Origin of the sequence: Flavivirga amylovorans (assembly GCF_030540875.1) — a bacterium.
Lineage (GTDB): Bacteria > Bacteroidota > Bacteroidia > Flavobacteriales > Flavobacteriaceae > Flavivirga > Flavivirga amylovorans.
Genome location: NZ_JAUOEM010000002.1, coordinates 735,966 through 785,422 on the forward strand (window position 1 = coordinate 735,966; position 49,457 = coordinate 785,422).

General features: G+C 31.7%; 48 protein-coding genes (1 of these 48 only partly in view). 36 read left to right on the top strand and 12 right to left on the bottom strand.

What is annotated here, in order from left to right; translation table 11 throughout:
• Window positions 1-180 carry the 3' end of a head GIN domain-containing protein gene (locus Q4Q39_RS08465; RefSeq protein ID WP_303281976.1) on the top strand. Its footprint begins 567 nt before the window's first position, so 180 of the gene's 747 nt are visible here — the last part of the coding sequence; the start codon falls outside the window, past its left edge; its stop codon occupies window positions 178-180.
• Here the strand turns inward: Q4Q39_RS08465 and Q4Q39_RS08470 are convergent.
• The 3 genes from Q4Q39_RS08470 to gldA all read right to left on the bottom strand — a co-directional run bounded on the left by Q4Q39_RS08470 (window position 166) and on the right by gldA (window position 4,511).
• Window positions 166-1,353, bottom strand: a complete 1,188-nt coding sequence (locus Q4Q39_RS08470) for an acetate/propionate family kinase (protein ID WP_303281977.1) — start codon at window positions 1,351-1,353, stop codon at window positions 166-168. The genes Q4Q39_RS08465 and Q4Q39_RS08470 overlap by 15 nt on opposite strands.
• 6 nt (window positions 1,354-1,359) lie before the next feature.
• On the bottom strand, window positions 1,360-3,450 hold the full coding sequence (pta, locus tag Q4Q39_RS08475; protein WP_303281978.1) for a phosphate acetyltransferase: 2,091 nt from the start codon (window positions 3,448-3,450) through the stop codon (window positions 1,360-1,362).
• Between the two features lie 164 nt (window positions 3,451-3,614).
• Window positions 3,615-4,511: a gliding motility-associated ABC transporter ATP-binding subunit GldA gene (gldA, locus tag Q4Q39_RS08480; protein ID WP_303281979.1), complete on the bottom strand. Its 897-nt coding sequence runs from the start codon at window positions 4,509-4,511 to the stop codon at window positions 3,615-3,617.
• Between the two features lie 343 nt (window positions 4,512-4,854).
• On the opposite strand from gldA, the gene Q4Q39_RS08485 reads away from it, so the two are divergent.
• From Q4Q39_RS08485 to Q4Q39_RS08500, 4 genes are all read left to right on the top strand, one after another.
• Window positions 4,855-5,682, top strand: coding sequence for a prephenate dehydratase (locus tag Q4Q39_RS08485; protein ID WP_303281980.1), 828 nt, complete (start codon window positions 4,855-4,857; stop codon window positions 5,680-5,682).
• On the top strand, window positions 5,679-6,824 hold the full coding sequence (locus Q4Q39_RS08490) for a pyridoxal phosphate-dependent aminotransferase (RefSeq protein ID WP_303281981.1): 1,146 nt from the start codon (window positions 5,679-5,681) through the stop codon (window positions 6,822-6,824). The genes Q4Q39_RS08485 and Q4Q39_RS08490 overlap by 4 nt, the downstream gene beginning before the upstream one ends.
• A gap of 97 nt (window positions 6,825-6,921) precedes the next feature.
• Complete coding sequence (locus Q4Q39_RS08495; protein ID WP_303281982.1) at window positions 6,922-7,773, top strand: prephenate dehydrogenase; 852 nt, start codon at window positions 6,922-6,924, stop codon at window positions 7,771-7,773.
• A gap of 21 nt (window positions 7,774-7,794) precedes the next feature.
• On the top strand, window positions 7,795-8,877 hold the full coding sequence (locus Q4Q39_RS08500; protein WP_303281983.1) for a bifunctional 3-deoxy-7-phosphoheptulonate synthase/chorismate mutase type II: 1,083 nt from the start codon (window positions 7,795-7,797) through the stop codon (window positions 8,875-8,877).
• 65 nt (window positions 8,878-8,942) lie between these two features.
• Here the strand turns inward: Q4Q39_RS08500 and Q4Q39_RS08505 are convergent, their stop codons facing one another.
• The gene (locus Q4Q39_RS08505; RefSeq protein ID WP_303281984.1) at window positions 8,943-9,395 is read right to left on the bottom strand and encodes a hypothetical protein; all 453 of its coding nucleotides are present in this window, start codon (window positions 9,393-9,395) and stop codon (window positions 8,943-8,945) included.
• Window positions 9,396-9,482: 87 nt separating this feature from the next.
• Between Q4Q39_RS08505 and rsgA the strand changes: the two genes are divergently transcribed.
• The 13 genes from rsgA (at window position 9,483) to Q4Q39_RS08570 (ending at window position 23,500) form a co-directional block, all read left to right on the top strand.
• Window positions 9,483-10,427, top strand: a complete 945-nt coding sequence (gene rsgA / locus Q4Q39_RS08510; RefSeq protein ID WP_303281986.1) for a ribosome small subunit-dependent GTPase A — start codon at window positions 9,483-9,485, stop codon at window positions 10,425-10,427.
• A gap of 91 nt (window positions 10,428-10,518) precedes the next feature.
• A complete protein-coding gene (dtd, locus tag Q4Q39_RS08515; protein ID WP_303281987.1) occupies window positions 10,519-10,971 on the top strand; it encodes a D-aminoacyl-tRNA deacylase in 453 nt (150 codons plus the stop codon).
• Window positions 10,971-11,507, top strand: coding sequence for a metal-dependent hydrolase (locus Q4Q39_RS08520; RefSeq protein WP_303281988.1), 537 nt, complete (start codon window positions 10,971-10,973; stop codon window positions 11,505-11,507). The genes dtd and Q4Q39_RS08520 overlap by 1 nt, the downstream gene beginning before the upstream one ends.
• A gap of 61 nt (window positions 11,508-11,568) precedes the next feature.
• The gene (locus Q4Q39_RS08525; protein ID WP_303281989.1) at window positions 11,569-13,479 is read left to right on the top strand and encodes a DUF3858 domain-containing protein; all 1,911 of its coding nucleotides are present in this window, start codon (window positions 11,569-11,571) and stop codon (window positions 13,477-13,479) included.
• Window positions 13,480-13,483: 4 nt separating this feature from the next.
• The gene (locus Q4Q39_RS08530; protein WP_303281990.1) at window positions 13,484-15,496 is read left to right on the top strand and encodes a DUF3858 domain-containing protein; all 2,013 of its coding nucleotides are present in this window, start codon (window positions 13,484-13,486) and stop codon (window positions 15,494-15,496) included.
• Window positions 15,496-15,822, top strand: a complete 327-nt coding sequence (locus tag Q4Q39_RS08535) for a nucleotide pyrophosphohydrolase (RefSeq protein ID WP_303281991.1) — start codon at window positions 15,496-15,498, stop codon at window positions 15,820-15,822. The genes Q4Q39_RS08530 and Q4Q39_RS08535 overlap by 1 nt, the downstream gene beginning before the upstream one ends.
• 32 nt (window positions 15,823-15,854) lie before the next feature.
• On the top strand, window positions 15,855-17,081 hold the full coding sequence (locus tag Q4Q39_RS08540; RefSeq protein ID WP_303281992.1) for a 3-phosphoshikimate 1-carboxyvinyltransferase: 1,227 nt from the start codon (window positions 15,855-15,857) through the stop codon (window positions 17,079-17,081).
• A gap of 171 nt (window positions 17,082-17,252) precedes the next feature.
• Window positions 17,253-18,302 (top strand): tRNA preQ1(34) S-adenosylmethionine ribosyltransferase-isomerase QueA, encoded by a 1,050-nt coding sequence (gene queA, locus Q4Q39_RS08545; protein ID WP_303281993.1) that lies wholly within the window; start codon window positions 17,253-17,255, stop codon window positions 18,300-18,302.
• Window positions 18,303-18,438: 136 nt separating this feature from the next.
• Window positions 18,439-19,479, top strand: coding sequence for a dual-specificity RNA methyltransferase RlmN (rlmN, locus tag Q4Q39_RS08550; RefSeq protein ID WP_303281994.1), 1,041 nt, complete (start codon window positions 18,439-18,441; stop codon window positions 19,477-19,479).
• Window positions 19,480-19,775: 296 nt separating this feature from the next.
• A complete protein-coding gene (locus tag Q4Q39_RS08555) occupies window positions 19,776-20,753 on the top strand; it encodes a polyprenyl synthetase family protein (protein ID WP_303281995.1) in 978 nt (325 codons plus the stop codon).
• Window positions 20,754-20,983: 230 nt separating this feature from the next.
• Window positions 20,984-21,562 carry an RNA polymerase sigma factor gene (locus Q4Q39_RS08560; protein ID WP_303281996.1) on the top strand — a complete coding sequence of 193 codons (579 nt, stop codon included), beginning with the start codon at window positions 20,984-20,986 and terminating at the stop codon, window positions 21,560-21,562.
• Window positions 21,549-22,310 carry a hypothetical protein gene (locus tag Q4Q39_RS08565; protein WP_303281997.1) on the top strand — a complete coding sequence of 254 codons (762 nt, stop codon included), beginning with the start codon at window positions 21,549-21,551 and terminating at the stop codon, window positions 22,308-22,310. Before Q4Q39_RS08560 ends, Q4Q39_RS08565 begins: the two co-directional genes overlap by 14 nt.
• 107 nt (window positions 22,311-22,417) lie before the next feature.
• A complete protein-coding gene (locus Q4Q39_RS08570) occupies window positions 22,418-23,500 on the top strand; it encodes a porin family protein (RefSeq protein ID WP_303281998.1) in 1,083 nt (360 codons plus the stop codon).
• A gap of 342 nt (window positions 23,501-23,842) precedes the next feature.
• Here Q4Q39_RS08570 and Q4Q39_RS08575 read toward each other — a convergent pair whose 3' ends face one another.
• On the bottom strand, window positions 23,843-26,074 hold the full coding sequence (locus Q4Q39_RS08575) for a M1 family metallopeptidase (RefSeq protein ID WP_303281999.1): 2,232 nt from the start codon (window positions 26,072-26,074) through the stop codon (window positions 23,843-23,845).
• A gap of 127 nt (window positions 26,075-26,201) precedes the next feature.
• Between Q4Q39_RS08575 and Q4Q39_RS08580 the strand changes: the two genes are divergently transcribed.
• Both Q4Q39_RS08580 and Q4Q39_RS08585 read left to right on the top strand, forming a co-directional pair.
• Window positions 26,202-26,729 carry an inorganic diphosphatase gene (locus Q4Q39_RS08580; protein WP_303282000.1) on the top strand — a complete coding sequence of 176 codons (528 nt, stop codon included), beginning with the start codon at window positions 26,202-26,204 and terminating at the stop codon, window positions 26,727-26,729.
• A gap of 334 nt (window positions 26,730-27,063) precedes the next feature.
• The gene (locus tag Q4Q39_RS08585; protein ID WP_303282001.1) at window positions 27,064-29,466 is read left to right on the top strand and encodes a sodium-translocating pyrophosphatase; all 2,403 of its coding nucleotides are present in this window, start codon (window positions 27,064-27,066) and stop codon (window positions 29,464-29,466) included.
• 259 nt (window positions 29,467-29,725) lie between these two features.
• On the opposite strand, the gene Q4Q39_RS08590 is transcribed toward Q4Q39_RS08585, so the two are convergent.
• Window positions 29,726-32,239 (bottom strand): S9 family peptidase, encoded by a 2,514-nt coding sequence (locus Q4Q39_RS08590; RefSeq protein ID WP_303282002.1) that lies wholly within the window; start codon window positions 32,237-32,239, stop codon window positions 29,726-29,728.
• A gap of 325 nt (window positions 32,240-32,564) precedes the next feature.
• Between Q4Q39_RS08590 and Q4Q39_RS08595 the strand changes: the two genes are divergently transcribed.
• The 6 genes from Q4Q39_RS08595 (at window position 32,565) to Q4Q39_RS08620 (ending at window position 37,301) form a co-directional block, all read left to right on the top strand.
• On the top strand, window positions 32,565-32,708 hold the full coding sequence (locus tag Q4Q39_RS08595; RefSeq protein ID WP_303282003.1) for a DUF5679 domain-containing protein: 144 nt from the start codon (window positions 32,565-32,567) through the stop codon (window positions 32,706-32,708).
• Between the two features lie 171 nt (window positions 32,709-32,879).
• Window positions 32,880-33,023, top strand: coding sequence for a hypothetical protein (locus Q4Q39_RS08600; RefSeq protein ID WP_303282004.1), 144 nt, complete (start codon window positions 32,880-32,882; stop codon window positions 33,021-33,023).
• A gap of 109 nt (window positions 33,024-33,132) precedes the next feature.
• Complete coding sequence (locus tag Q4Q39_RS08605; protein WP_303282005.1) at window positions 33,133-34,140, top strand: LacI family DNA-binding transcriptional regulator; 1,008 nt, start codon at window positions 33,133-33,135, stop codon at window positions 34,138-34,140.
• Window positions 34,141-34,484: 344 nt separating this feature from the next.
• Entirely contained in the window at window positions 34,485-34,655 is a 171-nt protein-coding gene (locus tag Q4Q39_RS08610; RefSeq protein WP_303282006.1) for a hypothetical protein, read from the top strand.
• Window positions 34,656-34,776: 121 nt separating this feature from the next.
• The gene (locus Q4Q39_RS08615; protein WP_303282007.1) at window positions 34,777-36,612 is read left to right on the top strand and encodes a tetratricopeptide repeat protein; all 1,836 of its coding nucleotides are present in this window, start codon (window positions 34,777-34,779) and stop codon (window positions 36,610-36,612) included.
• A gap of 14 nt (window positions 36,613-36,626) precedes the next feature.
• A complete protein-coding gene (locus Q4Q39_RS08620; RefSeq protein ID WP_303282008.1) occupies window positions 36,627-37,301 on the top strand; it encodes a response regulator in 675 nt (224 codons plus the stop codon).
• Between the two features lie 483 nt (window positions 37,302-37,784).
• Here Q4Q39_RS08620 and Q4Q39_RS08625 read toward each other — a convergent pair whose 3' ends face one another.
• Window positions 37,785-38,267 (bottom strand): DUF456 domain-containing protein, encoded by a 483-nt coding sequence (locus Q4Q39_RS08625; RefSeq protein WP_303282009.1) that lies wholly within the window; start codon window positions 38,265-38,267, stop codon window positions 37,785-37,787.
• 367 nt (window positions 38,268-38,634) lie between these two features.
• On the opposite strand from Q4Q39_RS08625, the gene Q4Q39_RS08630 reads away from it, so the two are divergent.
• Window positions 38,635-39,111 carry a hypothetical protein gene (locus Q4Q39_RS08630; RefSeq protein ID WP_303282010.1) on the top strand — a complete coding sequence of 159 codons (477 nt, stop codon included), beginning with the start codon at window positions 38,635-38,637 and terminating at the stop codon, window positions 39,109-39,111.
• Window positions 39,112-39,115: 4 nt separating this feature from the next.
• Here Q4Q39_RS08630 and Q4Q39_RS08635 read toward each other — a convergent pair whose 3' ends face one another.
• A complete protein-coding gene (locus Q4Q39_RS08635; RefSeq protein WP_496559733.1) occupies window positions 39,116-40,240 on the bottom strand; it encodes a glycosyltransferase family 2 protein in 1,125 nt (374 codons plus the stop codon).
• Window positions 40,237-41,202 (bottom strand): lysylphosphatidylglycerol synthase domain-containing protein, encoded by a 966-nt coding sequence (locus Q4Q39_RS08640; RefSeq protein WP_303282012.1) that lies wholly within the window; start codon window positions 41,200-41,202, stop codon window positions 40,237-40,239. Before Q4Q39_RS08640 ends, Q4Q39_RS08635 begins: the two co-directional genes overlap by 4 nt.
• An 86-nt stretch (window positions 41,203-41,288) precedes the next feature.
• On the opposite strand from Q4Q39_RS08640, the gene Q4Q39_RS08645 reads away from it, so the two are divergent.
• From Q4Q39_RS08645 to Q4Q39_RS08680, 8 genes are all read left to right on the top strand, one after another.
• Window positions 41,289-41,894, top strand: a complete 606-nt coding sequence (locus Q4Q39_RS08645) for an outer membrane beta-barrel protein (RefSeq protein WP_303282013.1) — start codon at window positions 41,289-41,291, stop codon at window positions 41,892-41,894.
• A complete protein-coding gene (gene ruvC / locus Q4Q39_RS08650) occupies window positions 41,887-42,438 on the top strand; it encodes a crossover junction endodeoxyribonuclease RuvC (protein WP_303282014.1) in 552 nt (183 codons plus the stop codon). The genes Q4Q39_RS08645 and ruvC overlap by 8 nt, the downstream gene beginning before the upstream one ends.
• A gap of 142 nt (window positions 42,439-42,580) precedes the next feature.
• Window positions 42,581-43,780, top strand: coding sequence for a radical SAM family heme chaperone HemW (gene hemW, locus Q4Q39_RS08655; RefSeq protein ID WP_303282015.1), 1,200 nt, complete (start codon window positions 42,581-42,583; stop codon window positions 43,778-43,780).
• A gap of 101 nt (window positions 43,781-43,881) precedes the next feature.
• A complete protein-coding gene (locus Q4Q39_RS08660) occupies window positions 43,882-44,631 on the top strand; it encodes a cyclase family protein (RefSeq protein ID WP_303282016.1) in 750 nt (249 codons plus the stop codon).
• Window positions 44,632-44,659: 28 nt separating this feature from the next.
• Window positions 44,660-45,268, top strand: coding sequence for a DUF4230 domain-containing protein (locus Q4Q39_RS08665; RefSeq protein WP_303282017.1), 609 nt, complete (start codon window positions 44,660-44,662; stop codon window positions 45,266-45,268).
• An 18-nt stretch (window positions 45,269-45,286) separates the two neighbouring features.
• Window positions 45,287-45,655 carry an MmcQ/YjbR family DNA-binding protein gene (locus Q4Q39_RS08670; protein WP_303282018.1) on the top strand — a complete coding sequence of 123 codons (369 nt, stop codon included), beginning with the start codon at window positions 45,287-45,289 and terminating at the stop codon, window positions 45,653-45,655.
• A gap of 176 nt (window positions 45,656-45,831) precedes the next feature.
• Window positions 45,832-46,665, top strand: a complete 834-nt coding sequence (locus Q4Q39_RS08675) for a hypothetical protein (RefSeq protein WP_303282019.1) — start codon at window positions 45,832-45,834, stop codon at window positions 46,663-46,665.
• Window positions 46,666-46,781: 116 nt separating this feature from the next.
• The gene (locus Q4Q39_RS08680) at window positions 46,782-47,360 is read left to right on the top strand and encodes a PhnA domain-containing protein (RefSeq protein WP_303282020.1); all 579 of its coding nucleotides are present in this window, start codon (window positions 46,782-46,784) and stop codon (window positions 47,358-47,360) included.
• 248 nt (window positions 47,361-47,608) lie between these two features.
• On the opposite strand, the gene Q4Q39_RS08685 is transcribed toward Q4Q39_RS08680, so the two are convergent.
• Window positions 47,609-48,079, bottom strand: a complete 471-nt coding sequence (locus tag Q4Q39_RS08685) for a GNAT family N-acetyltransferase (protein WP_303282021.1) — start codon at window positions 48,077-48,079, stop codon at window positions 47,609-47,611.
• Between the two features lie 3 nt (window positions 48,080-48,082).
• Entirely contained in the window at window positions 48,083-48,514 is a 432-nt protein-coding gene (locus tag Q4Q39_RS08690; RefSeq protein WP_303282022.1) for a YybH family protein, read from the bottom strand.
• A 224-nt stretch (window positions 48,515-48,738) separates the two neighbouring features.
• On the opposite strand from Q4Q39_RS08690, the gene Q4Q39_RS08695 reads away from it, so the two are divergent.
• Complete coding sequence (locus Q4Q39_RS08695; protein ID WP_303282023.1) at window positions 48,739-49,017, top strand: STAS domain-containing protein; 279 nt, start codon at window positions 48,739-48,741, stop codon at window positions 49,015-49,017.
• A 2-nt stretch (window positions 49,018-49,019) separates the two neighbouring features.
• Here the strand turns inward: Q4Q39_RS08695 and Q4Q39_RS08700 are convergent, their stop codons facing one another.
• Complete coding sequence (locus Q4Q39_RS08700; RefSeq protein WP_437439776.1) at window positions 49,020-49,379, bottom strand: DUF4407 domain-containing protein; 360 nt, start codon at window positions 49,377-49,379, stop codon at window positions 49,020-49,022.
• Window positions 49,380-49,457 lie beyond the last annotated feature (78 nt).

The window sequence follows — 49,457 nt, forward strand, 5'->3', positions numbered from 1 at the left end:
GGTCGAGATCTTATCGCTCAAAAAGTGGATTTATGGAACAGGGGATCGAACGATATGATCGTAAATCCGCAACAAGAAATAAAAGGAACCATTTCTGGAGTAGGCGATGTTATTTCTGTAAATCGCCCACCTATAGTTGAGGTTGATCAATTATATACAGGGCGTTTAATTTTCGAATAACTTAGTAGACTGTTTCGCAATTTCCAATTCTTCATTCGTTGGAATCACTAAAACTTTTACTTTAGAAGTATCAGTATTAATAGCATGTGTCGTTTTTGATCTGATTTTGTTCTTTTCAGTATCTAAATGAATACCTAAAAATTCTAAATCTTTAGAAACAAGTTCTCTCATTAATTGTGAGTTCTCTCCAATACCCGCAGTAAATACGATGGCATCCAATCCATTTAAAATAGCCGCATAACTACCAATATATTTTTTTATACGATACACATTCATTTCTAAAGCTAGTTGACATGCTTTATTTCCTTGGGCGGCCTGATCTTGGATATCTCTTAAGTCACTAAAACCAGTGAGTCCCAACATACCGCTCTTTTTTTGTAGTAACGTGTTAATATCGTCTAGCTTGAAATTTAATTTGTTTGCTAAATGAAAGATAATAGAAGGATCTATATCTCCAGAACGCGTTCCCATTATTAAGCCACTTATAGGCGAAAACCCCAAAGAATGATCAATACTTTTGCCATCTTTTATAGCTGTCATACTACAACCATTTCCTAAATGAATGATGATGATTTTAGAATCTTTCTTACCTAAATAATCGATGGCTTTTTCTGAAACATACTTGTGACTGGTGCCATGAAAACCATATAAGCGAATATGATGATCATTTAAAAACTCATTAGGAATCGCATATTTATAGGCATGTTCTGGTATAGATTGATGAAAAGCCGTGTCGAAAACAGCAACTTGCTTTGCGTTAGGAAATATATCTTCAGCAACTTCAATACCTTCAAGATTAGCAGGGTTGTGTAAAGGAGCAAGTGATGATAGTTCTTTTATTTTTTCTTTTACAACACTGGTAATTTGAGTTGTTTCATTAAAATGAATACCGCCATGAACGACTCTATGTCCAACTATTGAAATATCTTCTGGAGATTTAATAATCCCCGTGTTATTATCTAAAAGCTGTTTAGATAATAATTTTAATCCATCTTTATGGTCCAAAATAGGTGTTACAAATTCAATAGTATCATTTTGAGTTTTGAATTTAAAAATCGCATCATCAAAACCAATACGTTCAATGAGTCCTGAACATAAAATACGTTCTTCAGGCATTGAAAATAGTTGAAATTTTATAGAGGAACTCCCTGAGTTTAAAACTAATACTTGCATGTTTTTTTATTGGTTTTGAGCTTGAATAGCAGTAATAATAACGGTACTGTAAATATCATCAACAGTACAACCTCTACTAAGATCGTTTACTGGTTTATTTAATCCTTGTAAAACGGGGCCTATGGCTAATGCACCTGTTTCACGTTGTACAGCTTTGTAGGTGTTGTTACCAGTGTTTAAATCTGGAAATATTAAAACACTAGCGTGTCCTGCTACCTCAGAATCTGGTAATTTTGTTTTGCCAATGCGCATATCTACAGCAGCATCATATTGAATAGGGCCTTCTATTTTTAAATCAGAACCTTGTGTTTTTACAATATCGGTAGCCTCTCTAACTTTTTCTACATCAGCACCTTTGCCAGAAGCACCAGAAGAGTAAGAAAGCATGGCAACTTTAGGATCTATGCCAAATTCTTTTGCAGTTTGAGCTGATGAAATAGCGATTTCTGCTAATTGCTGGGCATTTGGATTTGGATTGATAGCACAATCTCCAAATACAGAAATCCTGTCTTCTAAACACATAAAGAAAATAGATGATACCAGGTTTACTCCAGGTTTTGTTTTTATAAATTGTAAAGCAGGACGTAGAGTATGCTGCGTAGTATGTACAGCACCAGAAACCATGCCGTCTGCATGTCCTTTATAAATCATCATCGTACCAAAATAGGAAACATCAGTCATGGTATCTTTTGCCATTTCTAAAGTGACATTTTTATGTTTTCTAAGTTCATAAAAGGTATTAACATAATCTTCAAAATGAGGTGATTTTGTAGGAGATACAATGTTTATTTCATTGGTATTTAGAGGGATGTCTAATTTTTCAATAAGCTCTTTAATTTTATCTTCTTCCCCAAGAAGTGTTAATTCTACAACATGCGCATTAATCAATCTTGCTGCAGCACGTAAAACGCGTTCATCATACCCTTCTGGTAAAACAATGTGTTTTTTATCGTTTAAAGCACGTTGTAATAAATTGTATTGAAACATTCTAGGAGTAAACACTTCAGATTTAAAGGTAATAAGCTTATCTGCTAGCTTATCTGTATCTACATGCTTTTCAAAAGCGGCTATAGATGTTGTTATTTTTTCGGTGTTTTCAGCATATATTCTTGATTTAATATGACCAATACTACTGGTTACATAATATGTGCCTCCTTTTACACTAATAATAGGAACAATACTGGAAAGCCCTTCGATAAGTTTTAAAATAGTTTCTTCGGGCATAAGTCCCCCGGTCAAAATAATTCCAGCAATTTTCGGATAGTTTTTAGAGATATTGGCTTGTAAAGCACCTAAAATAATATCAGCTCTATCACCAGGAGTGATAACCAATGCGTTTTCCTTAAGGCGTATTAAGTAATTACGTAATTGCATGGCACCTACACTAAAACTTTCTGAGAGGTTATTTAGCATGTCATGCCCAAAAAGAACTTCACCATCTAAAGCCTTCGAGATTTCTTTTACAGTAGGACTACTAAGATTAGGTATTTTTGGAATAACCGTAATATCTGTTCCGTTGGTTATGCGTGTTTTTAATTGTGCTTTAAGTATAGAAAGATCATCAGGATTTGCTTTATTTGTTATGATTGAAAGCACATCTACATCTTGCTTAAAGGTATTATGAGCCAATTGAACGCTATCCACAATTTCTTTAAAATCTTTCTTGTCTCCTTGAGACACTATAATAACAGGAAGTCCAAGGTTTTTAGAGATCAAAATATTAATGTCTAGCTCTAAACTTGAGTTTTCATGTGAGAAATCGGTGCCTTCTACCAAAACAAAATCAAAACGCTCTTCAAGACTTTTGTATTTTTTTATAATCTCATCTAAGACTTCACCAGATTTCCCTTGATTGTATAAATCAAGTACTTGGCTTCTTGTATAGGCAAATGTTTTCTTGTAGTTAATATCTAATTCAAAATGGGACATTACCGTATTGATGTGATTATCCATTTCTCCTGTTTCAAGATCTTCAATGATTGGTCTAAAATATCCAACCTTGGCAGTTTTTCCCAAAAGCATACGCATTAAGCCAAGAACAACAACAGATTTACCGCTGTTAGGCTCAATAGTAGCTACATAAATTCCTTTACTCATAGTGTTTTTTAGTATTATAAGATAGCTAATAACTTATTTTTAAGATAAGTTATTATAACTCTATATATCATAAATGTTATACGACAAAATTAACATCTTCATGTTATCATAAGGATGATATTTATCATACTTTTCATTTAAAACTTATCGATATAAAAGAACGACTATTTTGAAGTTAAATCTCTGAAAAGTGATTCCAAACTAGCATTCTTTTGATTAAGCTGCAAAATTTTTAATTGATTATCGTGAGCAAAATCAAAGACATGAGATCGCATGTCTTCTGAGGTTTTAAAAGTAATTTCATAAACAAAGCCATGTGTGTTTGTTACATTTTTTACTTTTGGGAGTTTAAGTAAAAAAGCATCTTCAACACGATAATCGAATTCTACAATAACAGTTTGTTCTTTTTCATCACGCAGTTCACTTAGTTTTTTATCTGCAACAATCTCCCCTTTGTTAATTATGATTACCCGATCGCACATAGCTTCAACTTCTTGCATAACATGTGTAGATAGAAATACGGTTTTAGTTTCTCCAATCGTTTTTATAAGATGTCTAATATCAACTAACTGATTGGGGTCTAAACCAGTGGTTGGTTCATCTAATATTAAAACATCGGGGTCATGTAATAATGCATTGGCCAAACCTACGCGCTGGCGATAGCCTTTAGAGAGCTGCCCTATTTTTTTATGAACCTCAGGTGTTAAACCAGTAAGTTCAATAACATCATGAATACGTTGTTTAGATACTTTGTAAATATTGGCGTTAAAGTTTAAATATTCTTTAACAAACATGTCTAAATATAAAGGGTTGTGCTCTGGCAGATATCCAACACTTTGTTGTACATGCTTAGTGTTTTCTTTTATATCATGTCCATTGACCTTAGCTTCACCTTCACTAGGGTTAATATAAGTGGTTAATATTTTCATCATAGTAGATTTCCCAGCACCATTAGGACCTAGAAATCCAACAATTTCAGGTTTGTTGACTTTAAATGATATATTGTTTAAAGCTTTTTGCTCGCCATAACGTTTTGAAACTCCGATTACTTCAATAGACATAAATTAAAATTATTTATTCAAAAATAATAATTATATAATGCAATAGAAGTTTTGTTATATAATCTTTAAAACTTTTGAAAAATTCAAAAAAAACTAATAGCACAATTTTGATTTCTTAAAATATTATTTACTTTAGCCTCATAATTATGACAACAGTATATTATACATATTTTAACAACTGGTTTTATTTCTTTTTTAGCAAAAGGGACGAGGCGTTGTATGTATAATTTATAACTATAAATTTTAAATATGAGTCTCGATGAAAATCGGGACTTTTTTTTGTTCAACTTTTAGTTGAACAACCTCAATAAAGATTGAGGGCTTAATAAAATAAAACTAGATTTTGATTAAAACGGTAGCTATACAAGGAGTAAAAGGATCTTTTCATCACATTGTGTCTCAGCAATTTTTTGATGAGCCTGTTGATGCGATTGAATGCTTAACATTCGATAGGGTGGTTGACTCTTTAATTACTAAAGAATGCGATGCGGCCATCATGGCTTTAGAAAATTCTATAGTAGGATCTATTATTCCTAATTATGCTTTGATAGATAAATATGAGTTACATATAGTTGGTGAGCATTATTTAGATATACAGCATAATTTAATGGCATTGCCAGATCAGAGTATTGAGGATATAGAAGAAGTGTACTCTCACCCTATGGCATTGCTGCAGTGTAAAGAATTTTTTAAGCAATACCCGCATATTAAGCTAGTCGAAGATAAGGATACAGCAGAAGTTGCTCAACGTATTCAAGAAAAGAAGCTTAAAGGAGTAGGTGCTATTGCAAGTACTTTGGCAGCCGATATATTTGAGTTAGATATTTTGGCAGCAAGTATTCAAACTATAAAGCATAATGAAACACGTTTTGTTATTGTAAAACGAATAAATTCTGAGGTATCTGAAAATGACATTAACAAGGCTTCTGTTAAATTTGAAAGTGATCATAAAAGAGGTAGTTTAGCGGCAATTCTTAATGTGATGAGCGATTGCAAATTAAATTTAACTAAAATTCAATCATTACCAATAGTTGAAACACCTTGGAAGTATGCTTTTTTTGTTGATGTTACTTTTGAAAAATATACAGATTTTAAAAAATCAAAAGCTATAATTGATATTATGGGTGAAGGATTTAAAGTGTTGGGTGAATATAAAAATGCCAAATTATGATTGAAGCAGCAAATAGATTACAAACTGTAGAAGAATATTACTTTTCAAAAAAATTAAGAGAAGTAAACTTTCTTATAACTAGCGGAAAACCTATCATTAATTTGGGTATTGGTAGTCCAGATTTACAGCCGCCACAAAAAGTTGTAGAGGCTATAAAAGAAGGATTGTTGGCATCAAACGCTCATAAATATCAAAGTTACCAAGGGTTGCCTGAGCTAAGAGAGGCTATTGCTGAATTTTATAAAGAACATTTTTCAGTGTCTTTAAGTGCTACGACAGAAGTTTTACCTCTTATGGGCAGTAAAGAAGGGATTATGCATATTTCGATGGCATATTTAAATGAAGGTGATGCCGTGTTGATCCCAAATCCAGGATATCCAACCTATCAATCTGTTACAAAATTAGTAGGAGCGAAACCTGTTTTTTACGAATTAGATGCAGCAAATAATTGGTTGCCAGATTTTGAAGCTTTAGAACAATTGGACTTGAGTAAAGTGAAATTGATGTGGGTAAACTATCCGAATATGCCAACAGGAGCTCAGCCAAATACTTATTTGTTTGAAGAATTAGTGGCATTTGCTAAGCGACATAATATTCTAATCGTTAACGACAATCCGTATAGTTTTATATTAAATGAATCTCCAAAAAGCATATTAAGTATTGAAGGAGCAAAAGACGTTTGTTTAGAACTTAATTCGTTAAGTAAGACCTTTAATATGGCAGGATGGCGTGTAGGAATGGTTCTTGGGGATAGTAAGCATATAAATAATATTTTGAAGGTGAAAAGTAACATGGATTCTGGTATGTTTTATGGCATTCAAAAAGGAGCCATAGAAGCCTTAAAGTGCTCAGAAATGTGGTTTGTTACTTTAAACAGTGTGTATAAACAACGTCGCGATTTAGTTTGGAAATTAGCAGACGCTTTAAATTGTACTTACGATAAAAATGCCACAGGGCTTTTTGTTTGGGCTAAATTACCTGACTCTGTAAAAGCAGAAGCGTATATAGATTCGGTGCTTAAAGACAAACATATTTTTATTACGCCAGGAACCATTTTTGGTAGTAAAGGAGAAGGTTATATTAGATTTTCTTTATGTGCAACAAACGAAGTTTTAGAAGAAGCTATAAAAAGAGTAGAATAAGTATTCAGTTAGCAGCAAACAGTAGTATAGATTGTAAAATATAAATAGTAATTAATAATTCTTCCCTTAGGGAAGATGTCTCAAAGAGGCAGATGTGATGAAAAATATATACATTATAGGAGTTGGGTTAATAGGAGGAAGTCTTGCTATAGATATTAAAAAGAATAATCCAGAAGCGGTTATCCATGGTATTAGTAGAAAACAGACAACACTTGATGAAGCTTTGTCGCTTAACTTAATTGATAAAAAAGCAACTTTAGAAGATATTGATAATGCCGATTTGGTTATTATATCTATACCTGTAGATGCTACGGTAAAGCTATTGCCAAGTATTTTGGATAAGATATCCGATTCAGGGTTGGTTGTAGATGCTGGATCTACTAAAGTAGACATCTGTAAGGTTATTGAAAATCATCCAAAACGTAGAAATTTTTTAGCCATGCATCCTATAGCAGGAACCGAACATTCTGGGCCTACTGCTGCAATCCCTAATTTGTTTAAAGGAAAAACAAATATTGTTTGCGAAGTTGAAAAAACAGCATTCAAACTTCAAGAAAAAGCATTGAAACTTTTTGTAGATATTGGGATGCGTATTCGCTATATGAATCCGGAAGCACATGATAAACATATTGCGTATATGTCTCATTTATCTCATATTAGTTCATTTATGTTAGGTAAAACGGTGATAGAAAAAGAAAAAAATGAGCGTGATATTTTTGATATGGCCGGTAGTGGATTTGAGTCAACAGTTCGTCTGGCAAAGAGTTCTCCGGAAATGTGGACGCCTATATTTAAACAAAATAAAGAGAATGTCATTGAAACTTTAAAAGAATACATCGATAACCTAAATCAGTTCAAAGAACTTATGGAAAAAGATGATTTTGAAGAAGTTTATAATGAAATGAAAAATACAAACCATATAAAACAAATTTTAAACGGAATAGCTTAATCGGCTAAATATTAAGTAAAGATGGAGAACAAAAAAGAAATGAGAAACTGGTTGGATGCATTAAACTTAGATCATCCTTTGGTTATTGCAGGACCTTGTAGTGCTGAAACAGAAGAGCAGGTATTAAAAATAGCCCATGAGCTAAAAGATACAGATGTTAGCTATTTTAGAGCTGGTATTTGGAAGCCAAGAACAAGACCGGGAATGTTTGAAGGTGTTGGTGCATTGGGTTTAAAGTGGCTGCAAAAAGTAAAAGCAGAAACAGGAATGAAAATCTGTACAGAAGTAGCGAATGCTGCTCATGTAAAATTAGCTTTAGAACATGACGTAGATTTATTATGGATTGGAGCACGTTCTACAGTGAGTCCATTTATCATGCAAGAAATTGCAGATGCTTTACAAGGGACAGATAAGCCTGTATTGATAAAAAACCCAGTAAACCCAGATTTGTCTTTATGGTTGGGAGGTATTGAAAGAATATATAAATCAGGCGTTAAAAATATTGGAGCCATTCATAGAGGGTTTTCAACATATGAAAAAACCAAATATAGAAATATTCCGGAATGGCAATTGGCTATCGAGTTTCAAAATAAATATCCAGACATCCCTTTAATTAACGATCCATCACATATTACTGGTAATCGTGATATGATTTTTGATGTATCCCAAACTGCTTTAGATTTAAATTTTGATGGATTAATGATTGAAACACATTACGATCCAGAAAATGCATGGAGTGATGCTGCACAACAAGTAACACCTAGTAGTTTAGTGCAAATTATGAAAGATCTTAAAATTAGAAAAGAAACCAATGCAGAAGCGGAGTATAACAGTACTTTGGAGAATTTAAGAGCGCAAATTGATGTTGTAGATAATCAGATTATTAGTCTATTGGGAAAACGTATGGTAGCAGCTGATGGTATTGGAGCCCTTAAAAAACAGAAGAATGTTGCAGTATTACAATCCAAACGATGGAATGAGATTTTAGGGAAAATGGTTTTAGAAGGTCAAGATCATGGACTTAGTGAAGAGTTTATCTTAAAAATGTTTAAAGCTATTCACCAAGAATCAATTAATCATCAAGAGAAGATTATTAATGGGTAAGAAATTATGTATCCTATAAAAAAGCCTCGCAATTGCGAGGCTTTTTGTTTTTTTAATGCAAAAAACTATGGCTTGTTTCTTTTAAAAATATAGCGTGTTATAAAAATACCTTTGCCATCATTTTTACCAGCGTCACTTTCTACAGCACTGGTAACAAACGCTAATTCCCAACCTTCTTCTATCATTGTGTTGATTTTAGAAGTTATTAAAACATCGTTGGCAGCAATGTTTTGAAAACGAATTCCTCCTATGTTATAAAAATTTAACAATTTTGTTTCGTCAAAATCTTTAACTCTTATCTCTCCACGTTTTGATTTGTTGCGGGTGTTATCTTCAGTTGTTTGCGTACTAGTAAATTCTTTATAATCTTTTTCTTCGTTAGCACTGATAATTCTAGAACGCCCTAGACCACCAGAGACAATAGATTCTACACTAGTAACAACTTTATACTCTACTTGAGCATTGGTGTCTATAAAAGAGAATAACGCAAGAGTAAAAACAAAAAGTAATTTTTTCATAATAGAGGTGTCTTTTTAATTAATAATTACAAGATTAAACAATATCTATACCAAAAAAAAGATTTTTAATTTTACATTTGAAAAAATATGACAGGACTCGTTTATAAATCTACAGGAAGCTGGTACACGGTTAAAACCGATTTAGGCCACATTTACGAATGTCGTATAAAGGGTAAATTTCGCATAAGTGGTATTAAAAGTACAAATCCTATATCGGTTGGAGATATGGTAGATTTTGAGCTTGAAACTGACAATAATCAAGAATCTGGTATCATACATAAAATTCATGATAGAGCAAACTACATTGTTAGGAAGTCGGTTAATTTATCTAAACAAACACATATTATTGCAGCTAATTTAGATCAGGTTTTTTTAATGATCACGATTAATAATCCACCAACATTAACGAGTTTTATCGACCGATTTTTAGTAACGGCCAATGCATATTCTATTAAAACAGTATTACTGTTTAATAAAGTAGATACTTACGATGAAGAAACACTTTTAGAAGTGAAATATCTTGCACATATTTATAGGAAAATTGGATACGAGTGTATAGGTGTTTCAGCTAAGACAGGTAAAAATGTAGATAAGGTAAAAGGGTTAATGGTTGATAAAGTTAGTATGTTTTCAGGACATTCTGGTGTTGGTAAATCTACACTTGTAAACGCGATTGAGCCAACTTTAAATATTAAGACAAAAGAAATTTCAACACAACACATGCAAGGGCAGCATACTACGACGTTTGCAGAAATGTTCGATTTAAGTTTTGGAGCAAAAATTATTGACACACCTGGTATAAAAGGCTTTGGAGTGGTAGATATGGATAAGGAAGAAGTAGGCGATTATTTTCCAGAAATATTTGAATTGAAGCAAGATTGTAAATTTAATAATTGCTTACATGTAAAAGAGCCTAAGTGTGCTGTTAAAAAAGCTCTAGATAATGACGAGATAACGTTTTCTCGATATAGAAGTTATTTGCAAATTATTGAAGGAGAAGACGAGCATTATAGAACAGATAATTGGGAATAATCCCCATGATCCTTCGGACATTTCCCCAAAAAGGAAAAATAAATATGAACCAAATAGTTCCCTTTTTTTGAAAAGGGTTAGGGATAGGAAAATGAAAGCGGTCATTCAAAGAGTTTCAAAAGCAAGCGTAACTATAAACGGAGAACAAGTAGCATCCATTTCAACAGGGCTTTTAGTTCTTTTAGGTATCGTTAATGAAGATACGCTCGAAGATATTAAATGGTTAACGAACAAAATAGTGAACCTTCGTGTTTTTGCTGACGAAAATAATATCATGAATACCTCTTTATTAGATGTTAATGGAGATGCTATCGTGGTTAGCCAATTTACGTTACATGCCTCCACAAAAAAAGGGAATAGACCAAGTTATATTAAAGCAGCAAAACCAAATGTAGCTATTCCTCTTTATAAAAGTTTTGTGAAACAATTAGAAGATAATTTGGGTAAATCTGTTCAAACCGGACAATTTGGAGCCGATATGAAAGTAGAATTGCTTAACGATGGTCCAGTAACAATAATAATCGATTCAAAAAACAAAGAATAATGGCATCTATATTTGGTCATGGTGTGATTGGTTTTACACTAGCTAAAATTATTGATAGGCATAATGCAAAATGGTTAATAGTATGTGCTATATTTTCAACCATTCTTCCGGATTTTGATGTTATTGGCTTTAAGTTAGGTGTGCCTTATGAGCATCCTATGGGGCATAGGGGCTTCACACATTCTATATTGTTTTCAATTATATGGGCCTTAGTTTTGGCAGTTACCATGGGTAGAAAAAATAAAAAAATCTGGTTTTTAGTTATTCTTTTATCAACACTCTCACATGGTATTTTAGATGCTATGACTTCTGGCGGTATGGGAGTTGGTTTTTTAATTCCATTTAATAATAACCGTTTTTTCTTCCCGTTTCGAGGCATACAAGTATCGCCAATTGGAGTGAGAGATTTTTTTTCAGAATGGGGTTTGAAAGTGTTTCTTAGCGAGTTTAAATACGTTTTTGTCCCATCTTTTCTTATATTGTTTGTGAGATTTTTAATTTATCGGACGAAAGGTTTTGTAGATGATAAAAACTGAGCTTTCTCATATAATAATCAGTTTTATATAAATACCTTTAACGCATAAAGCCATAAAATAAATGATTACAAAAAAAATTATGAGTATGATTATTTTACTCATTACTTTATCAGTTACTTCCCAAGAAAATTTATATACAAGTTTCACCATTCCAGCAAATCTTAAAGAAAAAGCAAATGCGGTTATTCGATCTAATGATGTGCATATTTCGTTAAAATCATCGAGCGAAATGCATATTACTAAGAAGCGGATTATTACTGTGTTGAACAAAGAAGGAAATGATGATGTAGATGCACATGCATACTATGATAATAATGTAAAAATTAAGAGATTAGAAGTATTGGTTTTTAATAATTTTGGTAAAGAAATTAAAAAAATTAAAAAAAATGACTTTAAAGATGTTAGTGCAGTTGATGGAGGTACGTTATATTCAGACTCTAGAGTTAAATATTTAGACTATACACCCATTGAGTATCCTTACACTATTGAGTTTACTAGTGAAGTAGCAAATAATAATACGGCATTTATTCAATCTTTTCTACCGGTTAATGACTATTTTTTAAGTGTTGAAAAAAGTACTTATACCATAGAATTTCCTGAGGATATTACTATTAGAATAAAGGAAAAGAATTTTGAAACTTTAGATTTACATAAAGAAGTCCTTTCAGGAAAAATTAAATATGAAGTAAAGAATATCCAAGCTGTAAAACCTGAAGCATATAGCCCGGCATCCATTAATATGTCTCCTAGGGTTTTAGTCGCATCGAAACAATTTACATTAGAAGGTGTGCATACACAAGTAGAAAATTGGAATGATTTTGGGAAATGGATGTATCACGATTTAATAAAAGATACGTATGATTTGTCTGCAAGTACAATTAATATCGTTCAAGACTTGGTGAAAGATGAACCAAATGATGTTGCAAAAGCCAAGAAAATATACCAGTATGTACAAGATAAAACACGCTATATAAGTGTGCAAGTAGGAATTGGTGGCTGGAAACCTTTTAATGCTTCAGAAGTAGATAAATTAGGTTATGGAGACTGTAAAGCCTTAACAAATTATACCATGTCACTTTTAAAAGCAGCAGGAGTTAAATCTAATTATACAGTTGTTTATGCTGGTAATTCACAAAGAAGCTTAGAAAAAGACTTTGCAGCTATGCAAGGTAACCATGTGATTCTTAATATCCCACAAGAAGATAAAGAAGATATCTGGCTGGAATGTACAAGTCAGAAATTACCTTTTGGTTTTATTGGGGATTTTACAGACGATAGAGACGTACTGGTTATAACACCAGAAGGCGGTAAAATTCAACATACAAAAAAATACAAGCCAGAAGAAAGTCTTCAATTAATTAAGGGAAACTATACTGTTTCAAACAATGGAGCTATTGAAGCAAATGTTAATGTTAATTCTAAAGGGATACAATATGATGACAAATATTGGTTAGAAACCGAAACAGAAAGAGACCTCGATAAACATTATAAAAAGCGATGGAAATATATCAATACTATTAAAATCAATAGTATGCATATAGCTAATAATAAAGAAACTATTGAGTTTATTGAAGATGTTAGTTTTCAGGCAACGAATTACTCTAAAAAGTTAGGAGATAGAATGTTGCTTACGGTAAATGCTTTGAATAGAAATACGGAAATTCCAGATCGCTACAGAAACAGAAAACATCCACTTAAAATTAGAAGAGGATTTAAAGATGTTGATGAGGTTGAAATTAAGTTACCACAAGATTATAAAGTAGAATCTAAGCCTGATAATAAAACCATTGAAAATAAATTTGGGAGTTATAAAGCTGAGGTGATCGTAAAAGATGACAATACCCTTATATATAAAAGAGAATTTGTAGTAAAGGATGGTGAGTTTCCTAAAGAAGATTATGATGCGTTTAGGACGTTTTACAAAGAAGTAAATAAACAAGACAACTCAAAAATAGCATTAATTAAAAAATGATTAAATGAAAATCACAGTGATTTTATTTAGCTTATGCTTTACAATAACAGCATTTGCTCAAGATTACAAATTTGGAAAAGTCTCTAAAGAAGAATTAGAAGAAAAGTTTAACCCGTTAGACTCATCTGCAAATGCAACATATTTGTATAAAAACAGAAAGACGTTTTTTCAATATCAACAAGGAGAAGGGTTTAGCTTAATAACCGAGATACACGAGCGAATAAAAATATATAATAAAGATGGTTTCGATTATGCCACTGAAAATGTGGGGTTATATAAAAACGGAAGTGATATAGAAGAATTTACTAATATAAAAGCTTACACTTATAATTTATTAGAAGGGAAAGTGGAAGAAACTAAACTCACCAAAGAAGGGATATTTAAAACCGAAAAGTATAATTATCTTGATGAAGTAAAATTTACCATGCCAAATATTAAAGAAGGTAGTGTGGTTGAATTTAAGTACCGGATTACGTCGCCTTTTTATTCTAATGTGGATGATTTTGATTTTCAGTATAGTATTCCTGTAAAAAAATTAGAAGCTAAATTTGAAGTACCGGAGTACTTTGTTTTTAAGCCTAATATGAAAGGGTTTTTGTCTGTAATTCCTAAGACAGAAACCAAAAGAGATAAAATTACTTTTAGAAGTAAAACCAGGTCTGGTGGAGGCCTTAGTAGTGGTGCGAGTACATCATATAGTTCATCAGACGTAGAATTTACTAAGAGTATATCATCATTTAACCTTAAAGATGTACCTGCTTTAAAAGAAGAGCCCTATGTAAATAGTATAAATAATTATAGATCGTCTATGAAATACGAATTGTCGTATACAAAATTTCCACAATCTACGGTTAAATATTATTCAACAACCTGGGAAGATGTGGTAAAAACAATTTATAAGAGTCCTAATTTTGGAGATGAATTAAATAAAACGAACTACTATGAAGATGAATTGGATGCCATAATAGGTTCAGTATCTGGGGCTATGGAACGTACATCCTTAATTTTTAATTTTGTTAAATCCAGAGTAAAATGGAATGGTCGTTATGGTAAATACACTAACGAAGGTGTTAAAAAAGCATTCAAGGATCATGTAGGAAATGTTGCAGAGATAAACTTAATGCTAACCTCCATGCTAAAATATGCAGGTTTGAATGCCTATCCTGTTTTAGTAAGCACAAGGAGAAATGGTGTGCCATTATTTCCAACTAGAGAAGGTTATAATTATGTTGTTAGTTATGTTAAATTTTCAGATGGCTATATGCTACTAGACGCCACCAGTAAATATAGTGTTCCCAATGTATTGCCATTTAGGACATTAAATTGGCAAGGGCGTGTTATTTCAGATAAAGGAGGATCTACATTGGTGAATTTATATCCAAAGAACAAATCAAAGGATAATGTTTTTATGATGGTTAATCTAAATGAAGATGGTAGTATAAATGGTGGTTGCAGAAGTTTAAAAACTAGCCATGATGCCTTACGTTATAGAGAGCGCTATAATAATAAGGACGAGGAAGATTTTATAGAAAAGCTAGAAAATAAATACAATGGCCTGGAAATTTCAGACTTTAAAGTAACCAATGGTTTAGATTTATCGAAACCAGTGACAGAATCTTATAAATTCATAAAAGAAAGCCAGGCAGATATTATAGGAGATAAAATTTATTTTTCACCCATGTTTTATTTGAGAACGATGGAGAACCCTTTTAAATTGGAAAATAGAGAATTTCCTGTAGATTTTGGGTATCCTTCTACTTCTAGATATCAAATTACAATAAATTTGCCTGAAGAATATAAAGTAGAGTCTATTCCAGAATCGGTGGCATTTAGTTTACCGGATAATTTGGGAGTTTTTAAATTCAACATAGTAAACAGTGGATTGTCAATTCAGTTAGTGGTTAATGTTGATATCAATCAATCCATTGTTACTCCTTTATATTATGATGCTTTAAAAGAGTATTTTAAACAGATGATTGAAAAAGAAAACGAACAAATAGTATTAACCAGAATATAATGGATATTAAAAACGCACAAAAAATAGTAGACGATTGGATAAATGAACACGGTGTTCGCTATTTTAACGAACTTACTAATATGGCTCAACTTACCGAGGAGGTAGGCGAAGTAGCTCGTATTATCGCAAGACGCTATGGAGAACAAAGTGAAAAAGAAAGTGATAAGGATAAAGATCTTGGAGAAGAATTGGCAGATGTCTTATTCGTAGTCTTGTGCTTAGCAAACCAAACGGGGGTCGATTTGCAAAAAGCATTTGATAAAAGAATGGACAAGAAAGCAAAACGAGATCACGATAGGCATCATAATAACGAAAAATTAAAGTAAATTTGCATCTTGTTTAAAAGAGAATTAAAAGCATGCAAATTACACTTCAAAAATCTACAGTAGCTAAGCAATCTTCAATTCAAATAACAGGATCTAAAAGTGAATCCAATAGATTATTACTTTTAAAAGCGCTATATCCAGAAATTAGCCTTGAGAATGTATCTAATTCTGATGATAGTAACTTAATGACTAATGCTTTAACTACCAGCTCAGATTTAGTTGATATCCATCATGCGGGAACAGCGATGCGTTTTTTAACGGCATACTTTTCTGTTCAAGAAGGGAGAGAGGTAACACTCACGGGATCTAAACGAATGAAAGAGCGCCCTATTGAAGTTTTAGTAGAAGCACTTCAAGAGCTTGGAGCAGATATTAGCTATGTTGAAAATGAAGGATTCCCACCAATAAAAATAAAAGGAAAGAAATTAACAAGGCATAAAGTGTCATTAAAAGCAAATGTGAGTAGTCAGTACATTTCTGCTTTGTTACTTATTGCTTCTAAGCTTGAAAATGGCTTAGAGTTAACACTAGAAGGTGAAATAACATCGGTACCATATATAAAAATGACCCTTAGTTTGTTAGATGAAATTGGGGTAGAATCCTCATTTAATGGACATGTTATTACGGTAAAACCAACAACCAACAACCAACAACCAAAAACATTAACAGTAGAGTCAGATTGGTCGTCGGCATCCTATTACTTTAGTATTGCTGCTATTAGTGAGATTGGAACAGAAATCACATTATCTTCTTACAAAGGAAACTCTTTACAAGGCGATTCTGTTTTAACAGATATTTATAAACACTTTGGAGTAAATACTGTTTTTAATGATAACAGTAGTGTTACTTTAAAGAAAGAATTTTCAAATTTAGAGCCATTGACTTTAAATTTAAAAAATGCTCCAGATATAGCACAGACTATAGCTGTAACATGCTTTGCTTTGGGAATGCCCTGTGATTTGACAGGACTTCACACGCTTAAAATTAAAGAGACTGATAGGTTAGTTGCACTAAAAAATGAAATTGAAAAATTCGGAGGACGTGTTGAAATTACAGATAAATCCTTACGTTTATTAGCTTCTGATAAAATTAATGAGATGGTATCAATTGAAACATATCATGATCATAGAATGGCCATGGCGTTTGCGCCTTTAGCGCTTAAAGTACCTATAAAAATTGAAGACGCTATGGTTGTTTCTAAGTCGTATCCAACATTTTGGGATGATTTAGAATCTATCGGATTTAAAATAACTAAATAATAATCACTCATTTACTTGACAACCCCTATTTGCAGATTGTATATTTGCAGCTTTCAAAAAAACTAATACAGCTTATTGAATACATCTTTACAATAATTCAGGTTATAAAATAACCTGAATATTTATATTATTGAAAGTATCATTTTTTATATAAACAATAAAAACTAACAAATGAAATTATCAAACTTTGGTTTCAATCTCCCAGAAGAATTATTAGCAGAATATCCAGCAGAAAATAGAGACGAGTCACGTTTAATGGTTTTAAATAGAAAAGAGCAAACTATTGAGCACAAGATGTTCAAGGACTTAATAGACTATTTTGACGAAGAAGACGTATTAATACTTAATAATACGAAAGTATTTCCTGCAAGATTATATGGTAATAAAGAAAAAACAGGAGCGAGGATAGAAGTGTTCTTATTAAGAGAATTAAATGAAGAACAACGTCTTTGGGATGTTTTGGTAGATCCAGCACGTAAAATAAGAATTGGTAATAAGTTGTACTTTGGTGATGATGATACGTTAGTTGCAGAAGTTATAGATAATACAACATCTAGGGGACGTACATTACGTTTTTTATATGACGGATCTTATACAGAGTTCCGTAGAAAATTAAATGAACTTGGTGAAACACCACTTCCTAAGTATATAAAAAGAGATGTAGAGCCAGACGATGAAGATCGTTACCAAACGATATATGCAAAAAATGAAGGAGCTGTAGCAGCTCCGACAGCTGGTCTCCACTTTTCTAAGCACTTACTAAAAAGATTAGAAATTAAAGGTATTGATTTTGCTGAAGTAACTTTACATGTAGGTTTAGGAACTTTTAATCCAGTTGAGGTAGAAGATTTATCAAAACACAAAATGGATAGTGAAGAGCTGAAAATCGATGAAAAAGCAGTCGATATTGTAAATAGAGGTATCGCTAACAAAAGACGTATTTGTGCTGTAGGTACTACTGCTATGCGTGCTATAGAAAGTTCTGTGTCATCAAATGGTAAACTAAATGAAATTGATGGATGGACTAATAAATTTATCTTCCCGCCATACGATTTTAGTATCGCTAATTGTATGATTACTAATTTTCATACGCCTAAATCAACATTGTTAATGATGGTTTCAGCATTTGCTGGACATGATTTTATCAAAAAAGCATACGAAGAAGCTGTAAAAGAAAAATATAAATTTTACAGTTATGGTGATGCCATGTTAATCATATAATTCTGAGCTTGTTTCAGAGTCTTATTAAATATATTTTAAAGCCTTGTTATTATTTAACAAGGCTTTTTTATTGAGTTGAATTTTAATAAAGCATTCATCGAAATTCGAAAAACCTTTCACTATTTTTGCAAAACTTATGGCAACAGGTAAAAAAGACATTCGTTCATTAACCAAAGACGATTTAAGAGAGTTCTTTGTAAAACAAGGAGATAAAGCTTTTCGAGGTAATCAGGTTTATGAATGGCTTTGGCAAAAAGCAGCGCATACTTTTAAGGATATGACGAATGTTTCAAAAGAAACACGTCAGATGCTGGAAGACCACTTCGTTATCAATCATATCGAAGTTGATACCATGCAACGTAGTAAAGACGGTACAGTAAAAAATGCAGTTCGCTTGCATGATGGTTTAATTGTAGAGTCGGTTTTAATACCAACAGCAACAAGAACAACGGCTTGTGTGTCCAGTCAAGTCGGGTGTAGTTTAGATTGCAAATTTTGTGCAACAGCACGTTTAAAGCGAATGCGTAACTTAAATCCAGACGAGATTTATGATCAAGTAGTTGCTATTGATAAAGAAAGTCGTTTATATCACAATCGCCCGTTAAGTAATATCGTGTTTATGGGTATGGGAGAACCACTCATGAATTATAACAATGTTATAAAAGCTATTGATAAAATTACGTCTTCAGAAGGTTTGGGAATGTCTGCAAAACGGATTACCGTATCCACATCAGGTGTGCCAAAAATGATAAAAAAAATGGCAGATGATGCCGTTAAATTTAATTTAGCAGTGTCTTTACATTCAGCTATTGATGAAGTTCGTACATCAATTATGCCTTTTAATGAAACGTTTCCTTTAGTGGATTTAAAAGAAGCATTGGAATATTGGTACGAAAAAACAAATAGAAAAATTAGTTACGAATATGTGGTTTGGAAAGGTATAAACGATACGCAAAAAGATATTGATGCCTTTGTTAAATTCTGTAAATATGTACCATGTAAAGTGAACATAATTGAATATAATCCTATTGATGATGGTGAATTTCAACAGGCTACAAATGAAGCTTTAGAAAACTATATCAATACTTTAGAAAAAAATAGAATTGTTGTAAACGTGCGTCGCAGTCGAGGAAAAGATATTGATGCTGCTTGCGGACAATTAGCAAATAAAAAATAAAAAAGAACTTCAAATCGAAGCCCTTTTTTATTTTTTCCGTTAGAATAGTATTATTTTTTGTGTTTCCTTTCAATGATTTAAATAATAAAACAGTCCAAAACAAGTATTAAAAGAATAATGTGTTAACTGTTTATAATAATATTTAAGTTATGTGAAATTTCTTGTAAAACAGCATTTTATCGATTAAGCGTTTTTTTTAGAGATTATTAGTAAATCTATAGAATGAGAACTTTAGATAATCTATAGTAGTAATATCTTAACTTTATTAGTAATTTCGCTGAGATTAAGTTTGAATATTGAAAATAGTAGAGCAAATAAAGCAACCGATAGCTTATGAGATGGATCTTTTCGAGCAAAAGTTTCAGCTCTCTATGTCTAGTAAAGTTGCATTACTTAATAGAATTACACACTATATTGTAAACAGAAAAGGAAAACAAATGCGGCCTATGTTCGTGTTTTTAGTTTCTAAAATGGTGTCTAATGGCGAAGTTAATGAACGGACTTACAGAGGTGCTTCAGTTATAGAACTTATTCATACGGCAACTTTAGTACACGATGATGTTGTTGATGATAGTAATCGCCGACGCGGATTCTTCTCTGTAAACGCGCTCTGGAAAAATAAGATAGCAGTTTTAATTGGTGACTTTTTACTATCTAAAGGGTTGCTTTTAAGTATCGATAATAGTGATTTTGATTTACTCAAGATTATTTCTATTGCCGTTCGAGAAATGAGTGAGGGTGAATTACTTCAAATAGAGAAAGCGCGAAAACTTGATATTACAGAAGACATTTATTATGAAATTATCCGTCAGAAAACAGCAACTTTAATAGCTGCTTGCTGTAGTTTAGGGGCGGCATCTGTAAAACCAGAATCAGATCATGTAGAATCCATGCGAAAGTTTGGTGAACTTATTGGTATGGCGTTTCAAATAAAAGATGATTTGTTTGATTATGGAGAAACTCAAATTGGAAAACCTACAGGCATAGATATTAAAGAACAGAAAATGACCTTACCTTTAATTTATGTTCTTAATCAATCTTCTAAAAAAGATAAAAACTGGCTCATTAATTCCATAAAGAATCATAATAAAGACACTAAACGTGTTAAGGAAGTTATTGCTTTTGTGAAAAATAACGGCGGTTTAGATTATGCTGTAAAGAAGATGAAAGCATTTCAGGAAGAAGCCTTACAAATGCTTCAAACATTTCCAGAATCAGATTATAGAAATTCACTGGAGCTTATGGTGAATTATGTGATTGATAGGAAGAAGTAAGTTGTTCTGTTAAAAGGTATTGAGCGTCGTAATTTATATACAGTCGAGATCGTGACCTTATATTCATCCATTATTTTTATATAATTCCACGGAATTTCAAAGACATTTAACTCTTGCTTATTTTCTCAATTTTAAGGCTTTAGATCTTTTTTGAAGTACATTTATAGAAATATTTTAACACTTGGGCAACCATTAGTATAAAATTTGCGTCTTTAAAAATAGAAGGCTAAATGAAATCATTGTTGAAAGTAATACAATTGCATAAAGACGAAGCGTCACTTATAAAAAAAGCGATTAAAAACAATCGTGAGGCACAGCACGTATTATTTGAATTGCATGCTCCAAAAATGCTAAGTGTTTGTAGATATTATATAAAAGATTTGCAGCAAGCAGAAGAAGCCATGCTTAACGGGTTTTTTAAAGTATTTTCTAATTTGAAGAGTTTTAAAAGTGAAGGTAGTTTTGAAGGTTGGATTCGGCGAATTATGGTAAGAGAATCTATTTCTTTTTTAAGACAAAAAAAACAAATAGAATTTTCTGTTGAAGATTTTGAATTCAAGAATGATTATACGAATAATATTAGTACCGATATTGAAGTTGCCGAAATACAGGAACTTATTGATGCACTTCCCGAAGGTTATAAAATGATATTTGTTATGTATGCGATTGAAGGTTACAAGCATTACGAAATAGCAGACATGTTAAATATCGCAGAAGGGACATCAAAATCGCAGTTATTTAAAGCACGAAAGTTGCTTCAAGAAAGAATTAAAGAATTAAATAAAACGACAAGCTATGGAACCAATTAAATTTGAAGAAGACATAAGAAATAAGCTTGATAAAAGAACATTGCAGCCATCTGATAATGCCTGGAGCAAACTTTCAGACCGTATAGATAATCATCAAGGAAAGAAAAGAAATAAAAAGCCAATGTTATGGATAGGTTTGGCAGCGAGTATTGTTGGAATTATGTTAGTGATATCTCAGTTTTTTAATGAAGTTACTAGTGTTGATGATATTCATAAAACAGTAGTGAACCCTAAAGTTATTGAAGAAAATAAAAATAATGTAGCGGTTGAAGCTGATATTACTATAAAAAAGGCTTCTGATAACACTCAAGTAAATGAAGAAAAAAAGATTAAAAAATTAGTTAAAAGGCCAACCCTGATTAAAACAGAACTTGTTAAAGAAGAAATTACTATTGCTCAAGAAAACAATGTGAATAAACTAAAAAAGGAAGCTGTCAGTTCTGTTGAAGTTGTACCAGAGCCTTTAACTTTTGAACAAAAAAAAATACAAGCAGTCGCAAATCAAATACAATCCTTAAGGGATAATAATAGTATTACTGATGATGCCATCGAAGCTTTGTTACTGGAAGCCCAAAAAGAAATCAGATTAAACCAATTATATAATGAAACCACAGGAGTGGTTGATGCTAATTTATTACTTCAAGACGTTGAAGCAGATTTAGATCAATCCTTTAGAAGTAAAGTTTTTGAAGTTATAAAAACAAGTTATGGAACAGTAAAAACTGCTGTTGCTCATCGTAATGATTAACATATATTCCTGCGTAGGCAGGAATCTCATGAATTATAACTATAAATATCATCAAATCAATTATCAACAGATGCTGAAATAAATTCAGCATAAAAAAACGAACAGTTATGCAAACTATTGCTAAATATTTGGCGCTTGTCGTGCTATGTGTAAGCGTGCAATTAATCAATGCACAAGACACAATACAGAATGTAAATAACAAAGATAAAATTGAAACTTTAAAAGAAATTAAAGAACGCATTAAAAATGAAGAACGCAATTTTTTAAAAGCAGAAGTAGAGGCTATTAATATGCGCTTAGAAAAGGGCGAGCTTTCTAATGAAGAAGCTAACACATTAAAAAAAGATGTAGCCAAAAAGAGAGCTTTAAATATTGAAAACCGTATTTCAATTATAAACAATAAAATAGCACTTTTAGAACGTAATGAAGAAGGATATAAAACAAATGGAGATGAAGAGTTGTCAAAAATAGGTTTTACTGTAGGAGGTGATGAGGGCAGTAGTTTTGCTGGCATTAAGATTAAAAACAAAAACAAGCCAAAGAAATATGATTTGCGAACGTCTAGCGACTTTGTGTTGGCTTTTGGTTTTAATAATTCGATTATAGAAGGAGAGAGTCTTGATGATTCTCCATATAAAATGGGAGGCTCTCGATTTTTAGAATTAGGCTGGGCATGGAAAACACGCGTATTTAAAAATACTAATTTTTTACGCTTTAAATATGGGTACTCTTTTCAAATAAATGGATTAAAACCAGACGATAACAAATATTTTATTCAACAAGGGAACCAAACTGTATTGGAAGAGTTTCCCGAAGATCTCAAAAAATCTAAACTGACGATTACTAATTTAGTATTTCCTGTTCATTTTGAGTTTGGACCTTCAAAAAAGATTGATAAAGACACATATTTTAGATACTCTACGGAAAACCAATTCAAAATAGGCTTAGGAGGATATGCGGGTTTTAACATTGGTACTCGTCAAAAACTCAAATATGAGTTGAATGGAGAGAAAATAAAAGACAAGCAAAAACGGGATTTTAATACCAGTAGTTTAGTATACGGATTAAGTGGATACATTGCTTTTGATGATGTGGCATTATATGTTAAATATGATCTGTCTCCTATCTTTAAAGACCAGATTGTCGATCAGAATAATATTTCAATAGGTGTTAGGTTTGATGTGGATTAAAACATAAAAGACTATCTAAAAAGTTGAAAAATGCCATTTTGAGCGCAGTCGAAAAATCTCGAAAATATTGATAAATATTCAATTTAAGGAGATTCTTCACGTTCGTTCAGAATGACATTTTATAGACTTCTTCTTTTTTTAATAACTATTAGAAAGGTTGTAATGAACTCATCTTGACTTTTTCTATTTCCTAAAAAATGGCTAAAATTCGCACATATTTTGTTGCTTTTTTTATGCTTAGCACTGCTATGCCTTGCAAAAAATGCCTCATATGAACAAATTTTATCTCATTTTCGGTTAAAAACAAAAAGTCAAGATGAGTTCAATGAATTAAATCTAATATCAATTATTTTTTTCCTTAAAAGAATCAAACTCAGAAGGTGTTTCAACTTTAGGAAACGAATTGTTTTTCATGTCTGTATCAGCATATTCAAAATTAGGATCTAAATTAACTTCCTTGACATCTTTTTCTTTTATAAACGTTTTTTGAATTTCATATTCATTTCTACGCCATACTTCGGCAGGAATTATATCAATTTCTTTAGAACCATCAGTAAATATCCATTCAACAGTAACAGGCATAACAAGTCCTCCTACATTTTTAATAGTAATTTCGTAAATATTTTTACCAGAAAGTTGTTTACGTAATTCAGGCTCATTAAGTCTAGATAAAAACTGGCCGTATGCAGCATCTGGTGTTGTATTCATAGTAATCGTTTCAGGACCATTAGAGAAATCTTTTGCTTGAGATTGTGTGCTACTTTTACCTGACGTTTCTATTTTTACTTTAGAGGCGTTACTTTGATCCTCAATATTCGAATCCTCTTCATACACTTTAAACCATTTTACATGGCTTAGCTCCATGTCGACATGGTCGGTAGTAAAAAACCAGCCTCTATAAAACCAATCCAAATCGGTAGCAGTAGCATCTTCAAGAGTTCTGAATAAATCAGCTGGGTTTGGGTGTTTATATTTCCATCGGTTGGCATACTCTTTAAAAGCTTCATCAAATAACTCTTTTCCAATAATAGAGTTGCGAAGCATTTGTAGACCAACGGTCGGTTTTAAATAAAAATTAGCACCAAACTGAGACATGAGTTCGCTGTCTGACGTCGTCATAATAGGACGTAAAATGTTTTTGTCACCACTCATAAACGGGACAATACTTTTAGGAGTTACACTGTTAAAACCTGGGTAACGCTCTGCCACAGTTCTTTGGTGTAAAAAGGTGTTTAAACCTTCATCCATCCACATCCATTTACGCTCGTCCGAACTCACAATCATTGGGAACCAGTTATGACCTACTTCATGAATAATAGTGCCTATCATTCCTTGCTTAGCACCATCACTTATTTTTCCATTTTTTGGTCGCCCACCGTTAAAGCTAATCATTGGGAATTCCATACCAATATTAGACGTGTTTACTGAAATGGCAACAGGATAAGGATAATCGAAAGTAGCTTCAGAATATACTTCTAAAGCATGCATCACAGCTTTAGTAGATTCTTCTTGCCATACAGGTAAACCCTCTTTGGGATAAAAAGACATCGCCATTACAGTATTGGTTGGCAACTTTACTGCTTGTGCATCCCACATAAATTTACGGGAAGAAGCAAAGGCAAAATCACGAACGTTTTTAGCACTGAATTTCCACGTTTTTTGCTTCTTTGATTTTTGTTTTTCGTTAGCTTCTGCTTCTTTTTGAGTAATAATCATTATTGGTTTGTCAAAAGATTTTCTAGCGTCATCCAATCTCTTGCGTTGTGTTTTTGTTAACACAGATTCACTGTTTTGAAGTAAACCAGTAGCCGCAACAATGTGGTCTTCCGGAACGGTGATTTCTACATCATAATCACCAAATTCTAAAGCAAACTCGCCCAATTTTTGAAATTGCTGATTTTGCCAACCTTCAGTATCGTTATAAACCGCCATTCTTGGGAACCAATGTGCAATAAGATAAACAGTATTGTCGTCAGATGGAAAATATTCATACCCTTCACGAGATAATAAATACATACTCCTATCAGTAATAGGATAAGACCATGCTATTGAAAAACTTGTAGATTCTCCAGATTTTAGAAGCGTATTTAACTTCATCTTCATCATGGTATTGTTAACCATGGTTTTTATGTTATTTCCGTTAGAATCTTTTACATATTTAATAGAATAACCAGCCGGAAAATTAATAGCTCTAGTAAGAAATTGCATTTGTCTGGTAGTCATACCATCCTTTATACTATTGTTAATGCCTCCAAAATCTTCATTTCCTTTTTTATTGACATTTTGTTCTAGTTGTATCCATAAATAACTTAAATCATCTGGAGAATTATTATAATAAGTAATCGTTTCTTCTCCAGAAATGGTATTATTACTTTCATCAAGGATTACTTTTATTTTGTAATTAGCCTGTTGTTGCCAATAATCTCTTCCTGGAGCACCACTGGCAGTTCTATAGGTGTTTGGAGGTTTAATTAGATTATCAATAGGCTCAAATTTACCTTGCCAGGATTGTGTTTGCGCTTTAACCGACGATAAAGAAAATAGGATTAAAGACGAAATAATAAAAAGTCTCATAGTTTTTTAAAATATTATTTGAATTAGTCAGCGACAAGATAGCAATATTAATATAAAACAAGCTAGTTTTTTATTGCTTAAAGTCTAAGGGTTCAGTACATTTGCCTCCCTAAAATATTTATAAACTATGAGTAAGAAAAAAGATTTAACATTTGATGTGTTAATTGAAATACCAAAAGGAAGTAGAAATAAATATGAATACGATTTTACACTACATAAAATTCGTTTCGACCGTATGTTATTCTCATCAATGATGTACCCTGGAGACTATGGGTTTATTCCAGAAACTTTGGCCTTAGATCAAGATCCGTTAGATGTATTGGTTATGGGAACAGAGCCAACATACCCTATGGTGGTTATGGAAGTTAGACCAATTGGTGTGTTCCATATGACTGATGAAAAAGGCCCTGATGAAAAAATTATTTGTGTCCCAGTTTCAGATCCTATTTGGAGCAATAAAAAAGATATAGTAGACTTGAACCCTCATAGATTAAAAGAAATAGAGCACTTTTTCCAAGTATATAAAGATTTAGAAAAGAAAAAAGTAGATACAGGAGGATGGGGAAATGCAGAAGAAGCAAGAAAGATTTATCACGAATGTGTAGAACGATATGATAATAGTGAACATAAGAAAAAACGAACGTTTACTATTTAGTTGAAAATTTTCACATAAAATTTATAAAAGCCATCCTAGAATTAGGATGGTTTTTTTGTTTATCAGTTTTCACATAAGGAGCGTTTTTGGATATAATTTAAGTGCAATATTTGTATAGAACATATTATTATCAATAGTCTCGTTAGAAATGAAATTTCATCTAAATAGACAAGAAAAAACTAACATATGTCATTGTATTAAAAATAATATATTTAAACAGGTGTTTGAATGTATTATCTTTAATTAATGGAGGCTTTTTTTATCACTTATATTTTCCTATTTTTAGCTCCGTTAAAAAATAATAACTAATAACTAATAAAAAGAACTTATTAATATGGAATTAATAGTGAAATTTTTACCAGTGTTTGGAGTTTTAGCTTTGGCGTATGTCTTTATAAAAAGTGCATGGGTCTCCAAACAAGATCAAGGAGATGATAAAATGATTCGAATTGCTAAAAATATTGCAGATGGCGCAATGTCTTTTCTAAAAGCAGAATACAAAATTTTATCAATATTTGTAATTGCTGTTGCTGTTCTGCTGTATTTTAAAGGAAATGCAGAAGAGGGATCTAATGGTATGGTTGCCGTATCTTTTATAGTTGGAGCTATTTGTTCTGCTTTAGCAGGATTTATAGGAATGAAAGTTGCTACCAAAGCAAACGTAAGAACTACGAGCGCTGCAAGAACGTCCTTAGGAAAAGCTTTAGAAGTTGCCTTTGCTGGTGGTGCCGTTATGGGACTTGGTGTTGTTGGGCTCGGTGTTTTAGGCCTAAGTGGTCTTTTTATGATATATCAAAATGTGTGGAGTGGTCCTGAGAATTTATCATTAGTACTAAATGTGCTTTCAGGTTTTTCTTTAGGAGCATCATCTATAGCTTTATTTGCTCGTGTTGGAGGTGGTATTTATACCAAAGCGGCCGATGTTGGAGCAGACTTAGTTGGCAAAGTAGAAGCGGGAATACCAGAAGATCATCCTTTAAATCCTGCGACTATTGCAGATAATGTGGGTGATAATGTAGGTGATGTAGCTGGAATGGGTGCCGATTTATTCGAATCTTATGTAGGATCAATTATTGGTACCATGGTATTAGGAGCTTTTATTTTAACACCAGACTTTAATGGATTAGGAGCAGTGTATTTACCGTTAGTATTAGCTGCTGTTGGTATTGTAATGTCTATTATAGGAACATTCTTTGTAAGAGTAAAAGATGGTGGAAATCCACAAACCGCTTTAAATATTGGTGAATTTGGTTCGGCAGGTTTAATGGTTATAGCGTCTTATTTTATTATTAATGCTTTAATACCAGAAACTGTTGAAGGTTTACCTTTTGGGGCTATGGGTGTGTTTTGGGCAACTATAGCCGGTTTAGTAGCTGGTTTAGCTGTTGGTAAAGTAACCGAATATTATACTGGAACTGGAAAAGGACCAGTAAATTCTATTGTTAGACAATCTGAAACTGGTGCTGCAACAAATATCATTGCTGGTTTAGGTATTGGAATGATGTCTACTGCGATTCCTATTATATTAATTGCGGCGGCTATTTTGGTATCACACCATTTTGCGGGCTTATATGGTATTGCAATTGCTGCGGTAGGAATGCTTGCTAACACAGGAATACAATTAGCGGTAGATGCTTACGGACCAATTTCTGATAATGCTGGTGGTATTGCTGAAATGGCAGAGTTACCAAGTGAAGTTCGTGAACGTACCGATAAGTTAGATGCTGTAGGTAATACAACAGCTGCTATTGGTAAAGGATTTGCAATTGCTTCTGCTGCATTAACGGCATTAGCATTATTTGCGGCTTTCATGAAAACAGCAAATGTAACTGCTATTGATGTATCTCAACCTCAAATTATGGCAGGATTGTTAGTAGGAGGTATGTTGCCGTTTGTATTTTCAGCATTGTCTATGAATGCCGTTGGTCGTGCTGCCATGGCTATGATTGAAGAAGTACGTCGTCAGTTTAGAGACATCCCTCAATTAAAAGCAGCTTTAGAAGTAATGCGTAAGTATGATTCTGATATGGGTAAGGCTTCAGAAGAAGATAGAAAAATATTTGATGCTGCAGATGGGTATGCTGAGTATGACAAATGTGTAGATATTTCGACAAAAGCGTCTATTAAAGAAATGGTGTTTCCAGGGTTATTAGCGATAGCTGTTCCTGTTGCTGTTGGCTTTATTGGAGGTGCGGAAATGTTAGGTGGTTTACTTGCAGGTGTTACTACTTGTGGGGTGCTTATGGCTATCTTTCAATCGAATGCAGGTGGCGCTTGGGATAATGCTAAGAAAACCATTGAAGAGCAAGGCAAAAAAGGGACAGATGCACATAAAGCAGCTGTTGTTGGTGATACTGTAGGAGATCCTTTTAAAGATACATCGGGACCTTCTTTAAATATCTTATTAAAACTAATGTCTGTTGTAGCGTTGGTTATTGCGCCTAGTATTGCATTATCTTCTGATATTGTTACCGCTTACACTTCTGAAGGAAATGAGATAGAAAACGTTGAAGTTTCTAAAGAAATTGAAGTGAAAATGACTAATAATGATGATGGTACTGTTAAGGCGGTAGTGACTACTGTAACTATTGAAAATGATGAAGAATCTATAAGTTATGAAACTTTTAACGGAAGTGAATCTGAAGTAGAAGCTAATATTGAAGCTTTAAAAGGAAGTTATAAAATAGCTGGTGTAGAGGTAAAAGAAATTATTAGAGAGGTTCAGACTCTTAATTAAAAGAAGATAACCTATTATTTACTATAAAATATAAAACCACGCTTAAAGCGTGGTTTTATATTTTGAACTCATCTTGACTTTTTCTATTTCCTAAAAAATGGCTAAAATTCGCTCATATTTTGTTACTTTTTTTATGCTTAGCACTGCTATGCCTCGCAAAAAATGCCTCATCTGAACAAATTTTATCTCATTTCTGCCCGTCCGGCAGGCGGGTTCGGTTAAAAACAAAAAGTCAAGATGAGTTCTTTATAAAAAATGGTTACTTCTTAGGCTTATCTCTATTCATTTCTGTAATATCAATGCTAGTAGCTTCCTTTCCTAAAAAATGTTTGCTAAAATGATCTGCTTTTAGCCAAAAGGAATATTCCGTCATATTTCCAAAACCATGACGTTGCCCAGGCATAATCATAAAATCAAATCGCTTATTAGCTTTAATTAAGGCATTAGCTATTCTAATAGTTCCTCCAGGATGTACATTATTGTCTATATCCCCAGTAATCAACATAAGGTTACCTTTTAAGTTTGATGCCAAAGATTGATTTTTGTCGATAGTATATTCGTATGATATATTATTATCGGCGTCTTTTTTTTCTTTAACGCCATGATGTGTTTCGCTCCACCAGCTATTGTACATGGAATTATCATGATTACCAGCAGAAGAGACGGCTGCTTTAAAAAAATCTGGATATACTAACATAGCTGCGGTAGACATAAAGCCTCCTCCAGAATGGCCGTAAATACCAACCTTATCAATATTTATATAAGGGTGCTTTTTTGCTAATTGCTCGGCCACATATTTTTTATCTGCTAAACCATAATCTCTAAGGTTTCCGTACCCATAATTATGATACCATTTTGAGCGATTAGGGTGCCCACCTCTGTTGCCCAATGTAATAACAATAAAGCCTATTTGAGACATACGATCTAATCTATCCATTCTAATCGAAAAGGATTTATTTACAGCTTCGGTTTGAGGTCCAGGATACACATACTCTAATAAAGGGTAGCTTTTGGTGTCGTCGAAATTAAAAGGCTTGTACATCACTCCATAAAGATCTGTAATACCATCATCTGCTTTCACTTTAAAAGGTTCAGGGAATTTATACCCAGTTGCAAAAAGTTGAGAAAGATCAGCTTCTTCCAGGGTCATAATAACAGAGCCATTATTATTTCGTAATTCCGACATGGGAGTCGTATTGACTCTGGAATAATTATTTACAAAATATTTATTAGAATCGGACATGCTGGTTGACGTATTGTAGTCTCCAGAGTTGATACTTCTTAAATTTTTACCATCTAGATCAATACGATATAAATGTTCGTAATAAGGATCTTGGTCTTTTGAAACGCCATTTGCTGTAAAATAAAGAACACGTTCCTTTTCGTCTAAATTAGTAAATTGGTTAACATGATAAGACCCCGAAGTTACTTGACGTTTTAATGTTCCTGTAGAACTGTATAAGTAAAAATGAGCCCAACCATCGCGTTCAGACCAATGAAGAATCTCTTGCTCTTCATTGAATAAAACCAAAGGTCTCGATTCAATATAAGTATTAAATCGTTCTTCAATTAAAACAGTCACGTCTCCAGAATTAATGTTAGCCACACATATATCCAGTTTCTTTCTGTCTCTGCTTATGGTATTAAAATAAATGTTTCCTTTTTTTGAAAGTAACAATGATGGTTGAAACTCATCATCTCTATTCGATTGCTTTCTCGGAGCTCTATAAACTGAGATACTTTGTTGTTTTGTTGTATCTAGTTTAATAGTAACTACTTTTTTAGAAGGCATATCGAAAACCAATAATTCTTGTTTGTAGAATTCTTGCTCTCCAGGCATATGATACTTATAGGTTTCCAAGGTTGGTCGTTTTTTAGAAACAGAATTTATAACCCATAGATCTTTAATATGTCGAGAATCAGATTTTCTAAACACAAACTTTTTAGAATCATGAGACCAAATACCGCTAATTCTCTTTCTGTCATCTTTCTTTTCTTCTTTGGTTTCGTTATTTTCTCCTCGAGTAGACCCTCCATAACTATAATATTCTACGCCATCGGTAGTCCATTGGTTCTCAACAATAGTTGAGTCCTTTTCGTCTTTAACAGCTTTCAGAAAATTTTCTTTATCCATCCAAAATAAGTTGTAATTTTTTGAAAATAATACAATGGTACTATCTGGTGATATGGTGGCCCATTTTTTCCACGGCTCTTTCTTTTTCTTTTTATTGTCAATAATTGTTAGTGAATTACTGCCTAACATGTATTCAAGATGATATACCTTTTTTTCCATTTTAGGCGCCTTCTTTTTTTCTTTTGTAGTCGTAATAGAATCGTTTTCAATGGTCTTTTCGTCTTCTATAACTTCAACTTCCTCTGTAGAAGTCACTCTAAAACGTATTGCCGTTTCATTTTTTACAAATTTAAAATTAAAACGTGGTAAATGTTTTGCATCATAAGGGTCTTTTGTGATTTCCGTTAGCCATTTTGCCATTTTCTCATTATCAAATAATTTCGTTTTTGTTTTTGTGTCTGCATTTACTAAATAATAGTTAGAACCCTCAGTAGTTTTATATTGATACCAAAAACGATTCCCATTTTTTAACCAATGTGGCCTAATACTAGTAGAGTGTACCAATTTTGCAAGATTAGTTGGAGAAAACTGCGATGCTAAACGATAATTAGGTTCAGGTGTAGCTGAATTGTTAGTCTCTTGGGCTGTAATTAAATGGATGTTTAAAAAAAGAATAAACAGCAAGGTAATGTTTCTCATGTTTGGTTATTTGTTTGTATTAGCCCACGAAATTACTGTTTTTAACTAAAACGATATGAGAGCGTTATGTTAAAAATTTACTAATGTGTAAAACCGTTTCTGGTAGGATTAATTATATAAAAGGTATGTAAAACTCTTTAGAAAACATCTCTTCTTATTTTTGTAAGGTTTTTCGAATAACTCATGCTAAATGTAAGTGAATCAGAACTATAATTTTTAATTCTTATTTAAAAGTAGTCCTAGTATTACTTTTTTCATTTGCGAACACCAAGAATAAAACTTACATTTATAAAAGTGAAAATTTAACAAAAACAAATCTAAAATTATGGAAGGATATTGTGTAAAGTGTAAAAGTAAAAAAGAAATAAAGGATGCTAATGAAGTGACTATGAAAAATGGAAGAAAAGCAATGAAAGGAAGTTGCCCAACCTGTGGAACAGGCATGTTTAGAATATTAGGTAAGTCTTAATTTTTGCTTTACCTAAAATGAACAAAAATATTAACTAATATTTGACTATTATCAGACTAGTCAAGTGTTGGTATGTTTTTTGTTTGACTATCTTATTTACATACTTACTATTTCTTTCCTAAGAAACGTTTTATATACAATTGCCCTAGTTTTAATAATTCTACTTTACCTATGAACTCATTTAGACTTTTTGGATTTAAGCAAAAATTAGAAGTTTTTGCCTATGTTGAAGACTTTTTCGAGTTGCATAGCAGAGCTACGGAAGGAAAAAAAGACAAAAACAGAGCTGAAAACAGCAATTTTTTAGCAAATTGAAAAAGTCTAAATTAGTTCTATACTAAAAAAGAACCAATCTTCTTAATTAGCCTATTTGCAAAGAGTAATTTTGTAAATTGCGATATTTATAATTTAGACGTAAAATAGTATGGTTACTTTAAAGCAGTTAGCAAAAGAGTTAAATGTTTCTATTTCAACGGTTTCAAAAGCATTAAACAATAGCGAAGAAATTGGAGAAGATACAGTAAAGAGAGTTAAAGAACTTGCCGAGCTATATAACTATACACCTAATAAAGTAGCTTTAAGTTTAAAGCAAAATAAAACTAAAACGATTGGAGTTATAATTCCTAATATACTCAACCATTTTTTAGCTAAAGTATTGTTTGGTATCGAAAGAGAGGCCAATAAACTAGGCTATAATATAATTACATGTATATCTAATGAATCTTTAGAAAAGGAAAAAGAAAGTTTGTTGTTACTTGCAAATGGAAGTGTGGATGGTTTTATACTATCGGTTGCCGAAGAAACTCAAATTAAAAATGAAGTAGACCATTTTAAGAAAACCATTAGTCAAGGATTGCCTATTGTTATGTTTGATAGAGTCGCTCATGATGTGTTGTGCGATAAGGTTATCGTAGACGATTTTGATGCTACTTATAATGCCACTAAGAACTTACTTCTTGAAAAGCGAAAAAACATAGCCTTTATTAGTAATGTAGGGGACTTAAGTATTGGTAAATTAAGAGAAAGAGGTTATAACAAAGCAATATTAGAAGATAATAAGCAAGAGCCTTTGATTTTAAAAATTAAAAAGAAAGATGATCATCAGAAAAAAATAAAATCTTTTCTTAAAAAGAATAAGGCGATTGATGCGATAATTGCTGCAGATAGCTCTTCGGGCATTATTGCTATTAATACGGCTGTTAATTTAGGTTTAAAAGTACCTAAAGATATGTCCGTAATAGGTTTTGCTAGTAAAGCAGATTCAAATCATTCTTTACCAAGGTTAACAACAATAAGGCAACATGCGAAAGTTATCGGAGCAAATGCTGCACAAATGCTTATTGATAGATTACAGAAAATGCATCTAAATGAAGATGTGAAAACTAAAATTGTTAAAACAAGTTTGGTGAAAACGAAGTCAACGCTTAAGTAGTTTTTAACATCTTATCAACAGTGTTGTCTATAAAATTTGCATTTAATCGTTAAAAAAGAGCACTTCGTCGAATATATTTCATTCAGAGATACAGTTTAACCAAATTTACACCGTCTTAGAGTGCGCCCCAAAATAATATCCCTAAGTTCTTCAAAAGACAAATTAATTCATTTACAAATCCCTTAAAAGTATTTTATAGAATCGCTATGTTTTATGCATTCGATTTTAAGTTAATTATCCATTTTTTCCCTCGTCTAATGTGCCTTTTTACAGCATTTTAGATAACAGTTTTGTTTTGTACAAATAGAAAAATAATATAATAATAACCTTAAAATCGAAATATTATGAAAGCCCTAAAAATTACTTTATTCGTAACATTATTTATGTTAACATTAGCATCTTGTACTAAGCAAGACTTAAACGAAGATGATGTATTACTTACAGAAGAAAATACTGAAGCAGGAAATAATACTAATATGCCAACCCCATATACAGGAGGTGGAGTTAATGACTAATATTTAAAAAAACATTTATTAGAATATTTTAAAGACTCTTTGCTTTTGTAAAGAGTCTTTTTTTTAAATAATTTAAAAAATTATAAATACATTTGAGGAAATAGCTAATACTTTTTCGCTTTTGAAATATATTTTATATAGTTTAATTGTTTTCTTTTATGTTAATTCTGCTTGTGCCCAGAAGAATAAACAATATTTAATTGATTCAATACTTGATACTTATATAAATTCTAAAATTAAGGATTCTTTATTAATCGCTAATGCTCATTATAAAATAGGGGAATTATATAGGTATAGTTTTTCAGGTGGTGATAGTGCTTATTATCATTACTATAAAGCTGAAAAAATTTTTAAAAACTTGAATAATGATTACAAAACAGCACTTGCTTTATATGGTATTGCCGTAATTCAAAAAGATGAGAAAGATTTTACGGGAAGTGAAATTACTTCTATTGAAGCAATATCTTTATTAGATAAGGTAAGAACAACTAACAATAGCAAGAAATATAAGTCATTTTTGTTCAATAATCTTGGACTAGTATTTGATCAGTTAGAACAATATGAAGAATCTATATCATATCATATAAAGGCATTAAATATAAAAAATAATTTAAAAGGCAATAACGAATCAACTATAGATAATTCTAAAAATAATTTAGCATTAGCCTATAAAAACAAAGGAGAATATAAATTAGCTATAGAGTATTATAATCAAATTTTAGAAAATAAAAACTTAATAAATGAGCGTCCAGATTTTTATGCATTAGTTTTAAATAATTATGCACATACTTTGTATTTGTCTAAAAATAATGAGGAACTTCCTAAATTATATTTTAAAGCTTTAAAGATTACAGATAGTGTTAATCCAGGAGGGTATAATTCTATAATTATTAATCAGCATTTAGCAGAATATTACGATGATAAAAAAAATAAAGACTCAGCAAAATATTATGCTTATAAAGCTAAGGGCATTTCGCAAAAATATTATAATGATGATTTGTTAAAATCTCTTTTGTTACTTTCTGAGATTGAAGATGGAGATGTAGCTGCTATGTATTCAAAAGAATATATAAAGCTTAATGATAGCTTACAAAAAAATGAGCGTGCCATAAGAAATAAGTTTGCCAGAATTCGTTTTGAAACTCAGCAAATAGAAAAAGAAAATGTTCGAATTGCTAAAGAGCGTATGTGGCTCTTAATAATATCGGTAGTATTAATAATTTCAACTTTTTTGCTATATATGGTAATCACCCAAAGAAATAAAAATAAAGAATTGAAATTTATTCAGAAGCAACAAGAAACGAATGAAGAGATTTACAATCTGATGTTATCTCAAAATGAAAATATTGAAGAAGCCAGAACTTTAGAGAAAAAACGTATTTCGGAAGAATTACATGATGGAGTTTTAGGGCGCTTATTTGGCACGCGTTTAAGCTTAGATAGTTTAAACTTGAACAACAGTGAAGAGGCTATAAAAATTAGGGGTCAATATATAGATGAGCTTAAAACTATAGAGCAGGATATAAGAAAAGTGTCGCATGAATTAAATACGGACTTTATTTCCGGATCTGGGTTTATAGATATCATAAAAACATTTCTGGAAACACAAACTACCGCTTATAAATTAAGCTATAAATTAGAACATGATGATACAATTCATTGGGATGAAGTCCCTAATAAAAACAAAATTCACATATATAGAATTATTCAGGAATCTCTTCATAATATAAATAAACATGCAAATGCAACAGAAGTAAATATTAGTTTTAAATTAAAAAATAATGTAATTTGCCTAATAATGAGTGACAATGGTTCTGGGTTTGATGTTAATAAAGCGAAGTCTGGTATAGGATTAAAGAATATGAATTCCAGAATAGATGATATAAACGGAAGCATAAATATAATTTCAGATAAAAATGTAGGAACTACAGTAACCATACACGCCCCAATTACCTAAAACAAAAATTTTTTATGAGTGAAAAAATAAAAATATTAATGATTGATGATCACCCCATGATTATTGAGGGGTATCAAAACACATTACTTTTTACTAAAAAGGAAAGTCAGGAACTCGAAATTGATATTGCAAATAATTGTGATGAAGCCATTGTGTATATGGATAAATCAATTGAAAATGAGTTGCCTTATAATGTGTTATTCGTAGATATTAGCCTACCTCCTTCTACAGATGGAGTCATGAGTTCTGGTGAAGATTTAGCAGAATATGCGCGCCGGATTTTACCTAGAGCTAAAATTATTATACTCACTATGTTTAATGAGTCTTTTAGAATTCATAATATTATTAAAACAATAGATCCGGAAGGGTTTTTAATTAAAAGTGACTTAACATCTAGCGAACTTGCTAGTGCTTTTCAAGCTGTACTTAACAATCCACCATTTTACAGTGGAACAGTAAATAGTCATATTAGAAAAGCGATTACAAGTGATATTGTTATTGATGATAAAAACAGAAAAATACTCCACCTATTATCTCAAGGTGTAAAAACTAAAAATTTAGCATCTCACTTAGATATATCTTTAAGCGCAGTTGAAAAAAGGAAAAAACATCTTAGAGATGTCTTTGAGGTTAATGACGGGCAGGATGAAACGTTATTGAATGAAGCACGAAAAAAGGGCTTTGTTTAAGATAAATATTCATGTTATGTGAGTTTTTTTCTAAAAAATCATATTTTTTTTGTTCTGAAAACCATTGTTATAGCTCAATAGTACTACTAACCCGTAATGGTGTTACGGGTTTCCCACAGTTCAAAGACGGGGCTTATGATTATATTTACAATATCAACACTTCAAAAAATTAATTAATCCCTCAATTTTTTTTGTTGATAATAGCAATTTACAGACCCTATGGAGGTGAGAGACCCATAGGGTTTCTTCTTTTTACCATTCCTGTAAAGGCAGGAATCTCTAATTAAAAAGAATCAGGTTTTTTTATATTATATAAATACCTTACTCATAGGGCTTAAGAGAGTGTTCGACTTCTAATTAGGAACCATTGTTATAGAGGTCTCTTTGTCAATGTCGACGAGTGAGAGACACCGCATAAAAAATATTCTATACCATTGTGATATTATCTTACTATACCGCACTCATTATAATAAAGACGGTTATTTAAACATCTAACAAAAAACCTATAAAAAAACCTAAGTAAATAATAGCCGCAATAAATTTTATAAATGTAGAGGTTATAAAACCAATAAAAGATCCAAAAGCAGCTTTAGTAGCAGTTTTGGAATCACTTTTGTTTAAAAGCTCACCTATTAAAGCTCCAACAAAAGGCCCAATAATAATACCACCAGGAATAGGACTTAAGAGCCCCACTATAAGACCTATAGTTGTGCCAATCATGCCATATTTAGTACCTCCAAAACGTTTTGTACCCATAGCTGGAATAATGTAATCTAACAACCAAATAAGAATCGCAATTATAAGCGTAATAATTATAAATGAGTTGCTCATTAGTATAGAGTCTGCGAAAGAGAGTATTAATAGTCCAACCCAACTGGTAAGTGGGCCAGGCAATACTGGTAAAAAACTGCCTATAATGCCTAAAACCATAAATAAAGCAGCGATAATAATTAAAATAATATCCATAAAAGTATTTGTACTACAATAATTAGACGTGCAAGTAAAGTAGATGTTACATTTTTAACCCCTCGTGTAAAGAAAAAGGGATAATAAAGAGGGAAAATTTAATTGTTTTCTAATATCAATAGCTGATAGTTTATATCTAAACAGTAATTATTCTAATCGACTGAATAATATAAAATTATAGAAAATCAATCCGAAGTTTATAACAAATTTGCTAAGACATATATTGTTATTGAAAATGATGATGAAGTGTTCAAGAATATATTGATAAGCATATTAGAGAGTTATAGGAAGAAAAATTTATCAAGGAAGGGATTAAAAGCTAATTAAAATGTAAAAAAATTGTACATTTCGGTCTCAGTTTTAATCCATGAAACAGATTTGTGTTTTTCTAGTAATCATATTACTTACTTCTTGTGAGTATTTCAATGTGAAAAAAACTTCTTCTGATGCCATTTTAAATGAAGAATTGCAAACGTTCAATTGGAATGATGTGGATAAATATCCAACATTTTCTTTGTGCGATTCGGTATCTACTAAACAAGAAAAAAAGCAGTGTTTTACAAATGTTTTAACAGGTAATATATTAAAATATCTACAAAGCGAAATTATTGTTGTCACTAAAGATCTTAATGACACCATAGATTTAAGACTTCAAATATCGGAAACAGGGGAGCTCTCTTTATTGGAAACTAAAATAGATAGCCTTATTATACAAGAAATACCAAATATTAATGATTTGTTGTCTAAAAGTTTGGAATCGATACCTAAGATTTTTCCAGGAATAAAAAGAGGACAAGAAGTTACTACAGAGTTTAAATTGCCTATAATTATTAGTGTTAATTGATTGGCTATTGTTTAAATGTTCTACCTTTCCATTTGTAGGTTCTAAAAAGCGATATAAAAGCTATGTAGAAGCTAAAAAAAGGATACATAATAAACCCGAAAACAAAATGTCTTAAAACGGGTTTCTGATTAAAAAAATGAGCTGATTTATATATTAATAAGAAATCGATACTAAATTTTATCATTAAAATATAAATCCAGATTTTAAAATTAAAAACATGAAGGATAGTGAGTAATAAAGTTGCAATTACTAAAGCATTCATAAGTAAAACAATAAGACCAGTAAATTTCCCAAACCAATTATTATAAGCGCTGGTTTTTGCAGCCCATCGAATACGTTGTGATATTAAATCATTCCAAGACGGTTGTGATTGCGTTTTTACTATGGCTTTGTCACATTTTAAATAATGAAGTTTATCAGGATGTGTTTTAGCTATTTTTTCAAGTAGAAAAATGTCATCACCACTAGCAATATCCGTATTGCCTTCAAAACCATTTAATTCTTGAAATAAAGATTTTTCATATCCAAAATTAGCACCATTACACAAAAAAGGATTATTAATACCAAAACCACCTATAGTAGCTCCTTGAAGACTTAAAATATCCAGTAGTTGAAATTGATTTAAAAAACGACCAGAATTGGTATAGGTTACAGGAGCTGCAATACATTTTGCGTTTGTTTTTTGAATAAACTCATCAAAGCTATTGATCCAATATTTTGGCAGTATACAATCGGCATCAGTTGTTATAATCCATTCGTTTTTAGAATGCTCAATAGCCGTTGCTATAGCATCTTTTTTTGGAGAATTAGAAACTCTTTTATTCTTAATAACCTTTATGTCATTTCTAGCATTATTAAGAAATTTCATAATGATGTCAACTGAATCATCCTCAGAGGTATCATCAACAAAAATGACTTCAAATAAATGACTAGGGTATTCTAACGATTCTATAGATTTTAATAAATCAGGTAAATTCTCTGCCTCATTCCTAAAAGGAATAATAACAGAAAATGTGGTTTTAGAAGGCATAGCTTCTAATTTGAATAGCTTGATCTTATCAAAGCCAAAAGCGAAACATCCTATTAAAAATAGATAGCTTATTGTAATAATGATGCTTATCAAAATCATAATTGGTTAGTCTCTTTAGGTAAATTAAAATTAATAACATAGTAACTTCCAAGAAGACTTGGAAAAACAAAATTGAATAACCACATGATGGTCGTAGTACTCAAGATCGTAATATCGCTAAAACCCATAATTCCAAACAAATAAATAGCAACACTCCCTTTTATAATAACGTCAAATACAAAAATAGAAGGAATTATTGAAGCCAATAAATACATAGAGGTAATAACAATCATAGCATTGAAATATGATATTTCGGTTCCGAGAATTTGTAATATAAAGTAAAATTGAAATGAAAAAACAAGGTAACGAAGCAATGACAAAATGAATGCGGAAATGAGGGCTCTTTTAGGGAATTCTATAATGAAAAGTTTAATTTTTTTTAAAGAAAACCCCTTAATAGTAAATTTTGTTTTTTGTATTCCAAAAATAATTAAAGTAATGATCAGGAGGCTTATTAAAAGAAACGGAGTGAGTTTATAATAATCAATATTAACTCGATATTTAGTTACCAGAAAATATAAACCAATAATCCCAAAAATAGTAGTGACGGCCATTTGTAAAATATTCCCCAATAGATTAATGAGAAGAATACGTTTTCTGTAGTTAGAAGTATAATAAATAGCTTTAGCACCGTATTCACCAATCCTATTAGGTGTAAATAACGAAGCTGTTAAAGATCCTAAACTTTGTTCAAAGGCATTTTTTAAATTTATTTTTTTTATAGGAGCGACTAATGTTTGCCATTTTTTAATTTCAAAGAGCCAATTTAAAAAGGTTAAAAAGAATAATAAAAGTATGTTTTTGAGTGAAAAAGTACTTTTTTTTGATAAAAAAGCAACAAATCTATTAAAATCTAGTTCTGGATTGTTTACCAATTTGTGGTATATAAAATAGAAAGCTCCTATAACAATACTTAATTTAATAAGCCCAAAAAAGAATTGTTTAATTTTGTATGGTAACATATTAATTATATACCGATTATAAGTGCAAATTAAATCATTATTACGTTATGACCTCGAATTTTAAAATATATAGGAAGGCCTTTTGTATGATAGTTTTTATAATGAGTAGTTTTTTGTCTTTTTCTCAAGGCGATACAAGTACTTTTAAAGCTCAATTGGCACTAGGGTTAAATAGTCCATCACAGAATGGATTTGTTAGTGGCTTTGAAGGAAAGACGTTTAACTTTCCAACTGTAAATTTGGGCATTCAATATTTGTTTAGACCCATTTTTGGAGCAAAGTTAGATTATAGTTTTAATAGAATATCGAACAAAAATAATACGCAGGAATTTAAGCTTAACTATTCTCGCATCAATTTACAAGCCGTTTATAATGCGAATAGACTATTTAATTTGCCTCAAAATAAAGGTTTGTTTCTTCATGCCGGACCAGGTCTCTCAACAGTGAAGCCTTTGGGGAATTTTACTCAAAATAAAACATCGTTTGTTAATGCGATGGCTGGTATAGAGCTGCATTTTGGAATTTCGGATGATCTTTCTATTTATACAGATATTTCATATATACATGGGTTTGCAAAAGATTTTGCGCCCATATCGGAGGGGTTTGGAGCATTTAACGGGAATCTCTTAACATTAACAATAGGAGCTTCTATATCGCTTAGTGGCTGTTATTATTGTGAACAAAATGACTAAAGAAAGAATTATTTTGGGTATTGACCCAGGTACTACTATTATGGGTTTCGGACTTATAAAGGTAGTTGGGAAAAGCATGCAGTTTTTACAGCTTAACGAACTTGATTTAAAAAAGTACGATGACCATTACTTAAAGTTAAAACTCATTTTTGAACGTACCATCGAACTAATTGATACTCACAACCCAGACGAAATTGCCATAGAAGCTCCTTTTTTTGGAAAAAACGTACAAAGTATGCTAAAGCTGGGGAGAGCACAGGGTGTAGCCATGGCAGCAGGTTTGAGTCGGGAAATACCAATTACTGAATATCTTCCTAAAAAGATAAAGATGGCCATAACGGGTAATGGAAATGCTAGTAAAGAACAGGTCGCTAGAATGTTGCAAAGTATGTTAGGATTAAAAACCTTACCTAAAAATTTAGATGCTACAGACGGATTAGCTGCAGCAGTTTGCCATTTTTATAACTCAGGTAAAGTAAGTGTAGGCAAAAGTTATACAGGATGGGATGCTTTTGTAAAACAAAACCCTAATAAATTGGGGTGATTTTAGTATTCAGTAGCAGTTGGCAGTTCTTTCGATATTCAATTAATACCACTAGTTTTTATAAAAAGTTATAATAATTCAAAACCTATAGTTTAAATCTAAAAGCATTGTTTAATATTACTGAACACTGAACACCAAAAGAATGTCAGGCATCTACATACACATACCATTTTGCAAGCAAGCTTGTTTTTATTGTGATTTTCATTTTTCAACATCATTAAAAAAGAAAGATGAACTCATTAACGCCTTAGTAAAAGAGTTAGAAATAAGAAAAGACGAATTCGAGGATCAAATTATCGAAACCATTTACTTTGGTGGTGGTACTCCTAGTTTATTAACGAACGACGAACTACAATTATTAATTGATTCGGTATATAAAAATTATTCGGTAATTGATAATCCAGAAATCACCTTAGAGGCAAATCCAGACGATTTAATTGATAATGATTTGTCACCTCGAGCACAGTCGAGAGGTCTCATGGATAAGCGTATTTTTGAAAACTATAGAGCTATTGGAATAAATCGACTCAGTATAGGCATTCAGTCTTTTTTTGAAGACGATTTAAAAAGTATGAATCGCGCTCATAATTCTGAAGAAGCTAAAAAATGTTTAGAACTAGCGACGCAATCTTTTGATAACATAACTATTGATCTTATTTATGGCATTCCAAATATGAGTTTAGAAAAATGGAATGAAAATCTTGAAATAGCCTTTGGTTATGGTGTTAATCATATTTCCAGTTATGCGCTCACTGTCGAACCTAAAACAGCGCTTGATAGCTTTATAAAAAAAGGCGACTATCCTCCAATTGATGAAACCTTGGCTCTGGAACATTTTAATCATTTAATTGATAAAACCAAAACCCAAGGATTTGTACATTATGAGATTTCAAATTTCGGAAAACCTAATTACTTCTCAAAACACAATACAAGTTATTGGAAAGGAAAACCATACATAGGTGTAGGCCCTTCAGCACATACATTTAAAAATAATCAACGTAGTTGGAATGTATCAAATAATTCAAAATACACACAATCTATTCAAAATTATGTATTGCCAAACACAATTGAAATACTTTCAAAAGAAGACCAGTATAATGAGTATGTTATGACAGGTTTACGAACTATTTGGGGGGTGTCTTTAAATAAAATAGAAAAAGACTACGGAGAAGATTTTCTTAATCATTTAAAAGCATCGTCAAAAAAATATATAGAAAAAGAGTTCCTTATACTTTCGAATAATATGGTTGAGAATCAAAAACGTATAGAGACATTAAAAACAACACAAAAAGGTAAGTTTTTAGTTGATGGAATTGCTTCCGAGTTGTTTGTCTTAAATTAGTTTTAGAATCTAAATTAAATAACAAAACCCAGAATTAAAAAACTTATATTTGGAGTGATAGTATCTTAATTAAGAGATGCTGATATATAAACTCAGCATAAATGATTGCAACAATTCAATATAATTCAAAAAAACTTCAAATAGATTTATCGCTACCTATTGATCTTTCAATACCGCTTAGTGCATCAAAAAACAATGTAAATGCATGGTATTTAGATGCGCCTATAATTGAACCAGCTAAAGATGGCGACCGAATTGTTAGTGTAGAAGAAGGCGCATGCGTAAATTTTAATAACATTTCGTTTAATCCACATGCTCACGGCACACATACTGAATGTGTAGGACATATTACTAAAAAAGTACACTCTGTAAATAAGAATTTAAAACAGTTTTTCTTTTTGGCAGAGGTTGTAACTGTGGCTCCGGAAAAATTAAATGGTGATTTTGTTATTTCTAAAAAGCAATTACGATTTGCAATTGGGAATAAAAAAAGAGATGCTATCGTGATAAGAACAATTCCTAATACAAAAGAAAAATTAACAGCGCAATATTCGCATACCAACCCTCCTTATTTGCTAGAAGATGCTGCTATTTATTTGAGAGAGAAAGGGGTTAAACATTTACTAATTGATGTGCCTAGTGTAGATAAAGAGAAAGATGAATGTGCACTATTGGCACATAATGCCTTTTGGAATACTAAAGGTAAAATAAGATTAGATGCAACGATTACAGAATTCATTTTTGTACCAAATAAAGTAGAAGATGGGATGTATTTTTTAAATCTTCAAATGGCTCCATTTGAAAATGATGCATCTCCCAGTAAACCTATTTTGTATAAAATTATGAGTTAAATTTAAAGCTTATAAGCAAACAATATTTATGGAAGCGTTTTTAGGAATTATAATAGGAGTTTTAACGACTTTAGGTATCGTTACTTATTTTAAGTCATTAAAGAAGAAACAATTAGTTAAATCTCAATCGGTACTACTATTAAACAAAATAAAAACGGTTTGTAAATTTATAACAGTTGAAGGTGATTTTGCTGAAATATATCATTATGAGGATGTTAAAGAGCGTTTTTTAAAATTGATTTCCAGTAAAAAGAAAGCTTTAGTAGTCGTTAATGCAAAAGCATATGTGGGATACGATTTATCAAAAATTGAATTGTTAGCAGATAATGACAAAAAGAAAATTTTACTACAACACTTTCCTCAACCTGAAGTATTATCAATAGAAACAAATTTAAATTATTACGATAAGTCTGATGGTTTATTTAATAAGTTTGAAGCAACAGATTTAACCGATTTGCATAACGAAGCTAAATCACATATTCAAGATAAAATCCCTGAAAGTGGTCTCATTCAAATAGCTCAAAAAGAAGCGTTGGAAACTATTTTACTTATGGAAACGATAGTAGAAACCATAGGCTGGAAATTAGATTATTCAGCATTAAAAATAGATGAGAAACCTGTTAAAAAACTTCAGTAATTACAAAGCGTAAAAAATATGCACATAGATCAACTACGTGAATACTGTTTGAGTAAAAAAGGTACAACAGAAGACTTTCCTTTTGATGAAGAAACACTTGTTTTTAAAGTGCTTGGGAAAATGTTTGCATTAGCGTCATTAAAACGTTGGGAAGCAGGAGAAGCAGCTGTGAACTTAAAAGCAGATCCAGAATATTCTGAAGAACTTCGAGTTGAACATAATAGTATTCGTCCAGGGTTTCATATGAGTAAAAAGCATTGGAATACGTTATACATTCATGAAGGTGAGTTACAGCCTAAGCTAGTGTTTCATCTTATAGATCATTCTTACGATATGGTGGTTAAAGGGATGACGAAAAAGATGAGAGATAGTCTGTTAAGTATTTGAATATTAGTTACTATAGTAGGAAACTATCTTTTTTGTTGTATATTTAGATACTCTCGATCTCCATTTTATTTATTATTAAGACATACATATTAGGTTGTCCTGAATCTTGTATCGCTCCATAATCTTAAAGTTGTATTGACTAATTCAATTATATTAACTTTAAATTTTAACAGATTATGAAAACAACCAACCGAATTTTTGCAACTGTTTTAACAATGCTATTATTGTTAAGTCCAACCATTATTTTTGCACAAGAAGAAGAAGCTCCAGAACGCCCAGAATTTATTGCGGTAACCACCATGCATTGGAATATGGATATGGAGGATTTTGATATGGATACGTGGAAAGCCATTGAGAAAGAGTTTTTAGAAAAAGTGACTATGAAGAATGAATTTATTTTGGGAGCGTCTACTTACTTGCATTTGTTTACAGCAGACAATACAGAATTAATTTATGTGCAAACATTTGCATCGTGGGAAGATATGGGTAAATTTGGTGCTAGAAATGCCGAATTAATTAAAGAAGCATGGCCGGATGAAGCAGAGAGAGAAGCCTTCTCTAAAAAGCGCATGGCATACTATGCACATGAACATTCTGATGAGATTTATGCACCAATGCCAGGTGTTAAGCTCATGACTGAAAAACCAACCAAAGATATGGTGACTTACGTAAGGAAAAATCATTTTTCATTTCCTGAAGACGGTACACAAGAAGAATTTATGGCATTAAAAAAAGAAGGATTTGATGCTGTGATTAGTAAAAATGAACATATAAAAGCATATTACCCACATGTTCATGCTTGGGGATCTGATAGGACAGAATATTTGGAAGCATTCTTCTTAGATTCCATGGCAGATCTAGATAAAATGTATGATAGAAACGCAGAGCTTATGAAAGAAGCATTTCCAGATGAAGAAGCAAGAAAGGCTAAAGGTAAAGCGTGGAATAATTATTTCACGGGTGTACACGGAGACTATTTATATACCTGGGTACATGACCTTTCTAAATAGGTTATTAAAAGTAATATTTAAAAGGATGCCTAATGGTATCCTTTTTTATGTATCGATATTACTAATTTGTAGAACCTTGTATTAAAACGTATTATTGCAAAAACTAAAAGTAACGGATGAGCGTATTACAAACATTACAAGAAAGAAACAACAATGCCTGCGAATTATGTACTTCTATAGAAGAATTAAAGCAATATACCATTCCGCCATCATTAAACGAAAATGTAGCCAACGATGTATTAGTTTGTAAAACCTGTTTGGATCAAATTGAAGGTCATGTAGATATGGATCTTAATCACTGGAGATGTTTAAATGATAGTATGTGGAGTGAACATGTAGCTGTACAGATTATGGCTTGGAGAATGCTTCAAAGATTACGTAATGAAGGATGGCCACAAGACTTGTTGGATATGATGTATTTAGATGGTGAAGCGTTAGCCTTGGCAAGAGCAACAGGCGAGCATGAAGATGCAGCAAATAAGATTATTCACAGAGATGTAAATGGTGTTATTCTAGAATCTGGAGACTCTGTAGTGCTAGTAAAAGATTTAAAGGTGAAAGGGTCTAGCATGGTAGCAAAACAAGGTACAGCGGTTAGGAATATTCGTTTAGACCATGAGAATGCAGAATTTATTGAAGGTAAGGTAGGTGCGCAACAAATTGTAATTATTACCAAATACGTAAAGAAACTATAGCGTTTGGATGTTGTTCTATAAGTACTGTTCAACAGATCGATAAAATAGTTTATAAGACCCATAGCTTTTTAATACCATTTCTGCATTGAAATTACTGTAAAATAAAACGAGGATTTTTTTCTTTATACAAAATAGAAAGATAAAGCATAGCCTTAGTTACGGTTTCTTTTTATGTTGAAGTAGAAAGGAGAAAAGAGCGTTTTATTACGGTCATTTGGATGTAGAAATGGTATAAGAATAGATAAAAACTAATCTAAATTTTCAATATCCAAACGCATATTAATCATATGCTTTTTAAATCCGACTTTTTCGTAGGCTTTTATAGCTGGTATATTATCGTCATAAACATCAAGTCTGATTTCATAAATATTACGCGCCTTACACCATTTCAATAAAGCATCAATAATCATTTTGTTTAAGCCTTGACCTCTATGCGTATCTGAAACAAACATAAAGCCTAAATAACCTTGGTAAGCATGTTTTAAATAGTGCCTGTCCGTTTTTATTTTGGCATATCCAGAAGCAACAATGTCCCCATTGGATTCGGCAACGTATACATCAGAATATTGGCTTGTTATTAATTCATTGATATCATAATAATTAATATCCCCACCTTTTATTGTAGGGTCAAAAGGGCGTTCTGCTGTAATAACCCCCTGTTCAAATTCTAATAAAACAGGTAAATCATTTAATGTTGCTTTTCTAACAATTACAGACATGGTTTAGCTAGATGTGTCGGCAATAATCTTCCACTTACCATCAATCTTTTTAAAGATAATCATAAAAATACCATCGGCATTTCCGACTTCACGTTTTAAATGATACTCACCCATAACATAATAAGCACCTTCTGCTATTTTAGTAATAGCATTTATTTTAAAGTTTAATTTTCCTGTATGGTCTTCTGTGGGATAGGCCTTTTTGTATCTGTCTAAAGTGTTTTCCCAACCATGAGTAACCCCATTGCTTCCATAAAATTTAAGGGAATCACTTTTCCAGTAACTTTCCATGAATTCTTCAATGTTATTATCAGACCAGGCAATACGTTGTTTTTTTAATACTTTAAGAATGGCCTTTTTATCATGCTCTTCAGACGTTTGAGAATAGCCATTAAAAATAGATACTAAACAAAATAATAATACTAATCTTTTCATTTTTTGATCAATTAAAACGTTTTATTGAGGTAAAAGTAACGAAATCTTGATATTAATAGCTATTTGTCGATGAAATTGACACAGAATATTTTTTCATCTAAAGTTGAAACCGGTTGATCGAAAAAATAATATTTTAGGCCTTAGTTTTTATACTTTTGATTTGTTATCAGTTGATTAGTCTACCCTCAAGTCTGTCATTTAACAATTTAAAAATATTTATTATTATGGATTTAACAATTTCAAACTGCAACAATTTTTTCAAAATTAAAGGCATTCTAAACAGAAATAGTTTAGAAGTATTTCAAAATGAATTCAACAATATTTTTGAAAAAGTAAATAATCTTACCATTAGCATTCAAGGTATAGAAAGTATGGATCGTTACGGAGTTAAAGCTTTCGTTGAACTTCATAATGAAGCCATTCAAAAAAATAAAAACTTATCAATTATAGGTGTGGGGTGTAAAGACCTTTATAATCACTTTAAAGCGGAAAACGCTGCGTAGAATCAGAAGGCGTTTTTTTGATGTTTGAAAAAAGCATCAGCTTGAAGTTGCATTAGTTCTCTCACTTTTTTGCGCTTATAAGTGTATAATTCGTCTTCTTTTTCTATGTCACTATAAATACGGTCATTAATAATATTGTCAGTTTTTAATAAAGCCTCTCTTTGGTTTTTGTTTTGAAGAACATTAGTCTTAATGGCTGTTTCTTGATCTTCTAATCTAAAGTCGTAAGCACTTTTAGGAGATAATAATTTTGCTAAAATAGGAGATGTTTCAATTGCTAAAAACAACAAGAATATAAAAAAGGAAGGTAACCAAGGTAGTAGTGGTCGGAAGAAAAAATCTTCCGACCTTTTTGTTTTTATATTTCTAAACTCACTAGGATTAACCGACTGGTTTTTAGTTTTTTACTTAGGTTTTCACATGTGTTTTTTGTATCTTAT

Coding starts and splice junctions, on each gene's coding strand:
- Q4Q39_RS08470 (WP_303281977.1), bottom strand. CDS start 1,353: ATGCAAGTATTAGTTTTAAACTCAGGGAGTTCCTCTATAAAATTTCAA.
- pta (WP_303281978.1), bottom strand. CDS start 3,450: ATGAGTAAAGGAATTTATGTAGCTACTATTGAGCCTAACAGCGGTAAA.
- gldA (WP_303281979.1), bottom strand. CDS start 4,511: ATGTCTATTGAAGTAATCGGAGTTTCAAAACGTTATGGCGAGCAAAAA.
- Q4Q39_RS08490 (WP_303281981.1), top strand. CDS start 5,679: ATGATTGAAGCAGCAAATAGATTACAAACTGTAGAAGAATATTACTTT.
- Q4Q39_RS08495 (WP_303281982.1), top strand. CDS start 6,922: ATGAAAAATATATACATTATAGGAGTTGGGTTAATAGGAGGAAGTCTT.
- Q4Q39_RS08500 (WP_303281983.1), top strand. CDS start 7,795: ATGGAGAACAAAAAAGAAATGAGAAACTGGTTGGATGCATTAAACTTA.
- Q4Q39_RS08505 (WP_303281984.1), bottom strand. CDS start 9,395: ATGAAAAAATTACTTTTTGTTTTTACTCTTGCGTTATTCTCTTTTATA.
- rsgA (WP_303281986.1), top strand. CDS start 9,483: ATGACAGGACTCGTTTATAAATCTACAGGAAGCTGGTACACGGTTAAA.
- dtd (WP_303281987.1), top strand. CDS start 10,519: ATGAAAGCGGTCATTCAAAGAGTTTCAAAAGCAAGCGTAACTATAAAC.
- Q4Q39_RS08520 (WP_303281988.1), top strand. CDS start 10,971: ATGGCATCTATATTTGGTCATGGTGTGATTGGTTTTACACTAGCTAAA.
- Q4Q39_RS08525 (WP_303281989.1), top strand. CDS start 11,569: ATGATTACAAAAAAAATTATGAGTATGATTATTTTACTCATTACTTTA.
- Q4Q39_RS08530 (WP_303281990.1), top strand. CDS start 13,484: ATGAAAATCACAGTGATTTTATTTAGCTTATGCTTTACAATAACAGCA.
- Q4Q39_RS08535 (WP_303281991.1), top strand. CDS start 15,496: ATGGATATTAAAAACGCACAAAAAATAGTAGACGATTGGATAAATGAA.
- Q4Q39_RS08540 (WP_303281992.1), top strand. CDS start 15,855: ATGCAAATTACACTTCAAAAATCTACAGTAGCTAAGCAATCTTCAATT.
- queA (WP_303281993.1), top strand. CDS start 17,253: ATGAAATTATCAAACTTTGGTTTCAATCTCCCAGAAGAATTATTAGCA.
- rlmN (WP_303281994.1), top strand. CDS start 18,439: ATGGCAACAGGTAAAAAAGACATTCGTTCATTAACCAAAGACGATTTA.
- Q4Q39_RS08560 (WP_303281996.1), top strand. CDS start 20,984: ATGAAATCATTGTTGAAAGTAATACAATTGCATAAAGACGAAGCGTCA.
- Q4Q39_RS08565 (WP_303281997.1), top strand. CDS start 21,549: ATGGAACCAATTAAATTTGAAGAAGACATAAGAAATAAGCTTGATAAA.
- Q4Q39_RS08570 (WP_303281998.1), top strand. CDS start 22,418: ATGCAAACTATTGCTAAATATTTGGCGCTTGTCGTGCTATGTGTAAGC.
- Q4Q39_RS08575 (WP_303281999.1), bottom strand. CDS start 26,074: ATGAGACTTTTTATTATTTCGTCTTTAATCCTATTTTCTTTATCGTCG.
- Q4Q39_RS08580 (WP_303282000.1), top strand. CDS start 26,202: ATGAGTAAGAAAAAAGATTTAACATTTGATGTGTTAATTGAAATACCA.
- Q4Q39_RS08585 (WP_303282001.1), top strand. CDS start 27,064: ATGGAATTAATAGTGAAATTTTTACCAGTGTTTGGAGTTTTAGCTTTG.
- Q4Q39_RS08590 (WP_303282002.1), bottom strand. CDS start 32,239: ATGAGAAACATTACCTTGCTGTTTATTCTTTTTTTAAACATCCATTTA.
- Q4Q39_RS08595 (WP_303282003.1), top strand. CDS start 32,565: ATGGAAGGATATTGTGTAAAGTGTAAAAGTAAAAAAGAAATAAAGGAT.
- Q4Q39_RS08600 (WP_303282004.1), top strand. CDS start 32,880: ATGAACTCATTTAGACTTTTTGGATTTAAGCAAAAATTAGAAGTTTTT.
- Q4Q39_RS08605 (WP_303282005.1), top strand. CDS start 33,133: ATGGTTACTTTAAAGCAGTTAGCAAAAGAGTTAAATGTTTCTATTTCA.
- Q4Q39_RS08610 (WP_303282006.1), top strand. CDS start 34,485: ATGAAAGCCCTAAAAATTACTTTATTCGTAACATTATTTATGTTAACA.
- Q4Q39_RS08620 (WP_303282008.1), top strand. CDS start 36,627: ATGAGTGAAAAAATAAAAATATTAATGATTGATGATCACCCCATGATT.
- Q4Q39_RS08625 (WP_303282009.1), bottom strand. CDS start 38,267: ATGGATATTATTTTAATTATTATCGCTGCTTTATTTATGGTTTTAGGC.
- Q4Q39_RS08630 (WP_303282010.1), top strand. CDS start 38,635: ATGAAACAGATTTGTGTTTTTCTAGTAATCATATTACTTACTTCTTGT.
- Q4Q39_RS08635 (WP_496559733.1), bottom strand. CDS start 40,240: ATGATTTTGATAAGCATCATTATTACAATAAGCTATCTATTTTTAATA.
- Q4Q39_RS08640 (WP_303282012.1), bottom strand. CDS start 41,202: ATGTTACCATACAAAATTAAACAATTCTTTTTTGGGCTTATTAAATTA.
- Q4Q39_RS08645 (WP_303282013.1), top strand. CDS start 41,289: ATGATAGTTTTTATAATGAGTAGTTTTTTGTCTTTTTCTCAAGGCGAT.
- ruvC (WP_303282014.1), top strand. CDS start 41,887: ATGACTAAAGAAAGAATTATTTTGGGTATTGACCCAGGTACTACTATT.
- hemW (WP_303282015.1), top strand. CDS start 42,581: ATGTCAGGCATCTACATACACATACCATTTTGCAAGCAAGCTTGTTTT.
- Q4Q39_RS08660 (WP_303282016.1), top strand. CDS start 43,882: ATGATTGCAACAATTCAATATAATTCAAAAAAACTTCAAATAGATTTA.
- Q4Q39_RS08665 (WP_303282017.1), top strand. CDS start 44,660: ATGGAAGCGTTTTTAGGAATTATAATAGGAGTTTTAACGACTTTAGGT.
- Q4Q39_RS08670 (WP_303282018.1), top strand. CDS start 45,287: ATGCACATAGATCAACTACGTGAATACTGTTTGAGTAAAAAAGGTACA.
- Q4Q39_RS08675 (WP_303282019.1), top strand. CDS start 45,832: ATGAAAACAACCAACCGAATTTTTGCAACTGTTTTAACAATGCTATTA.
- Q4Q39_RS08680 (WP_303282020.1), top strand. CDS start 46,782: ATGAGCGTATTACAAACATTACAAGAAAGAAACAACAATGCCTGCGAA.
- Q4Q39_RS08685 (WP_303282021.1), bottom strand. CDS start 48,079: ATGTCTGTAATTGTTAGAAAAGCAACATTAAATGATTTACCTGTTTTA.
- Q4Q39_RS08690 (WP_303282022.1), bottom strand. CDS start 48,514: ATGAAAAGATTAGTATTATTATTTTGTTTAGTATCTATTTTTAATGGC.
- Q4Q39_RS08695 (WP_303282023.1), top strand. CDS start 48,739: ATGGATTTAACAATTTCAAACTGCAACAATTTTTTCAAAATTAAAGGC.